Below are 57,671 nucleotides of genomic sequence, written 5' to 3'. Positions count from 1 at the left end.
TACCAAGCAATTATCCAGGATAATAATGATTATATTCATGCCAGAGATGCGCAAACTTCGATGGAAATGATTCATTTAATTCGGGAATCCTCAGATGCAAAACAAACAATGAAGATGAACCTTTTTCATGATCAAACGTAATGGGAGACTAAGATCAGTGCTGGTTTACAGACGTTTAGCATCATGATAAATGTTTTTATTAGGAAAATTATCTGAAAACACTTACAATAGATAATAGATTAATAGATGTAAGGAGTGTTAGTGGAATGAGTAAAGCAGATGGTATGAATTATGCACCAAAAGGAAAGCCGAATCCAGTTGTCAAAGAAGGGGAATTTGTCTTTGCAGCAGTAGGATTAGACCATGGACATATTTTCGGACAATGTAATGGACTATTAGAAGCTGGTGCTACTTTAAAGTGGGTTTATGATCCAGATCAAGAAAAGGTAGATAATTTTCTGAAAAAGTTTCCACAAGCCCAACAAGCAGAGTCTTTAGAACAAGTGTTAGACGATCAAGAGGTGAAGCTTGTTGCAGCAGCGGCCATTCCATCTGAGAGAAGTACCTTAGGCAATCGTGTTATGAGAGCGGGGAAAGATTACTTCACAGACAAAACACCATTCACAACCCTCGAACAATTAGAAGAAACCAAAAAGGTAGTAGAAGAAACAGGACAAAAATATATGGTTTATTATAGTGAACGGTTGCACGTGGAGAGTGCTGTTTTTGCCGGGCAACTTATCGAACAGGGTGCGATCGGTAAAGTGATTCAAGTTACCGGTTTTGGTCCACACCGCTTAAATGCACCAAGTAGACCAGATTGGTTTTTCCAAAAAGAGAAGTACGGCGGCATCTTATGCGATATAGGTAGCCACCAGATTGAGCAATTTTTATTTTATACTGGCTGTGAAGATGCAGAAGTATTACACAGTAAAGTTGGCAATTATGATAATCCTGATTATCCTGAGTTGGAAGATTACGGTGATGCCACATTACGGGGAGATACTGGAGCTACACAATTTTTCCGTGTTGATTGGTTCACCCCCGACGGCTTAAGTACTTGGGGAGATGGAAGAATGTTTATCGTTGGTACAGAAGGAACGATCGAAATTCGTAAGTATGTTGATTTAGCAACAGATAAAGGTGGAAACCAACTTTACCTCGTTAATCAAGAAGGGGAAAAACACTTTGACCTGAATGGAAAGGTAGGTTTCCCATTCTTTGGTGAGTTAATTAAAGATTGTATGCATCGTACTGAGAATGCGATGACACAAAAACACGCATTCAAAGCAGCTGAATTATGTCTAAAAGCTCAAGAACAAGCGATAAACGTAACATAAAGAAAACGTGGAGATTTTCGAAGAGGCTGTTCCATAAGTTATCGTATATAACTTTTGGGCAGTCCTTTTCGTTTCTTACATAAGAAAAAAGTAACGAATCGAACCTAATCGCATTTCCACCTTGTTTTTTCTTGAAAACGAAAAACAACTACTGACCGTTATCAAAAAATCATATTCCTTTTTCCAAAATTATGTGATAAAATCAAAATAACAACGTTGTTATAAAAGGGAGTGAGCATTTGACAGAGTTTCTAGTCATCTTTAAAGATGTAATTCTCCCTATTTTTATTTTATTAGCGATTGGGTTTTATTTACATCTTAAATTCACATTGGATTTAGCAACCTTAGCAAAATTAAATATTTATTTTGTTGTACCAGGTTTTATTTTTGTGAGATTATATGAGGCAACGTTTAGCCTCCAGCTTTTCGCACATGTATTAGCGTTCTTCTTATTACTTGTTTTTTTGCTCTATTTAGCAGCGATAACCATTGCCAAGTTAATGAAGATAAATGGTGGAAAAAGGACAACATTTGCTAATAGCGTGATGTTTTTCAATTCAGGCAATTATGGTGTACCAGTAAACGATTTAGTTTTTCGTGCTGATCCTTATGCCATGTCGATTCAGGTTATTGTGTTAACCTTACAAAATATTTTTCTTTTCTCCTATGGGATTTTCTCCTTGCGAGCAGCTAAAGATGGAAAATGGAAGGCGGCAATGGGTTATTTTAAAATGCCTGTGTTATATGCGATGCTTTCAGGGGTTTTGTTGAATGCGTGGGAGGTTCCGATTCCTGAGCCAATTTGGGTATCAGCCAATTACATAGCTAATGCAATGATAGCACTTGCATTAATAACACTAGGTGCACAAGTAGCTAGAATGAAGTTTAAAAAGGGATTATATACGGTTTACGCAAGTATTACCTTACGTTTGATTGGTGGTCCGGTTGTAGCATTTATTATTATTAGTTTGTTTCAATTGGATGGAGTGATGGCACAAGCCTTATTGATTGCTTCAGCGATGCCTACTTCCGTTAACAGTGCCGTTATCGCAGAAGAATACAAAAGTCATCCAGACTTAGCTGCACAAACTGTATTGTTCTCCACTATCGCAAGCATGCTCACTGTCACAGCAACCGTCTATGTTGCGCAGTTACTGTTTTAAGTACAGACGCAACAAGTTACTTCGATGTTTTATGACGTCACATGGTTGCTAAAGGAACATAATGAATGGTGCGCCAAACAAAATAGTTAAGCGGTATCATATGAATCAAAAAAGGAGTGAATCAGATGGGGATTTTACATGAATTAGTGAAAGATATTCCAATTCCTAAAATGATGAAAGTGAAGCAATATTTTGATGATCAACAAATAGATGATTTAGGTGCAGAATTGAATAAGCAATTGAAACAAAAAGATATTGCGAATCAAATTAAACCTGGAATGGAAGTGGCAGTTGCCGTAGGTAGTCGTGGACTTGATCGTCTGGTGGAGACGACAAAAGTGACGATAGATTTTCTGAAAGAACATGGTGCCAAACCTTTTATAGTGCCTTGCATGGGAAGTCATGGCGGTGCAACAGGTCCAGGCCAAAAAGCGGTCCTCGAGCATCTTGGTGTTAAAGAAGAGGTAGTTGGCGCAGAAATTCGTTCATCAATGGAAGTTATAAAAATTGATGAGTTAGAAAATGGATTACCAATTTACATTGATAAGATAGCATCTGAGGCAGATGGTATTGTTGTCATTAATCGTGTGAAACCACATACCGCATTTCGTGGCCCAGTTGAAAGTGGCATTATGAAAATGATTAGTATTGGATTAGGGAAACAAAAAGGTGCAGAGGCTTGTCATCAATTAGGTTTCAAACATATGGCAGAGCACGTACCAGCCATGGCTAAGATCATTATAAATAAAATGCCGATTATGTTTAGTGTTGCGACAGTGGAAAATGCATTTGATAAAGTTGCCGAAATAGAAGTTCTATTACCAGAAGAAATTGAAGAACGGGAACCAGAATTACAAAAGCTTGCTAAAAAGTCCCTACCAAAGCTTTTCTTTGACCAGATTGATGTATTGATTATTGATGAAATCGGTAAAAACATCAGTGGTGATGGTATGGATCCTAATATCACTGGACGCTATCCAACACCGTATGCGTATGGTGGTCCAGATGTAACGAAAATGGTCGTTCTCGATTTGACCCCAGAAACAGAAGGGAATGCCAATGGTGTCGGTACTGCTGATTTTACAACACAAAAATTAGTAGACAAAATGAATCGTGAGGCAACGTATGCCAATGGACTAACTTCTACCGTTGTTGGCCCAACACATATTTCTACTGCAATGCCCAATGACAAAACAGCGATTCAAGCAGCAATCAAAACATGTAATATTTTAGATTTTACCAAAGCTAGAGTAGTTCGTATTAAAAACACACTAGAAATCGGTGAGATCGAAGTATCAGAAAATATGTTGGAAGATATAGAAAAGCATGAGAGTATCGAGAAATTATCAGACTTATATGACTTGTCATTTAATGAGGAAGGGAATCTAAAATAAACAAGAGAGGGGAAAGGATATTAATGAGTAAGTTATTTGATTTGACGGGGAAAGTAGCAGTTGCACTTGGAGGTAATAGTACGTTAGGTGGTTCCATGGCAAAAGGATTAGCTGAACATGGAGCGAAAGTAGCTATTGTTGGTCGTAACCTTGATACGGCAGAGGAAGTTGTAAAAGAAATAAAAAATGCTGGCGGTGAAGCAAAAGCTTTCAAGGCAGATGTAAGCGATCTTTCTACAGTAGAAAGCGTAGCAACAGAAATTGAAGAATGGTCAGGTGGATGGGATATCCTCCTTAATGCGCCGGGTATGAATAGTACTACTCCCTATTTAGAACTGACGACAGAAGAATGGGATAAAATTATGGATGTGAATTTAAAAGGAATTGTCTTTGCTACGCAAATTTTTGCCAAGAAAATGGTAGAACAGCAGCGAGGTGGAAGTATTATTAATATTTCTTCTGTATCATCTACCACGCCATTATCTAAAGTGTTTACGTATTCTGCATCAAAAGCAGCGATTAATAGTGTAACACAATACTTAGCACGTGAATTTGCTCCGCATAATATTCGAGTAAATGCGATTATTCCAGGGTTCTTCCCCGCCGAACAAAATCGTAAAATTCTAAGTGAAGATCGTGTTCAATCTATTATGAATCATACACCGATTAAACGTTTTGGCGATCCAGAAGAATTACAAGGTGCAACAGTCTATCTTGCGTCTGATAAAGCAAGTGGTTTTGTTACTGGTGAATTACTACGTGTTGATGGTGGATTTGGAAGCATGACGATATAATAAAAAGAGATGGTGAGCAAGTTATTAACAAACCGCGTAAGGGAGGGAGATAGAACATGCATGAACAAAAGCATCAAAAGTTAGTATCTATTCTCCAGGAAATGAAGAAGGTAGTGGTGGCTTTTTCCGGTGGTGTAGACAGTACCTTTTTGTTGAAAGTAGCGGTGGATACATTAGGTGTCCATAACGTTCTAGCAGTTACAGCTGATTCAGAAACATATCCAACTAGTGAATTAGAAGAAGCGAAACGACTAGCTGAGCATATTGGTGCTAGACATCAGGTGATTGAAACGAGTGAGTTAGCGATTCCTGGTTATACAGAAAACGATAAAAACCGTTGCTACTTCTGTAAAAATAGTTTATTCGATCATCTCGTACCCATTATGAAGGAGAAAGGATTTCAGAACATTGTCTATGGTGTTATTGCCGATGATATGAGCGAATATCGTCCAGGGATGAGAGCTGCCAAGGAACAAGGTGTACGTGGACCATTACAAGAAGCCGATTTATATAAAGAAGAAATTCGTGAATTGTCTAAACAAATGAGCTTACCAACATGGGATAAACCATCATTTGCATGTTTATCTTCAAGGATTGCGTATGGCGAAACTATTACTAAGGCTAAGTTGACGAAAGTGGAGAAATCTGAAGCCTTCCTAAAAACAATTGGTCTTCGTCAGGTAAGAGTTCGTACCCATGAAGACATTGCGAGAATTGAAGTAGAACCACAAGATATGCAGAAATTATTAGCAAATCACCAAAGAGTAACGGAAAAATTACAGAGCTATGGCTATAAATTTGTTACAATGGATTTAGTAGGTTATAAAAGCGGTAGTATGAACCGCGCTCTATCATAGCAAACGAGTAAAAGCTTTGGATTTTTCCAAAGCTTTTACTAGCTGGGTGAAGGGGGATATTATGGAGGAAGTAGTAATCGGTCTTGATTTCGGGACTACAAGTGTAAAAGCAGTAGCATTCGATTTACAAGGCAAGGTAAAAGTAGAAGCAGAACAATTAATTGAAACGTATTTTCCAGAGCCATCTTTTGTCGAACAGAAGCCAAATGAGATTGAAGCTAGTACTCGAGAAGTACTAAAAGATGTTTTTGCGAAAACGAAAGATAAAAAAGTATTAGCAGTGGGTATCTCTTGTGCCATGCACTCATTGATATGTGTAGATAAGGAGGGCACACCACTATCAGATATGGCGATCTGGTCTGATGGTAGAAGTAGTGAATTAGTAGCGAATCTGGATCCTGCTGTAAAAAAGAGTGTCTATAGTAAAACGGGGACACCCATTCATCCGATGTCACCATTATTAAAATTAATGTGGATGAAAGAAAATGATTATCAGCCATATCAACAGGCAGCCTATTTTATATCATTGAAAGAATATCTACTATTTAAATGGTTTGGTAAACGTGTGATAGATTATTCAATGGCATCTGCAACCGGTTTAATGAATGTTAAATCATTAGATTGGGAAGAGGAAGCATTAGATCTTGCTGGAGTAAAACGTTCACAACTATCAACAATTGTTGGACCAACTGAGGTTGTTGAAGGTTTAAACCAGGATATCGCAGCCGAGTTAGGTTGGCCTAAAGGCACACCATTAGTAATTGGTGCTGCAGATGGACAACTTGCTAATCTTGGGAATGGAGCCATTAAGCCTGGAGAAGTTGCGGTAACCGTCGGCACTAGTGGTGCCATCCGACAATTAATTTCCGGTCAACACGTAAATGACAATGGTGAAACTTTTAGTTATGCCTTTACTTCTGACACCTCGATCATTGGTGGTCCGACAAACAATGGTGGGATTGCTTTACAATGGTTGAAGGATATGATGGAATTTGAAGGTAGTCATGAACAATTTTTAGCAGGTGCAGAAAATGTAGAAATTGGCGCAGACGGGTTACTTTTTGTTCCATATGTGAACGGTGAACGAGCACCAGTTTGGAATCAAAATGCGAGAGGTAATTTTTATGGTTTAAGTGTCACCCATCGCCGCCCGCAATTAGTTCGAGCTGTACTAGAAGGAATCGTTTTTAATTTGTATCAAATCGGTCAATCATTAGAGGAAATTGCTGGAGCTCCAACGACAATCTCCGTGAATGGCGGATTATCGAAATCTCCTCTATGGGTGCAAATTTTAGCAGACGTGTTTGGCAAGGAAATTCAATTAGCTGACACTCACCATGGAGCGGCATGGGGAGCAAGCTGGACAGCACTCGTAGCAATTGGTAAAGTAGAATCATTCGAACAAATTAAAGAGAATATACCAATTGATCAGGTTGTCAAACCAAATATGAAAAACCATGAAAGATATAAAGCTGTATTTACGAAATATCAGCAAATTGCTAAGGATATAGAGAAGTATTTTTAAAAAGTGGCCATAAAAAGATTAAAAGTGGCCATAAACTGCGCGAAAGTGGCCATAAAGTTGAAAAAAGTGGCCACAAAATCACAAAAAGTGGCCATAAATTCATCGAAAGTGGCCATAAAAAATGTTTGTATCAGTTTATGGATGTGATGAAATGCTAGAAGAGATATTACAAAAAGTAGCCAATGGCGAGCTATCACCTGATAAGGCGAAAGAAAAGCTTGCTACATTTGAAAATCTCGGGTTTGCCAAAGTCGATCACCATCGTAAAAAACGTCAAGGCTTCCCAGAAGTGATTTTTGGCGAGGGAAAAGAACCGTCACATATTATCGATATTTCCCGGGCAATGATGGTGAAAAAAGAAAATATTTTAATAACAAGAGTTACATATGAAAAAGCACAAGTAATTATGGAGCGATTGCCTGATTTTCAATATGATCATACAAGCAGAACTCTATTTATGCAAACTAGTCTAGACTCCGATCATTATAAAGGCTATATCGCCATCGTTTGTGCAGGTACTTCGGATTTGCCTGTTGCAGAAGAAGCAGCAAAAACTGCCGAAGCCTATGGTGTGGAAGTTAGACGTTTTTATGATGTTGGTGTTGCGGGGATTCATCGGTTAATGGCACATATTGATGAAATAAGAGAGGCAACGGTTTCTGTCGTGGTAGCAGGGATGGAAGGAGCATTGCCGAGTGTAGTAGGAGGACTTGTTTCTCACCCGATCATTGCAGTACCGACAAGTATTGGTTACGGAGCTAATTTTCAGGGACTATCTGCATTATTAACGATGCTCAATTCTTGTGCATCGGGTATTAGCGTGGTTAATATTGATAATGGTTTTGGCGGGGCCTATAATGCAGTGATGATCCACCGAATTGCCAATCAATCATAATGAAAGACTTTCACAGTGATGACTCGTTTCTATTAAAATGGAGCGAGTTTTATCATTTAAAAGGCTTGTACATGTTATAATAAACATTATTTCTTTTCGGAAAAGGGGCAATCTATATGAAGAAATTCGGTTTCATTCTGTTAGTAATCGTTGTTTTTGCCTTAGTAGGATGTAACGATAAACCCACACCTGAAACAAATGCGAAAGCAGATCAAGCAAACGAATTAACATTAGCAATTGGTGGCGAACCAGAGGATGGTTTTGACCCGACAACAGGTTGGGGAAGATATGGCTCACCGCTTTTTCAAAGTACATTGTTAAAACAAGATAGCGAAATGGAAGTTACCTATGATCTAGCGACAGATTATCAGGTATCAGAAGATGGATTAACATGGGAAGTGACACTTCGGGATGATGCAACATTTTCTGATGGTGAATCCGTAACAGCTGATGATGTGATCTTTACATATGAAACAGCAAAAAAATCGCAATCGGTTGTCGACTTAGCAGACCTTGAAAACATCGATAAAAAAGGTGATTATCAAGTTGCATTTCACCTATCACAGCCTCAATCATCATTTTTATATACGCTGCAACGATTAGGGATTGTTCCAGAACATGCTTATACTGAGGACTATGCAGAGAACCCAGTTGGTTCAGGACCTTATCAATTAGTAGAATGGCGCAAAGGAGAGCAATTAATCGTTGAAAAAAATCCACACTACTATGGAAATCAACCTGTATTTGAAAAGCTTACCTTTTTATTTTCGGGAGAGGATCAAGCACTAGCAGTAGCAAAAGCAGGGGAGATCGATGTATTATCGGTCCCAATTACAATGGCCAATCAAGAAATTGCTGGTATGAAGCAAATCTCTTTACAGAGTGTTGACAATAGAGGTGTGATGCTACCATATCCGGAGCCAACCACAAATGAAGAGGGTGAGGAAGTCGGTAATTCGGTAACGTCAGATCCTGCTATCAGAAAGGCACTCAACTACGCGATTGACCGTGAAGCCATTGTGGATGGTGTGTTAAATGGTGAAGGAACTGTTGCTTATTCCAGTACAGATGACTTACCTTGGGGAAGCTCTGAGATAGCAATAGAAGATGCTGATCAAGAGCGTGCCGAACAAATTTTAACAGATGCAGGCTGGGAACGTGGAGAAGATAATATTTTTGAAAAAGAGGGACAAAAAGCTAGTATGACGTTGTATTATCCGTCAGGTGATCAAATGAGACAATCTTTATCTCTTGTGTTCGCAGACCTGATCAATGAATTTGGTATAGAAGTCATTACGGAAGGTGCGAGCTGGAATGAAATTGAACAAGAAATGCATGCTAATCCTGTTATGATGGGGTGGGGGAGTCACGACCCTCTTGAATTATATTCTTTATATCATTCCTCGATGCAAGGGATAGATTACTATAATGCTAACTATTATCAAAACGAGCAAGTAGATCAATATTTAGATCAGGCAATTCATGCGAGTACAGAAGAAGAGGCCAATGAATATTGGAAATTGGCCCAATGGGATGGTAATACAGGTATGAGTACATTAGGAGATGCACCATGGGTTTGGCTCGTGAATCTTAATCATATCTATTATGTTAGGGAAAATATTAAGATAGGTGAACAAAAAGTACAACCTCATGGTCATGGCTGGCCAATTACTGATTTTATTACAGAATGGCAAGTGATGGAATAGAAAAGAAAGGAGACGAACGGAAATGGCAGTTGCTATTATAAAGAAATTGGTACGATTAGTGATATTGCTGTTTGCGGTAAGTCTCCTTACTTTTTTACTTGTCAGCATGTCTCCGGTTGATCCGATAAGAGCCTATATTGGTACAGATATGCTGCTGGTAAGTCCGGAACAACGGGAGCAGATTGAAGCGTATTGGGGATTGGATCAACCGCTTTTCTCTCAATATGTACAATGGATTTCTAGTATTCTATCAGGTGATTTTGGTACATCATTAATCCATCGAGTGCCTGTAACAGAGGTAATAGCTGATCGGTTCTTCTCTTCGATTCTATTAATTGCTCTCGCTTGGCTTATGTCAGGAATCTTAGGGATTGTATTAGGCTCTGTTGCTGCCATGAAAAAGGGATCATGGCTCGATCGTGTTATCAAAGGGTATTGTTATTTGTTACTTTCAACACCAGGGTTCTGGCTAGGACTATTACTCTTAATGGTGTTTTCGGTCTGGCTTGGTATCTTTCCAACAGGATTAAGTGCCCCGATAGGCATCACTACAGGGGATGTCACCTTGCTTGATCGCCTTTATCATGCTGTTTTACCAGCTTTAACACTTAGTATTATCGGTGTTTCCAATGTCTGTTTACATACACGAGAAAAATTGATCGATGTGCTGAACACCCCTTATATTCTCCAGGCGAGAGCTAATGGTTACCAAGGTATCCGCTTATTTAGGAGACATGGCTTGCGTAATATGTTATTACCAGCTATTTCGGTACATTTTGCCTCTTTTGGAGAATTATTTGGTGGTGCAATAATCGCTGAGCAAGTATTCAGTTATCCTGGATTAGGGCAAGCTGTGGTGGATGCTGGTCTGCAAGGTGATATGCCACTTTTTCTCGCAATTGTTCTGATTAGTGCCGTGTTTGTTTTCGTTGGAAATTGGATAGCAGATATCTTATATCTCGTTTTAGACCCACGTTTGCGAAAAGGGGGTAAAAGTTCATGAAAAAAAACATGATGATCCCGCTTTTTCTATTTCTAACCTGCTATGTACTATCATTCCTAATTAAAGATACAATAAGTTTGGAATTAACGAATAAAAATCAAGCACCAAGTTTATCGCATTTGTTCGGAACGGACTGGCTAGGACGCGATATGTTACTCCGAACGTTGAAAGGAATTCAACTTAGTATTACACTTGGTGTGGTGACGGCATTGCTTTCGACCAGCTTAGGATTATTGCTGAGTCTCTTGGCAATAGTCCATCCCTATCTGGATAGGATGCTCTCCTGGTTGATCGATTTATTTTTGAGCTTACCCCATCTTGTTACATTAATATTAATTTCATTTGTTTTAGGTGGTGGATTTAAGGGAGTAGTAATTGGTCTCATGCTGACCCACTGGCCGGCGATTACGAGGGTACTCAGGGCGGAACTTTTACAGTTACAGACCATGCCATATATCCAAATATCGAAACAACAAGGGAAAGGTTTTTGGTGGCGGGCAAGACATCATTTTCTTCCACACCTGTTTCCGCAATTAATGGTAGGCTTTACCTTAATATTTCCACATGCAATCCTGCATGAAGCATCGATCACATTCTTAGGATTTGGTTTAGCAGCAGAACAACCGGCGATTGGTATTATTTTATCGGAATCGATGCAGTATTTATCTTCAGGTATGTGGTGGCTTGCCTTTTTTCCAGGTGTGACACTGTTATTGATGATGTTGCTATTTCAACGTTTTGCCAATGCATTCAAACACCATTTAGAAAGGGATCGTTCCTATGAACACTATTTTAACGGTTAATGGCTTATCTGTTTTTCATCAGCAATCAGAACATTATTTGCTAGAAGATATCAACTTTTCGTTATCCAAAGGGCAAGTCTTGGCACTTGTAGGATCCAGTGGCTCAGGTAAAAGCTTATTAGCACAAGCTATTTTGCAGTTGCTACCTGAAAACCTATGTCACAAAGGAGAGGTATTATATAACGGTCGTCAGGTTAATCAATATGACCGTGGCAATAATATCGTATTGATACCGCAATCAGTAGAAGCACTGGATCCTCTGATGAAAGTTGGTAAACAGATAGAAGGCTTGATTCTAACCGAGGACTCTCAACAGGTCATGCTCGACTTATTAGCGCGATTGGGACTGGAAGCTGAAATCGCAGCCCGTTACCCGTTTCAACTATCGGGAGGACAAGCACGTAGAGTGTTAACAGCAATTGCATTAGGTAGTTCTGCCAGCATTGTGATTGCGGACGAGCCAACCCCTGGTCTTGACAAAGAGGCAAAAAATGAGATGATTGCTTTATTAAAAGAGGTGCAGCAAGCAGGAAAAGCGATTCTCTTGATTACACATGATTTCGATGCAGTCCTTCAGCTTGCAGATCGTGTAGCCTTTTTATATCAAGGGAGCATCGTTGAAGTAACGGATGCTAATCATTTCTCGGGTGATGGGCAGAAACTAGCACACCCTTTTACTAAAGCATTATGGCAATCCCTACCACAGAATTCATTTATCAAATGAAATAATTTTTCAAATGCCAAATTTAACAGGGGAACATACAGTTTTACGTAGTTTTGTTTTATCTAAAAATCAAGTAATAAGGAGTTTGTGATGCTTGAGATTACCAACCTATCTTTTACATTACCAAATCAACAAACGCTCTTTCAAAATGTATCAGTGACGCTTCATCAAGGAGAAATAGTAGGAATAAGTGGTGCCAGTGGCTTAGGTAAGACAACCTTTGCCAAGGTGGTGACAGGTTATCTACCCGCTGAATCGGGAGAAATCAATTGTAAAAGATTAAAAAATACCCCACATCCAATTCAGTTAATATGGCAACATCCCGAACAAGCCGTTAATCCCAAATGGCGAATTCGGAAAGTGCTAGAAGAAGCTGGTCCCATTGATCAGGAATTACTAGAAGAATTACAGATTCCCTTTGAATGGTTACAACGTTACCCTCACCAACTTTCAGGAGGCCAGCTCCAAAGAATATGTATTGCGCGTTGTTTATTAACGGATCCTTCCTATATTATTGCAGATGAAATGACGACGATGTTAGACCCGATTGCGCAAGCTGAAATATGGCAACTGATAACGAATCATGTCCAAGAGAAAAAGATCGGATTACTGATTATTAGTCATGATCGGCTTTTGTTAGATAATCTATGTGAAAAAATAATAGATTTTAGACAATATGTGAAACCATTGGATGATAACTCTCGTAATAAGCATGAAGGGGTGAGAACACATGAGAGAACAACCTAACGAAAGAATCGCCACAGATGCGATTAAAGCGTGGAAATTAACGGCTCAACTTATTGCAATTATACCGTTATTAATTACAATTGGAGCATTTGTTGCAGCCTATTTTTTTGATTTTCTATCGTATTGGATAGGAATTGTACTAGCAGTTTTAACTGTTCTGGAATGGATTATCTCCATACTAATTATTCCAAAATTAAGATGGAGAAGATGGCGCTACCAAATCTATGATCAGGAAATATACATACAGCATGGCATTTTAATTGTGACTAGAACGGTAGTGCCAATGATACGGGTACAGCATGTCGATACCCAGCAAGGGCCGATTTTAAAGAAATATGGATTATCGACACTGCAGATTTCCACAGCTGCTACAACACATGAAATACCTGCCTTAATAGAGGATGAGGCTGCCGATTTACGTGACCAAATTTCTGAACTAGCGAGGGTGGAGCAAGATGATGTCTGAACCAAAGCGATTACATCCTGCAGGCATGATATTTAGTATCTTTCAGGCAATTCGACATTCCGTATTTGGTTTTTTACCACTTGTCATTATAGCTGTGGGGAATGATGCCTGGTTTTATGTCATTCTTGGTGCCTCCATTCTCATCGGTTTAATTATTTTATTTAGTGTTTTATCTTGGCTTCGCTACAATTATCAATTAGAAGAAGATCAAATTCGGATTGAACAAGGTATTCTTATAAGGAAAAAGCGAACGATTTCCAAACATCGGATCCAGTCGATTGATCTGTCTCAAAATATTATTCATCGTATTTTTGGTTTAACAAAAGTACAGATTGAAACAGCTGGTAGTGACCACCGGATCGATGCCGCTTTATCTGCAGTAACGATGGCAGATGGAAAAATGCTTCATGATCAGCTGAAATATAAAAAACAAGTAACCGAGACTGATGTGAACGGAGAAGAACAGGATCTAAAAGAGGAAGTACATGAACAAGATCATCCACAGAAAAAAATTACACCGAAAGCGTTATTTGTTGCTGGATCAACATCTGGAAGTTTTGGAATTATCCTTGGTTTAGCTGGTTTAGCCTTTTCAGAATTAGAAACATTTATCCCGGATCGATTCTATAATCAGGCAACAGAATGGGTGTTTTCTCAAGCTGTTCAAGTATTGATTGCGTTAGCGGTTATCGTTTTAATTTTATTGTGGGTACTAGGTATATTATCAACTATCATCCAATATTGGAATTTTACCATTACCAGATACGACAAAGAATTGTTTATAACGAGAGGATTATTAGAAAAGAAGCAATCAACCATTCCGTTAAAAAGGATACAAGCGGTTGGTATTAAGGAAACGATTATTCGGCAGCCATTAGGATTAGCTTCCGTTTATGTCGAGATTGCTAGTGGAGAAATTGGCCAGAATCAAGAGATGCATACGTTAATTTTCCCTATCATGCGTAAAAAACATATTGCTAGCTTTTTAAAAGATATATTACCTGAATATCGATATCAACCGGAAGGATTGGTGAAATTACCTACGAAAGCAATACCTTACTATATTATTCGATCAGTTATCATTCCGTTGATCGCAACGGTTGTAGTAGCTGTACAATTTACTGAATTCACCTGGATACCGGGAATAGTAATGTTACTTTCCTGCATATATGGTTATTTTCAATACAAAACAACTGGTTACCTTATTCAGGATCAGCAATTGTTGGTCCAATCTCGAACCATTAGTAAGGATACAGCTTTAGTTCCACATAAAAGGTTACAGTCCCTGCAAAAGAAACAGCATATCTTACACCGAAAACAGGGATTAGCCACATTAGATACCGCAATTTTAAATAAATTTGTTGGTCGTCATTTTATTGTAAGAGAACTAAATGTGGAGGATGTCGATCAGATAGCAGATTGGTATTCTTATCGAAAAAAGCCGTTATCATAATAAAGTGAAGAAGGATAGTGAGTACTGAAAAGTGTACTGACTATCCTTTTTTATAAGTAAAGAAAGTATATAATCCGCGGTATCAACGCATTTGTAAGCAGAGTAGCCATTTTGAAATAGCTTGTACAGGAAACCATCGCTGCGGCTGTCCACTTCCCTTTCCACGGGATTTTCGCCTAAGCTAACTTTGGTAAGCAAAGAGCGCTGACCAAAGTGGATCTTAGTCGAAAATCATCCAGTAGGATTGGAAGTGGGCAGCCGGAGTGGCGGTTATGCAATTGATATATTTCAAAATGGTCACTAAAACAATCGCATAACCACTTAGCATTTAGCGATAAGGACTGAGCAGATGTTGCTATCTCATTCTATAATGGCGATCGTGTGTTTTTTTGTCTTTTATTAATAAATAAAAAAGTTGACGAATTTTTGCGTTAGGAGTATTATTTTTCCCATGAGAAACTTTTTGAATATTTGGGCATATATATAATTGAGTCCTTTGAACAGTCGCCCGTAAGCTCCTCACTTCCAGAACAGGGAGACAACGGACGCTATGGAAGTCTTGCTCTATTATAGTTTGCATAGGAGAGGTGTACAGCTAATGGAATTAGAAGGGGTAGCGTTGGCGTTTAGTTTGACCTTACTAGCAGGTTTGGCAACAGGGGTTGGAAGCATATTAGCATTTTTTACGTCTAATACAAATACGAAATTTTTGTCCTGGGCATTAGGTTTTTCAGCTGGTGTGATGATCTATGTCTCAATGGTAGAAATTTTTGTGAAAGCACAAGACTCATTAGTTGGCGAATTAGGGGAAACAACAGGTAGCTGGTTGACCGTCATCGGATTTTTTGCAGGTATGATTTTAATAGCATTAATTGATAAATTTATTCCCAAACAGGGTAATCCACACGAATTGAAAAAAGTAGAGGATATGAACAAAAATCCAAATGGTGATGGCAATTTATTAAAAATGGGTACGTTCACAGCACTAGCTATTGCCATTCATAACTTTCCTGAAGGGATTGCTACTTTCACAGCTGCCTTACAAGATCCAGGTTTAGGGGTTGCCATTGCGGTTGCCATAGCAATTCACAATATTCCAGAGGGGATTGCGGTCTCGGTGCCAATTTATTTTTCGACAGGAGATAAGAAGAAAGCATTTAAATTGTCCTTTTTGTCAGGATTAGCTGAACCAATTGGAGCATTAGCCGCCTTTCTATTTTTAATGCCTTTTCTATCAGATGTGTTGTTTGGTATGATATTTGCAGCCGTTGCTGGAATTATGGTATTTATCTCTTTAGATGAATTACTGCCAGCAGCTAAGAAATACGATGAAGCACATACATCTATATACGGTCTTATTACAGGAATGGCAGTAATGGCATTAAGTTTATTATTGTTCATTTAAAAAAACGGGGAGGTTCCCCGTTTTTTAAATAAACTGAAGAAAGTATATAACCATTGATATCACAACTTTTAAGGATAAGTAATAAAATATGAAAAGTGTGATGTTAACATGTCATAAAAGGACCGGGGCTGGTTTTGTCCTGCATTGCTGCTAATTCCTTATCATTCTTGCAATAAAAACTACAAGCGCAATGACTAAAAGAATGTGAATTAGACCACCTGCAATTTCAAACAAGAACCCGATAATCCATGCTAACAATAAAATTCCTATAATGGTCCAAATCATGAAGTCCACTCCTTTTTTCACATGTTACGTATAAAATACCCAATATCGACAATAATAAACTTTTTTCGAAAAAATGTTGCAATCATAGAAGTAGCTTGTTATAATAATCAACGTGGTTTCGTTAAGAGATTGTTAACTGTTTTTAATAAATTGTTAATAAATTATAGATGCGGGTGTAGTTTAGAGGTAAAACCTCAGCCTTCCAAGCTGATGTCGAGGGTTCGATTCCCTTCACCCGCTCCATACATAGGGTTGAACGTAGTGTTTCGTTTTTTAATGAAGCATTACGTTTTTTTATTTTATCAAATGATCTATCCAAAAGAATTACGACAAATTAAGTTAGAGTCTGATTAAAACACTTGCGCATTACTGTTTACAACTTGTATTGTAGAGAATGAATAACAATATTTAAGAGGGGTAAATATTATGAAGAAGTTACAACAACTCTTACAAAATATAGATGGAAAAGGTTATAAAGCTTATAAATCAATTCAAGGAAGTTATTCCTTCCACCGTTATGAAGTAGGTGTGGACTATGTACAGGGTGATCCCTTTGCCTCACCTTCGAAAATCCGTATTGTGATACCAGATGTCTATCGTCCAATTAAAGATGAATGGAAGCAATCCAAACAAAGAAACATATATGTAGCTGATCATATTGCCCGTTCGGTAGCGAAGGCGATTAAGAAAGAATCCAACCAACCAAAAGGATCTGGTAAAAGCGGATTAATCCATATTGACCAGCCCGGTCAGGAAATTCTCGAACGGACAGCAGTTCAAATAAAAAAAGATAAAACAATTATTTGTTTATCAGTTGGTTTGCCAGCAAACGGTCGCCGTATTAATGGTAAAGAAGCAGAAAAATTATTTTTTACAATTTTACCTTCGATTTTAAAAAACTCAATTTTCTCTATTCAAGATGATGAATTAACAAAAAGTGTTCAATTAGCAGATCAACATACTGCTATTAGAGAGAAAATGAAGGAAAATAACTGGATTGCTTTTGTTGCAGATGGTGCCATACTTCCACGTGAAAGTGGTGTAAGCAACCGTCCATTAAGAAAAGCAGTACCTTTTGAAAGTCCTCAAGAAAACCGAGTGGAAATTAAGCTACCACATCGTGAGGAAGCTTTAACAGGTATGGCAATCAAGAAAGGTATAAGTCTGATTGTAGGTGGCGGCTATCATGGTAAAAGTACGTTATTGCAAGCGTTGGAACGTGGTGTTTATCATCATATTCGCGGTGATGGGCGGGAGTATGTGCTAACTGATCCTGACGCAGTGAAAATAAGAGCGGAGGATGGCAGACAGGTTACATCGGTTAATATTTCTGCTTTTATTAATGATCTGCCTCATGGACAGACGACAACAAAATTTACGACAGAGAATGCCAGTGGCAGTACCTCACAAGCTACAAATGTAGTGGAAGCAATTGAAGCCGGGGCGACAACCTTGTTGATTGATGAAGATACAAGTGCGACAAATTTTATGATACGTGATGCACGTATGCAAGCACTTGTTCACCAAGATAAAGAACCGATTACACCTTTTGTCGATAAAATTAAACAATTACGAGATGATTTGGATGTATCCACGATTTTAGTAATGGGTGGTTCTGGTGATTACTTTGATGTGGCAGATCAGGTCATCATGATGGATCAATATAAACCATTTAATGTAACAGAAAAAGCTCGAGAAATTGTGGAACATCAGCCGGTATCCCGACAGTCGGTTACGGACAAACTGGCAAGTGATATGAATCAACGGATCTTTTTACCACCAAGTTTAAACTTACAAAAAGGGAAAAAGAAAAAAGTCCAAGCAAAAGGTTTATATACAGTTCTCATGGGCACGTCAACAATTCAGCTTGATGATGTGGAGCAGTTAGTTGATGCTTCCCAAATTCGAGCAATTGCAGAACTAATACGTTATATGGAAGCAAAAGGGTCGTTAGAGCAAGGAAAATCTTTAACTGCATTGCTTGACGATATCGAGCATGTAATGGATCAAGATGGCTTACAAGCTTTTGCACCTTTCCCGAATCAACACCCAGGTGATTTAGCTAGACCGAGGCGATTTGAAATTGCGGCATGTTTAAACCGTATGAGAACGGCAAAAGTTCAATAAGGAGGTGAGTGTAATGGCATATCAACAGCTAAAAGAAGAGTTAATCACTTATAGTAAAGAAATTGGTATCGACAAAATCGGTTTTGCCAGTGTAGAACCTTTCGCTGAATTTAAATCAAGGCTAGAGGAACAGCAAGCACTAGGCTATGCTTCAGGTTTTGAAAAAGGAACGAATGAAGAAAGAACAGAACCGGAACGATTAATGCCAGGTGCAGAGTCGATTATTGCCATTGCACTTGCCTATCCAACAAGAATTAAAAACGATCCGAAAAGTGTCAAAGGGGATCGCCGCGGTTTTTTCGCCCGTGCATCGTGGGGAACAGATTATCATATCGTTTTAAAAGAAAAATTAGATAAGCTAGCTTCCTTTTTACAGGAAAAAGTGCCAGGCTTTCAATTTAGTTCAATGGTTGATACAGGAGAATTGTCTGATCGAGCGGTGGCAGAGCGGGCCGGTATTGGGTTCAGTGGTAGCAATACGTTAATCATTTCACCGGAGTATGGGTCTTATATTTATTTAGGTGAAATGATTACCAATATTCCTTTTCCAGCTGATCAACCACTTGATGAGGGGTGTGGGACTTGTACGAAATGTATTGATGCTTGTCCAACAGGTGCACTCGTCGAGCCGGGAAGATTAAATGCGCAGCAATGTCTCGCATTTCTCACCCAAACGAAAGGTTTTATGCCAGATGAACATCGAGAAAAGCTGGGAAACTACATCTATGGCTATGAAACCTGCCAGGTTGTCTGCCCGTATAATAAAGGAGTAGATTTCCACCATCATGAAGAGTTTGAGCCTGATCCAGATCTAGTAAAACCACGACTTGTCGATTTGCTAGCTGTTTCTAACCGAGAATTCAAAGAAAAATTCGGGAAAATGGCCGGTTCGTGGCGTGGAAAGAAACCACTGCAACGTAATGCCATTCTTGCCTTAGCTCATTATAAGGAGTCATCAGCTATCGATACGTTAATCAAGTTAATGAATGAGGACCCACGTCCTGTCATCCGTGGAACAGCAGCATGGGCAATCGGTAAAATTGGAGAAGAAAGAGGATTCCGTGCCATCGAACAAGCAATGCAGCGAGAAAAAGAACCAGAAGTTATAGAAGAGATGGAAAAAGGTTTACAATTCGAATCTATATCAACCAATAAATAGGAGGTTCTGTATGAATGCATTAAACTATTATCCGTATAATTCACCACTTGGCACTCTATTACTCGTAAGTTATGATCAGCATCTTATTTTCATTAAATTTGGGACGATGAAGGAGAATGAACAGGAAATTATTGCTTGGGCTGAAAAACATGCTTTACCTACTAAATTAGTAGAATCAAAGGAAGCATTGCAAGAGACAATCAGCCAATTGACCCAATATTTTAACGGGGAGCGAAAGACCTTTTCAATACCGTATAAATTTTATGGTACGCCTTTTCAACAAAAGGTATGGCAAGCATTGGCCAAAGTAGAGTATGGTAAAACATGTTCTTATCTGGATATCGCTAAAAGTGTTGATTCACCGAAAGCAGTACGAGCTGTTGGAGGTGCGAATAACAAAAATCCGATTTCCATCATTATTCCTTGCCATCGCGTGATTGGAAAAAACGGTAAGTTAATCGGTTACGGTGGTGGCTTGAACAAAAAAGAATATTTACTAGAATTAGAGAGGGCGGAAGTTTGATCTTCCGCCCTTATATCATTTTATTCTGCAGCTTCGTCTTCAGATGTCTCAGTAGTTTCTTCCGTTTGATCTTCTGTGTCACTTTCATCATCTTCAGCACAAGCAGTAAGCCCGCCAAATGCTAAGAAAGCAACAGCTAAAAGAGATAGCCATTTTTTCTTCATCCGTAATCCCTCCTTCAAATTCCATTCTAAAAATCCATATGGTAAATTACAACTGAAAATACCATATATTAACTAAAATTTATATTATTTACATAGGCTTAATATTAATAAATTAATAGGATAGAAGAAACCTAATCCATATTGTTTACAGCTATTATCGAGGAATAAGTGTGTGATTTTAATAAAAATGAAAGTGATTAACAAGAACAGAACGCTTGGATATTTTTATCCAAGCGTTCTGTGTTTACTTATTTAGTATTATTATTCTAACTCAACGTCGCCGTCCATTTCACCTTCAGCTCCGGTATCGTCTCCACTATCTTCTTCCATTGGTGCCTCTTCATCCGCTGGCGCTTCCTCATCAGCAGCAGGGTCATCTTCTGGCGCTGGCGCCTCTTCCTCAGTAGCAGGATCATCTTCTGGCATTGGCGCCTCCTCGTCCGCTGGCGCTTGATCTTCCATTGGCGCATCTTCTGCAGGATCAGGACCTTCATCCTCACCACAAGCTGCTAAACCACCAACTGTCAGTACTGACATTCCTATCAATGATAATATTTTTTTCTTCATGTTTAATTCCTCCTTATTGTATGTTCACAAATCGTATTCCCAAGGAGTAAACGTATTAATCATAAAAAAACCACATTTAATATAATGGTAATGACATAAAAATATAGTAATAGATTTGAAAATTTACTGAAATACAGAAACAATCGTGTAAACTCTCCATTTGATTGAAAGGATAAGTTTCGTTGTGGTTGTAGGGGGATAAAAACTTCCACTGATACAAGGGTTAATGATGTTGCGTCATTTCTAGACTAATTGCAACTCTTGTGAATATACATGGAATCAGGGAGGGGATTGTTTTGTCAGAATGGGAGTTAATTAAAAATCATTGGAAAGAAAACTGGAATCGGAGCGAGCATTCTCTTCATAAAAAACAACAGCTGCACAGAAAACATGGCAAAAGGATTAATCATATAGATCTAATAGGCAAAAAGCGAGATACAACTACTAATGGTGAGCGCTCTGAAATAACGTATCACTTGTATATCAAATTGTTTATTGAGGATCAAGATAATTTTTACCATGAGGAAGTGGTAGAGCACCGTATTGCCACGATAGAGAATGGTGAAATCGTAGGGGATAAGGAAATTTCATTTCTCCCAGTTTTAAAACCAGAGAAGGTTGAAGCTGGACAACACTCTGTTCGATTTGCATATGATCGCAGAGCGGCAGTGCAATATGCAGAACGATGGTGGAACGACGCTAATCCTGCCTATCGTTTTTTTGAAGATAATGACTGTACGAACTATATCTCGCAATGTCTAAGAGCTGGCGGTGCTCCGATGCATGGTGCGCCCAATCGTTCAAAAGGCTGGTGGTATCAACAAGATAATTGGAGTTTTAGTTGGTCAGTAGCAAATGCTTTAAGATGGTATTTAAGTGGATCGACAACAGGGTTAAAGGGAAAAGAACTTGATAATCCAGAAGATCTTTTGCTCGGAGATGTGATTTGTTATGACTTTCAAGGAGATGGCAGATGGGATCATAATACGATTGTGGTTGCTAAAGATAGTCAAAATATGCCGTTAGTAAATGCTCATACCAATAACAGCCGTCATCGGTACTGGACTTATGAAGATTCAGCAGCATGGACACCAAATTGCCAATATCGTTTTTTTCGAATAGGAGAGGAAGATCGTGCAAATGATTAATATTATGGTATAATGACTAAGTTAATAAGCAATATATGAGGTGAAATACATTGGCAGTCCATGTCGTTTTATATCAACCAGAGATCCCAGCAAATACGGGAAATATAGCAAGAACTTGTTTGGCAACAAATGTTCATTTACACTTAATTCGACCACTCGGTTTTTCTACCGATGATAAGATGTTACGACGTGCCGGTTTGGATTACTGGCATGATGTTTCGATTAATTATTATGATTCATTGGATGAATTATATGAAACATTTCCGAATGCTGAATTTTATTATATCGAAAACTTTGGAACAAAATATTATTCGGACTTTGATTTTAGTGACAGTGAAAAAGATTTGTTTTTCGTTTTTGGCCGTGAAACTAACGGCATTCCGAAAGAACTGTTAGAAGGAAAAGAAGATCGTTGTCTTCGCATTCATATGACAGATAAGGTTCGTTCGTTGAATTTATCTAATACGGCAGCAATTATCGTCTATGATGTTTTGAAACAACAAGGTTTTCCTGGCTTAGATTAACCACAGCATAAATTGTTGTGGTTTTTTGAGTATTGGAAAAACAATTACCGGGAAACCTCTCAATTTATTTGATAGATTTCCCCGTAATTTCCTTATTACCGGGAAAACGCACCTATTTCATAGACACTTTTCCCGGTTAAATCATCTTTACGGGGAAATCCTACAATTTCATTCAGCAGTTTTCCCGATAAACTTCATGGAGGTGATAAAATGGAACAGGGAACAGTAATCCAAAAGACAGAAGAGATGGTACGTAAGCAGTTATTAGGTGAAGGATCTGGTCATGATTGGTATCATATTGAACGAGTGACGACTACAGCAAAAAAACTTGCTACTGAAGAAAATGCTGATCTTTTTGTAGTGACACTTGCAGCATTATTACACGATTTAGCAGATGATAAAGTAGTAGAAAGTGAAGAGAAGGGGTTAGCAGCAATTCAAGATTGGCTTGTTCAACATCAGGTAGATCAAGATGTTATCGAACATATTCTAACGATTATAAAGGATATGTCATTTAAAGGCGGTAACAGCAAACAGCTCGACTCAATGGAAGGACAAGTTGTGCAAGATGCAGACAGGTTGGATGCAATTGGAGCAGTTGGGATTGCCCGGTGCTTTGTTTATGCTGGTAAAAAGGGGCAACCAATCTATGATCCAGAAATAGAAGTGCGAGAACAAATGACAACAGAAGAGTACCGTCAAGGTAAAACAAGTGCGATTCATCATTTCTATGAAAAACTGTTGAAATTAAAAGATTTGATGAATACAAAAGCAGGATATCGTTTAGCACAAGAAAGACATCTTGTGATGGAACAATTTTTAGATGCTTTTTATCTAGAGGTTGGTGAAGTTAAAAGACCTGAATAATAAAGGAGAGGTTAATTTGACATCGATTTGTTTTGTAAGGCATGGGGAAACAGAATGGAACGCTTTAGGAAAAATTCAAGGACAGACAGATATTCCGTTGAACAACAGTGGCCGTTCGCAAGCCAATGAATGTGGTCGTTACTTACAAGATTTTGAATGGGATGTAATCCTAACAAGTCCCTTACAACGAGCGAAAGAAACAGCAACTATCATCAATAAGTATTTGCACTTACCTTTAATAGAAATGAATGACTTTCGTGAAAGAGGATTTGGCGATGCAGAAGGAATGACATTTCAGGAACGTGCAGAGGTATTCCCGAATGGGAACTATCCTAATCAGGAAAGTATTGAAGCACTTACGGATCGTCTAGTAAATGGATTGCAAAACATACATCAAATACATAAAGAAAAGAAAGTGCTCCTTGTCGCTCATGGCGCAGTAATTAATGCGATTTTATCCAATTTTTCAGACGGGGAAATCGGGTCAGGAAAGACCAGACTTGTTAACGGCTGTATTAATCATATCGGATGGATAGAAGAAACTTGGAAAATTAAGAGCTATAATCAGACAGAACATCTAACAGCGTTTAGTGAAAAAGGCAGTGTATGAAACTGGCTTGGCTCTGGAGTAGAATAGAGAAAAAAAAGAAGTAAGTTCACATCTATTAAACAAGCCAATTGATTTTAAGGTAGTGACATTCACTACTTTTTATCATATACTATATTCAAACAATCAAATGAATGTTTGAATGAGGTGTCGATAAATGAAATGTGAAACATATTGTTATGATGAAGCAGTTGTGGCGCGTGTGCAACCGAAAATAGAACAACTTTCAGGTGTCGAAATGATTTTTAAAGCATTATCTGATGCGACACGGTTAAAGATCACCTATGCATTAACATTAGAAAAAGAACTATGTGTATGTGATGTAGCGAATATTATTGGATCTTCGACAGCAACTGCATCTCATCATTTGCGAATGCTCCGCAATATGGGGTTGGCAAAATATCGTAAGGAAGGAAAGCTTGTTTTTTATTCATTAAAAGATGATCATGTACGTCAACTTGTGACGATCGCAAAAGCACATGCGGAAGAAGGTGTTCGTGTTGGCTGAGAAACAAGTCTTTCGCCTTCAAGGTTTATCATGTACCAACTGTGCTGCTACGTTTGAGAAAAATGTCCGTAATATTAAAAGTGTGGATGATGTAAATGTTAATTTTTCTGCTGCAAAATTAACCGTTTATGGTAATGCTACCATCAAACAGTTAGAAGAAGCAGGGGCTTTTGACCATATTAAAGTGTATCCTGAAAAAACGAAAGCACCGACTATTCCTTTTTACCAAAAAAGAGAAAACCAGTTAACGATGCTTTCTTTATTATTAGTCATGATTGGCTATGTCTTCTATTTCCAAATCGGTGAGCATCATGCTTTAACAATTGGAACCTTTCTAATGGCCATTATCATTGGTGGTTATGATCTGATCAAAACAGGAAGTAGAAACTTGCTGAAACTCCAGTTTGACATGAAAACATTAATGACAATTGCCGTGATTGGCGCAGCGATTATTGGCGAATGGGCAGAGGCAGCGGTTGTTGTTTTCCTTTTTGCTTTGAGTGAAGCACTGGAAGGTTATTCGATGGATAAGGCACGAAATTCGATCCAATCCTTAATGGATGTTGCACCAAATCGAGCAACCATAAAAAGAGATAATCAACTAATTGAAATCGATGTTGAAGATGTGCGAATTGGAGATACGATGATTGTTAAGCCTGGAGAAAAAATTGCAATGGACGGTGTTGTGATAGAGGGGAACTCTTACGTTAACCAAGCGGCGATTACGGGTGAATCTGTTCCAGTTGAAAAAGAAGATGGATCAACTGTTTTTGCGGGTTCTATCAATGAGGAAGGTGCATTAGTAGTCGAAGTAACCAAATCAAGTGAGGATACAACGATCGCTAAAATCATTCATTTAGTAGAGGAAGCACAAGCGGAAAAAGCGCCAACTCAACAATTTGTTGATCGTTTTGCGAAATATTACACTCCTGCGATTATGATATTAGCTTTGCTTGTGATCGTTATCCCAACAATCTTTGGCGCAGACTGGCAGACATGGATTTATAATGGGTTAGCTGTGTTAGTTGTTGGTTGTCCATGTGCACTGGTCATTTCGACACCGGTTGCAATTGTGACAGCGATTGGCAATGCAGCGCGAAATGGCGTACTAATCAAAGGTGGAATTCATTTAGAGCAACTAGCAAACATTGAGACTATCGCTTTTGATAAAACAGGAACGCTTACATTAGGTAAACCTATAGTAACAGAAGTAAAAGCTATAAGTATTACTGAAGAAGAATTATTGCAAATAGCAGGCGCACTAGAAGCATACTCTGAACACCCAATAGCTCGTGCGATTCATAACAAAACACAAGGGATGCGGTTGCCAGAAGCAACACAATTTCAATCCTTTACCGGAAAAGGAATCGCAGCGGTGATAAATGGTGTCCGCTATAAAATAGGAAACGCTAAACTGTTTGAAGAGAGCGAACTACCGTCAGTGTCAGCAAATACAGTATTGTATATTGGCACCGATGACGAAGTAATAGGATATGTAACGGTTGCTGATCAGCCTCGACCGAATGTAAAACAACAAATTACTAATCTTCATCGATTAGGGGTAAGTAATACAGTCATGTTAACAGGCGATGTAACGAATGTCGCAGAAGAAATTGGACAAGAAACTGGCGTATCGGAAGTAAAGGCAGAACTTTTTCCCGAAGATAAACTTGCTTATATAAGACAATTAAAACAGACTCACCGTGTGGCGATGGTTGGCGATGGAATCAATGACGCACCATCATTAGCTGAAGCAAATGTTGGTATTGCTATGGGCGGGGCAGGTACGGATGTAGCGTTGGAAACAGCTGATATTGCGTTAATGGGAGATGACTTATCGAAGATTCCTGACTCGATTCACTTAAGTAAGCGAACATTACGGATTATAAAAGCGAACATTTTCTTAGCGCTGTTATTAAAAGTTGTTGCCCTTTTACTTGTGATACCGGGATGGTTAACATTGTGGTTAGCGATATTTGCGGATATGGGAGCGACATTATTGGTCGTTTTAAATGCATTAAGGTTAATGCGAAAAAGAGGATAGATAGGTGCCTCTGTTCACGAGATCATACCACAAAAACTCGTGAACAGGCACTAAAAATCAATTAGTTGCGACCAGAGCGAATAATATTCTGCATCTTTTCTACATTAGGATAGTTAAACTCTTCATATTGCTGGCACACTTTTTCAAGATCATATGGAACTCGCACATGACTTGTTTGTACTTGTCCCGCGACAATATCAATGATTACATAAGAAGCTTTGGCAATCCCGTCAAAAGGTAAACCAACACTACCTAAATTAATAATGGTTTTACCTTCTACTGTACGTTCGTAAGCTTTGTGAATATGGCCATATAAATATAATTCTGCTTCTTTCTTTGTCGTTAATTTTGCTAACAGATCATTGTCCTTCATATTTGGTAAGACCACATCAAATAAACTGTCGGGAGTTGCATGGAAAGCATGAAGCCGGACTCCCTCTTCTTCTAATGTTAATTCTGTTGGCAGAGACTCAAGGTACGAAATTTGCTCTTCATTTAGTTGGCTTCTTATCCATTCTTGTTCTTGCTGCATGGTTTCCAAGGCTTGCTGTGGCACTTCACCTTCTCGAACACCCCTAACAACCCATTGATCAGCATTCCCTTTGATAACATCCGTGTTTAATCCCCGAATTAAGTTTATTGACTTGGATGGTTCAGGTCCACGATAGGCGATATCACCAAGTACGGCAATACGATCAACTTGTTTCTTTTCGATATCATGTAATACTTCTTCCAAAGCTACAGCATTTCCGTGAATGTCCGAAATAAAAGCGAATCTCATTTTATCACCTCATCCCCATCATAAGGTATTATCTTTTGCTAAAGCAAAGATTTTGACGTTCTACAGGTGTGAAACATATAATAGTACTATAGAGATAATTGTCATGAATCCTATACCAATGAAAAAGGTGTAGGTTTTTCTTTTAACAAATTTGGGTATAACTCTAGTAAGGAGGTTATCGTTATGGTTTCGTTTTTTACCAGTAACATTCCCGCATTTATGAAAGGCGAGTTAGAAAAGTTATTTCATAAAATAAATCCTTTAATCAAAAAGAATGCTAAATATATGATGTTTGCTGTTCCGTTATTGTTTATCTCGGTGTTTAACTTAATCTTTTTCTTGTTTTTTGGTGGATTTTCAAATGGTATGGTTGCCGTTGTCGTTGTCTATGCATTGATGGCCGCAGTTGGAATGGCGTTATATAAAGAATCCAAGCACATTAAGAAAAAAATCCAACAATTAGAGATGGAACATATCGTAACTAGAATTGAAAAAAGTGACATCTTAAATGAACACAAAAAGAAAGATTATATTTCTCTCATAAAAGCACAGCCGAAAATGGGGCTACAAACATTTATTAATTTCTTAACAGAAGAAAATGACAGAAGAAAGATGATGGAAGAATAGCGAACAATCAAATAGATAATAAGTAGAAGGATGAGCCATGTTCATCCTTCTATTTTTATATGGAACGTATAAAATCAGCGCAATAACCGTGTTAAACGAAGTAGTTATTTTGAAAGGTTTGATGGATATTGGCAACATTCCAACTAATTACTACGCTTTCCGCGGGCAAAGTAAAAGTCGCTAACTTTATGTTAGTGTTGTAGAGCAGATCTTAACGAAGGCCGCCCATTTTCACTCCTGTGGGAATTGTTTGACCTGAAGATCCACTTTTTCGAGCGGTTTTTGCTCGAAAAAGTTAGCTGAAGGGCAAACCCCACGGAAAGGGAAATGGGCAGCCGGAGTGGTGATCAAGTTGTTCAAATATTTTATCATTACTACCAAAGTAATAATGGACGTCGTTGTTTACCGGTTTTTCTTACTTCCAAATGTTAGTTGACATCCTATTAAAATCATGAGAATATATATTTATGTTCTTTATAGAGAAATGATGTAGTTTTAAAGGTTTGCATAAAAAATGATAGATTCCCACTTTATCACGGTACAAATCATCCGCAAATCTAAGGAGTTCGGAGAGTTAATACCCTTATAAGTTTTGCTAACATACAGTGGGAGATAAAGCCCTGCAATAAAACGATATACATAACCGTTCGTTATAATGAAATGATTGAGGAGGAACAAAGGTGGAAAGTGCACTTCGAATTTTACATGTGGTGGAAAGTATGAACCAAAGTGAGGTAGGAACGATGCTGATGAATGTCTACCGAAACTTGGATCGAAGCAAAGTACAATTTGACTTTTTAACAAATGAAGAAGGAGATTATGATCAGGAAATACATCAGTTAGGCGGTCTTATATACCGTATTCCGTCGATAAAGGAAGCTGGAATAAGGGGTTATCGAAAATCATTACGCCAATTTTTTAAAGGACATCGGTTTTACATTGTTATGCATTCGCATATAAATCAGATGAGTATCTATCCCTTAAGAGCAGCAAAAAGAACAGGGATACCTGTAAGAGTAGCTCATAGTCATCGTACAAAAGGTAACGCAACAGGAACGGTAAAGATGTTAGATGAGATAGCCAGCTCATTAATTCCACTCTATGCCACTCATTTTTTTGCTTCTTCACCTGAAGCGGCAGAATGGTTGTTTAAAAGAAGGGCCAATCAAGCAGAAATCATGTTTAAAGCAATCGATTTAGAGCGTTTTTGTTATTCGCATTCATTGAGAGAGCAAGGAAGGCAGGAACTTGGCATCATCGATAAGGAATTTGTTATTGGTCATATCGGTCGGTTTACTGCCCAAAAAAATTATCATTATTTAATAGAATTATTTGTAGGATTCCGCAGAAGAATTCCGCAATCAAAATTAATATTAGTAGGAGATGGACCTTTACGAGCAGAAATCGAAGCAAAAGTGAAGCAATATCGCATCCAAGATCATGTGATTTTATTAGGAGCGAAAGAAGATTTGGGAAAATGGTTACAAGTATTTGATTTGTTTATTTTCCCTTCTTTATCCGAAGGGTTACCACTAACTCTAGTAGAAGCACAAGGTGCAGGGTTGCCGATTATTGCTTCCGACAGTATATCGAAGGAAGTTGATTTGGGAGTGGGACTAGTTCAATTCATTCCTATAGATAATAAAAGAAAGTGGTTAGAAGCGATGTATGCTGCTTATGAGAACAAAGCTAGAAATCCTATTGCGCCAGAAATATTAATAAATAAAGGATATGATCTAGAGCAAGTAGTTCATCAAACGGAGCAAACGTATTTGCAGCTAAGAGATGATGGCATATAATGTAACACTCCCTTGAGTAAAGGGAGACTATGAGCATCTTAAAGACCCTTAACAATGTGATAAAAAAAGAATATCGATGGGATTGAGGTATTGTAAAAATGATAGGGAATAATATAAACCGAATCAGAAAGAAGAAGAATTTAACTTTATCGGAGTTAGCGGAAAGGTCCGATGTGTCAAAATCTTATTTAAGTAATATCGAACGGAACTTAAATGATAACCCATCTATTCAAATAGTAGAAAAATTAGCAGAAGTATTAGAGGTTGAAGTGGTGACACTGTTAGGAGAAGAAGATCAGCCGTTTACGAATGATGAGGAATGGATCAAGTTTGTCGATAATTTAAAATCCTTAGGAATAACGAAACCAGACTTTGATGAATATCGAATCGTCTTTGAATTCATTAAATGGAAGAACCAAAAGGATGCAAAGAAGTGAAGTAAAAGTGGATATAGACTTCTGCTTGTTTAATAACCAAGTAAGGTACTAGAAATAGTTATAATAAAAAACCAATTACATATACTTGTATGAGAATGGCCAAGAGGTTCAGGCAAGCATTTACGGTGAAAAGTAGATAGAAAGAAGGAATGTTCATGAAAAAAGTGTTAATGATATTTGATCCGTTAGACCTCGGGCTTTCCATTGAACATCAATTATATCTTACCTACCGTCATCTTGAGCCTATATCTGAGATATATGTAAAATTACTCGAGAATGATTCCATGTTTTTACAACATTTAAATAAACAGATAAAGGTAATGCTACCAATCAGTCATGTCCTTTCTTCTACTAGAAAGAATTTCCAAGATCAGCGGAATTGGAGTTATACGTTGCAATCTCATTCAATCCCATTACATATTAGAAAAGCATATTATAATTTTCCATCGTTAGTTCGGTTGTATTGGAAATCTATTAATGAGAGCATAGCGGAAAGTCATATTCATTTTGATGAGGCAGTTAGTTTGTCTTCTGGTATCCCATCCTTTTACTTAAGAGATAAAGTACAAGCTGACAAGAAAATTTATTACTTTCCAATTAGACAGTTCAAAAAGGCTGTAGCACCTGTGATAGGTCGATTACGTCAACAGGATTTGATATACACAGCTTCACAATCCATGTATCGTGAGTTAGCGAAAAATAATCATCAAATAAAGTACTATGCAGATCCTTATTATAAAGAATCACTCTACCGCGTTTTAAAATTAGATGAAGCAACAAGGTATCATCCTCAATATTTATCTGTTTTATCAGCCAATAATCTAAAGTACAGGAGGCATATTGAAGGATTTATTTTTATGATCAAGTACTTTGTAAAACAGCGGATTGCCTTCAAGTGGTATCTTTATGGTGATCATCACAATGAAACAATGATCCGGAATGAGCTCAAAAACCATCAATTAGAGGATTATGTTGTGTTTATTGGTAGTATAGCCAATGTATTTCGATATTTAGAACAAGCTGATCTCTACGTGGAATGGGAGCCACAATCTGCGTTAAATTTTGAAGCTGAAACAATGAAGAAGCCTATCATTTATATGAAAAATGAACCACCTTATTATAATCAACAGATCTTAAAGTTAATAAAAAAATATAAATAAAGTGGCTTTGATTCGACTAGTTTTCACGTAAAAGTCAAAAATTCTACAACTCAATGGACAATTAAAAATAAAAAATAGTAAATTTAAACCAAAATGTTCTTTAAAACGAATGAAAAATGCGTTATAATAAAAAAGAGTCAGGAGCTTAAGTAATAGCTAGATTAAAATAATCATTAATTTAGTAAATAATAGGGGGAAAATAGTATGATAAAACACACGGTAGTTGTGGCAGAGTCACAAACACTTTTTCGTGATATGATTACGAATTTTGTGGAAGACATGGAAGAGTTTCGGGTGATTGGTACATTAACAAATGGACAAGAAGTCATCAATTTTATCAAAGAGAAGGAAGTTCGTCCCTTTTTGATTTTATTAGATATTCATATGCCGGTTATGAATGGATTAGAATGTGCAAAAAAATTAAAAGAAATGCACCCAAACATTAAAGTAGTTTTATTATCTGCTTTTGATGATGAAGAGTCGATCGAAACAGTACTATCTGTTTCAGCTGATGGATACATATTAAAAAGTTCAGGATTAGATGAATTTAAAGATACACTTCGTTTTATTATGGATGGTAAATTTGTTGCTCCTCAGACATTAGTTCAGCATTTTTCACAGCGTTTAGAATCCCTACTTAAGCTGGAACGGGAAAGTTCATTGCATTTTATTAAAGAACAGTTTAATCAACATAAAGATTTGAACAATCGTGAATTGCAAATTATTCAGTTGATGAAAAAAGGTTGGACAAACCGAATGATAGCCGATCAATTAGGGATCAGTGAGGGGACAGTCAAGAATTATTTGTCACTCATTTATAAAAAGCTTAAAATTAAAAGTCGAGTCGAACTTCTGCAAATATTGTCTGATATGACCGGCTGATCATCCTACATTTTTTCACGATATGCTCTTGGGGAGACATCATAATTTTTTTTGAAAACGCGATGGAAATAAGAGTAAGAGCCAAATCCACAATTTTGGGCAATATTTTCAAGTGTCATCGTAGTATATTTCATTTGGTTAATTGCTGCAGATATGCGAATAGATTGGGCATACTCAATTAACGTTTGATTGACATGTTCTTTGAACAGATGCACACATCTAGAAACACTCAGGTTGCAGTGATTGGCAATGTCCTCTACTTTAAAGCCTTGTTTTGTCGCGTTTTCCTCAATGAAGCGCATCATTTTCGTTACTACATACGGACGGTAGATGTCATTCGATCTTTTATCCATAGCTCTTTGTAAAGAAACACACAGTGCACTAACCAAATAGTAGGTAAGTTCGCTGTTTCTTTCTTTTTTCGGGCGTCTTTCCTCAATGATCAAATGATGCCAGAAATCTAATACTGCTTCATCTAATGTGATTTTTGCAAAGGTTGGAGCGTCCTTGAAGCGTTCGTCTATCCATTTTCCTTCACAATATAAATGAAAATCGCCGCTTTGTTGTCCTTCCTCCACGTATAACTCATAATTCTCCCCGGGTTTTATAATAAGTAAATCTCCTTTTTCCACTACACGAGTATCCGCATTTACCTTCACCTGTGACCTTCCCTCTGTTTGAAGACGGAATAAGTATGACGCATATCGAGATTGATGGGATGTGTGATAACGATAATTATGATAAGAGTAACCGCAAAAATTAATTTTCATCAAAAAATCCTCCATTTCAGATAAGTTTCGCTAACCAACAGTGAAAATCCCACTGCTAGAAGTCTCACTTTTCCACGGTGGTAACCGTCCGTAATATGTAAGAGTATATCAAGAAGTTAACGCTCGGTAACACCCTGATAAGTATCGCTAACCAGCAGTGAAAATCCCACTGCTGCAAGTCTCACTTTATAGCAAAATAGTTCATGTTTTGATTATATCATTTATGTTCAAATGATAGCTGATCATTTATGATAATAAATAACTAATATTGCAAAATGAAAAGGGTAACATTATCAGAGCGGTCTATTTTCGCTCATCATGATTTTGATTGTTAACTCTTATTCTTTACGCAAATACGAAAGGTGGAGTAGAAATTAATGAATGTTTTAATATGGAATGAATTCAGACATGAACAGCAAGACGAAGAAGTAGCAAAAATCTATCCGAATGGGATTCATGAAGCAATTAAAGCGTTTTTAGAAACAGACGATATTCATGTTGAAACCGCTACATTAGATGAGCCGAACCATGGAATTACGGATGAAAAGTTAGCAGAGACAGATGTCATGCTATGGTGGGGACATTTAGCTCATCATGAGGTAGCTGATGAAATAGTGGATAAAGTACATAAACGTGTACTTGAAGGAATGGGATTGATTGTCCTTCATTCCGGACATTTCTCGAAAATCTTTCAGAAATTAATGGGAACTGGCTGTGACTTGAAATGGCGTGAAGCAGATGAAAAGGAAAGAATGTGGGTGGTCAATCCTTCTCATCCGATTGTCGAAGGGATTGGTGAATATATTGAAATAGAAAAAGAAGAAATGTATGGAGAACATTTTGATATCCCTGCACCAGATGAATTAGTGCTTGTCAGCTGGTTTGAAGGCGGGGAAGTATTCCGCTCCGGTTGTACCTATCGAAGAGGACATGGCAAAGTCTTTTATTTCCGCCCAGGTCACGAAGGCTACCCGACGTATTACCATCAAGATGTTCAAAAAGTAATTCAAAATGCCGTAAGATGGGCTAAGCCAACAACAAGGGAATTTTCTAGCTATGGAAATGCCCAACCATTAGAAGAAATAAAACCAAAATCATAAAGGGAGATGGAATCTATGGAAAAGTTAAAAGTTGCTGTAATTGGCTGTGGAAGTATTGCAATTCATCGTCATTTACCAGAATATCAGGGAAATCCTTTTGTAGAAATTGTGGCTGTCTGTGATATTAAAGAGGAGCGTGCTCAGTCAGCAGCATCTGAATATAACGCACAAGCGTATACGGATTATAAACAAGCGATAACAGACTCTAACGCAGATCTTGTCAGCGTTTGTTTACCGAACTATTTGCATGCGCCTGTCTCTATATTTGCTGCTGAACAAGGGAAACATGTTTTATGTGAAAAACCGATGGCAACTTCTGAAGAAGAGGCAAAGCAAATGATCGATACTAGCAATAAAGCAGGTAAAAAATTAATGATCGCACATAATCAACGCTTTGTACCTAGCCATGAAAAAGCGAGACAATTAATCGCAAATGGTGAGATCGGCAAAGTGTACAGCTTCCGTACCACATTCGGTCATGGTGGGCCAGAAGGTTGGAGTATTGATGGAAAGGAAAGCTGGTTCTTCCGTAAAGAAGAGGCATTTATTGGTGCGTTAGGTGACCTTGGCGTACATAAAGCTGATTTAATTCGCTATATTTTGGGAACAGAATTTACTGAAGTAGCGGCTATGGTAGAATCGTCTGCCAAGGAGAACAGTGATGTTGATGATCAAGCGGTTACGATTTTACGTAGTGAGAAGGGCATTATTGGTACATTGACAGCTAGCTGGGCTTATGGAGCTGGAGAAGATAACTCAACCGTCATTTACGGAGAAAAAGGAATGCTTCGTCTTGAAGATGATCCTGCTTACAGCTTAATAGCAACCTATACAGACGGATCAAAAATCAATTATGAGCTTGGTCAAATCCAAACCAATGACAGTGGTGGCCAAACGTCTTCAGGTGTTATTGATCATTTTGTTGACAGTGTACGAAATGATTCCAAACCATTAATAGACGGAGAAGAAGGCTATAAATCATTACAAATTATTTTAGCAGCATTAGAAGCGAATGAAACGAAGAAGAATATAACCTTATAGAAGGAGGAGACAGTCATGAAACTTGGTGTATTTACGGTACTATTTGCAGAAAAAAATTTCGAAGAGATGTTGGACCATGTGAAAGCTAGCGGGTTAGATGCCGTGGAAATTGGAACTGGCGGCTACCCGGGAGATGCACATTGTAAAATTGATGTACTTTTAGAAGATGCGGTGAAACGCGATCATTATTTACAAGAGGTTAAAGATAGAGGGCTAACGATTAGTGCCTTTAGCTGTCATGGCAATCCATTAACACCTGATAAGCCATTTGCGGAAGAAAGTGATCAAATTCTTCGTAAAACAATTGAACTTGCAGGTCTAACTGGTGTACCGGTTGTCAACTGTTTTTCGGGGACTCCCGGAGACCAAGAAAACGCTAAAGCACCAAACTGGCCTGTCGCACCATGGCCAACAGAATACGCAGATGTTCTGGAATGGCAATGGGAAGAAAAGTTGGTCCCATACTGGAAAGAGATTGGTGAACTGGCTGAACAACATAACGTTAAAATCGGTATTGAATTACATGCTGGGTTTTTAGTGCACACACCATATACAATGCTAAAGCTTCGTGAAGAAACAAGCCCAGCAATTGGAGCTAACTTGGATCCAAGCCATTTATGGTGGCAAGGAATCGATCCAGTTGCAGCGATTAAGATTCTAGGAAAAGAAAATGCGATACATCATTTCCATGCAAAAGATACTTACATTGATCAGGATAATGTCAATATGTATGGTCTTACAGATATGCAACCATATGGCAACATTCAAACAAGAGCATGGAATTTCCGGTCTGTTGGATGTGGTCATGGTTTAGAAGAATGGTCTAACATGATTAGTGCTCTTCGAACGTTTGGCTATGATTATGTTGTAAGTATTGAGCATGAAGATCCTATTATGTCCATTGATGAAGGGTTTGCTCGTGCTGTAGATAATTTAAAAGCAGTAAATATTAAAGAAAGCCCGGCTGAGATGTGGTGGGCGTAAGGAAAGGAAGTCACAGATGACAAAGTTAAAAGTTGCACTGATTGGTGCAGGAGGTATTGCGACAGATGTCCATATTCCTGCTTATCGAAAAGTGCCAGAACAAGTGGAAATTGTAGCTATAGCAGATGTCGCTTATGAAAAAGCAAAAGCAGTGGCAAGTGAACATGGTATTCAAGCAGCATTTGACGATTATCACACTATGTTAAGAGAAACAGACATTGATGCTGTCAGCGTTTGTGTGCCAAATAAATTTCATAAGGAGGCAGCGATTACTGCGTTAGAAGCAGGCTGTCATGTCTTATGTGAAAAGCCACCAGCAATGAATCAAGAAGAAGCAAAAGAAATGGAAGAGGCGCAGGTAAAATCAGGGAAATTGTTGATGTATGGTTTCCATTATCGTTTCCAATCGGAGACGCAGGCTGCCAAACGTTTTATTGATGCAGGTGAACTCGGTGACATTTATTCCGGACGTGTGCAAGCAATTAGACGACGTGGCATTCCTGGTTGGGGAGTATTTACTAACAAGGAATTGCAAGGTGGCGGTCCATTAATCGATATCGGTGTCCATATGTTAGATACAGCATTATATTTAATGGGCTACCCAGAGCCTGTAGTAGTCCTTGGTCAGACACATCAACAACTCGGAACGAAGAAAGGTGTCGGTTTATTAGGCGAATGGGATTATCAAAACTATACTGTCGAGGATATGGCGGTGGGGATGATAACTTTCCAAAATGGTGCATCACTCGTATTAGAATCAGCATTTGCTGCTAATGTGGAAAAGCGTGATACCATGCAAGTGTCGTTAATGGGTAACAAAGGTGGAGCAGACATTTTTCCATTAAAAATGTATCAGGAAAAGCATGATACTTTAATTGATATTACACCAGCCTATTTACCAGAAATAAATGCACATCAAACAGAAATTCATGCTTTTGTTGCGGACTGCATTGAAGGTAATATTACTGATCGTTATGCGAAGCAAGGTACCAATATTCAAAAAATTATCGACGGACTATACCAATCAGCTGAAACGGGTAAGGCCGTATATCTATAGGGAGGCATTACACATGGGGAAAATTGCAATTCAATTGTATTCAGTACGTGACCATACTTCAAAAGATTTTTTAGGTACTTTACGAAAATTGGGTGAAATGGGATATGAGGCCGTACAGTTTGCCGGATTCTTTGATACACCCGCCAATGAATTAAAACAAGTAATGGATGAATCAGGTTTAGTTGCTGCTGGCAGTCATATGCCTTTTGACAGTTTAACAGGTGATCAACTAGAAGCTTCGTTAACCTATAATAAAACAATTGGTAATGATTTAATTATTTGTCCAATTTTACCGGAAGAGCTGAGAGCAGATGAAGGTGCCTATTACCGTGCTGCAGAAGAATTAAATGAGATTGGACGTAAATGCTCCGAAGCTGGATTCACTTTTGCTTATCACAATCATAATATGGAATTCTTTGATCTTGGTAATGGAAAAAGAGGCTTCGACATTCTTTTTGAGGAAACAGATCGTGAGTATGTAAAGATGGAACTCGATTGTTATTGGGCAACACATGTTGGCGTAGACCCATTACAAACGATCAAAGCTTATGATGATCTAGTTGTGTCCTTACACATTAAAGATTTGACAGTAGAAAATGGTGAAAAACGCAGCATTGAAATCGGAAAAGGTTCATTAGACATTGCGACATTATGGGAAACAGGAGAATCTGTCGGTGTGAACTGGTATGTCATTGAACAAGAACAATTCGACGGTGATCCGCTCGAAAGTGCTGAAGAGAATGTTGTTAATTTGAAAAAAGTTATTAATAAATAAGAGTGAAGTTCCCCACTTTATGGAATCATAAAATGGGGAACTTTTTATCTGTTCATAAGATAAAAGCTGATTTATCGCCAACATTTATATGATTATTTTGGCTCATTTTGGGGTAGAAGTAACTATATATTAACCTAATGGAGGGGGTAAGCTATGTTAAAGAAGCTATTCAAGCAGAAAGAAGTGAATACAGACTTAATGGCACCATTGACGGGAAAAGCAATACCATTAGACCAAGTACCTGATCAAGTCTTTTCCCAAAAAATGATGGGGGATGGTGTAGCGATTGAGCCAACAGATAAACAAGTGGTATCTCCTATTGATGGTGAAGTAGCGGACGTATTTAAGACAAAACATGCGATTAGTCTGAAAACGGATGGCGGGGCTGAAATTTTAGTGCACATGGGATTAGAAACCGTTGAATTAGATGGAAAAGGTTTCGATATTCAAGTAGAAAATGGCCAGAAGGTTAAAAAAGGAGATCCACTAGCTACATTTGATCTTAATACCGTTGCGGCGGAAGGATACAAAACAGTGACGCCTATCATTTTATTGAATGGTGAAGATTTTGCGATGAGTAATGTCGCGAGTGAACAAGATGTCGAATTCGGAAAAGATATTTTATTTCATATTGAAAAAAAGTAACTTAATATGTCTGGTTTAGAGTAAACAACAAACAAAAATGAGGTGCAATTCGCACCTCATTTTCAATGTGATAAATATGCGATTGCGTTTGCTATTTTAAGTGATCTGATGTTAAGAACAGAAGAAGTTGCAAATAAATTCAGGAATTTGCAAATAAACAAGTCGACTTGCAAATAAATGAGTAAAGTTGCAAATAAATATCTACAAATGCAAATAAATTAGTAAAATTGCAAATAAATCTTGGAGCTTGCAAAAAAAGCGAGAACAATTAGAATGTCATATCTGCCTTAGATCTCACCTGCATCATAATCTTTGTCACATATTGCTCCTCACTGTTTTTAACGACAGTGTCATAAATATATTCTTCTAAAACATAGTCTCCTAATTCTAGATTTAATCGTTCCAGCTCTGACAAAAGTCGTTTATAGGTATGGTGAATTTTCTTATCTTCCCCTTTATGGTATCCGATTAAAAAGTCACCTTTTATAGTCTTTAGGTAGGGGTTATCCTTCTGAGAATGAAGTTGTTTTATATATAAATAACTATAATTAGTAAACTCACCCTTCAGCACTTGTTCTCGTTTAGTTAAGCCACCGATAGGGTATCCGGTATCAATATGTAATTTGTACAATTCCTCAACAAAGTCGGAGAACACTTCAAAAAATTCCTCATCTGAAATATCCTCGATATTTTTACTTAAATAATATGTTTGTTCCGGTAATCGTTCAACACTAACTTGATCAAAATCTATCCTTGCTGCTTTATTCATTAATTCAATTTGTGCATCGATCATATTCTCTTTCATTTCTATTTCCATCCGTTGTTTCGCTACTTTTTCTTTCTGTTGATGCATAATTGATAAGAATTTTTCTGGTGATTTATGTTCAACATATTGACGAATATCATGTAATGACATGCCTAGATCTTTTAACAACGTTATGAGGGTAAATAACTCTAATTGGTGAATGGAATAATAACGGTAGCCTTTTTCGTTTTTAAGCATAGGTGATAAAAGACCAATTTGATCATAATAAAAAAGTGTTTGCTTGTTTACTCTGCAGAGTTTGGCAAATTCACCTGTTGTCAAATATTTAATATTTTTATCAGTCATTTTTCAACACTCCAGTCTTGACTATATAGTTACTATATACCATAAGATGATTTAGTACACAACAATTAGAAATGGAGAAATGGCAATGAAACAATCAATCTTTCGAAATCGCACATATATGTTATTGTTAGTTGCAGGTATTTTTGCGATCGTTGGCTTTAGTATGTTTCTGACAACGACCTCTTGGTATATTATCAATGTATTAAGTTCACCTGGCATCTTGGGAATTGCTTTAATTACGGCAACAGTGCCACGTTTACTATTAATTACTTTTGGTGGAGTATTGGCAGATAAGTACAAAAAAACAACAATTATGTTTGGTACTAACTTGCTGCAAGCACTAGTACTTTTCTGTATATCTTGGCTTGTGGCAAGTGACTCGATGACACTAGTCTTATTATTCGTTACGGTAGGTTTATTTGGTATGCTGGATGCATTTTTTGGACCAGCTAGTTCATCACTGATACCGAAAGTGGTAGAAAAATCGCAATTACAGCAAGCAAATGCTTATTTCCAAGGTATAGATCAAATATCTTTTATTATCGGTCCAATCCTTGCAGGTGTAATCATGGAAACCAGCTCTATAGCGACTAGTTACTTTGTGGCGACTATATTGGTTTTGTTATCTGCTCTCGTAGTTTTTCCACCTTTTATTAAGGAAGGACCAGTAGAGCATAAGGGGGACCAAAGTACATTAGAAGATTTTCGTGAAGGTATATCCTATATGAAATCTTCTACATTTCTATTAACAGGGATTATTGTGTTGATCACGGTAAATTTCTTTGTATTTGGTGGACTGCAAATTGCTATGCCATTATTAGTTGATCTTCTTGGCGGAACACCTATTAATTTAAGTTTTATGGAGGTTAGCTTAGGGGTTGGTATGGTAATTGGTACGCTGATTTTGAGTTTTGTAAAAGTGAAGCGTAAAGGCTTTACATCGCTAATGGGACTTATGGCTTCATTACTTTTCTTCATTATTTTTAGTATTGCAACTAATTTAATGTTCCTGACAACAATATTGTTTTTTATTGGATTTTCGATTGCATTTGTGTTCATCCCTTTTTTCACAGCAGCTCAAGAAAATACCGAAAATCGAATCATGGGGCGAGTAATGAGCATTATCTTCTTAGCGATGAATGGTTTTGATCCAATTGCATATGGTGTTGTAAGTGCGTTAGCTTCAGCAGGAATAAATATCCGGTTAATTTTGTTTGTCGCTGGAGTGATAGGCATGGCTATTGCTGTTTGTGTATGGTGGAAAGGAAAAGCATTTGTTAGAGCTTATTAACTATAGTAACAATCTGAACAAGGCGATCATCAAAGATCGTCTTGTTTTGTATAAAGCTATTTTGGAATATTATGTTAGTATTAAGTTAGAACATCATTACGAAGTACAAACGTATATACTAATTAACCGGAGGAGATGAGGAAGAATGATTCACGCTAAAGAGGTTTTATTAGATCAGTTGCTGGCAAACGTAAATGATCGAAGCTGGTATGCTTCCTTTGAAGAAGCAGTTGACGGCATTTCAAATGAGGAAGCTTTTTGGAAACCTGATAAAGGAAGTCATAGTATCGCAGAAATTGTACAACATCTTATTTACTGGAATGAAGTTTGGCAAATCCGGTATGAAAATTCCAATTTTAATGCTCAACAATCTCTAGCGGATAATGCGGATAGTTTTCATATACCCGAAAACAGGAGCTTCCCAGAGCTTAAAGAGAGATTAATAAAGGTACTATTACGCTGGCAAGAATTAATTACCGAAGAGAAGTTGGAATCAAATGTAAATGGCTTTCCAGTAAAAACTGAGTGGTGGGCATTAATTGCAAATGCAACGACGCATAATGCTTATCATATTGGCCAACTAACTTATATACGCAAAATGAATAAGGAGTAGTTAAATTTAGTGAAGGGTTACCAGTCTAATGAAAAGAGGTTGAATTAAATGTGTGGGATTTGTATCTAGACACTTCGAGAGAGATTTAAAAATTCCAAAGCATCGCCAAGATTTAATTAATTCCATTGAAAAAGATTTGTTAAATGATGATGATGTCTTAGGAGTTTTCTATGGTGGTTCTATAGGAAATGATAATACGGATTTATATTCCGATATCGACCTACGTATAGTTGTATCACCTGAAAAATTTCAGGAATTTATTTTAAATAAAAAAGAGCGCCTAAAAAGATGGGGAAATGTTGTATATTTTGAGGATTTAGGACCTGATGTAACTTACTCCATCGCGCACTATGATTGTTTTATAAAAATTGATACATTTTATTATAAATTTGAAGATATTAAGCCCTCTGTCTGGTTACAAAACATAAAAATTGTACGAGATCTAGATGGACAGTTAGAAGATACATTGAATAAATCAACGAGTCTATCTTATAAACCGTCAAGAGAAGAGATTGAATTCTGGCGTACAAAGTTTTTTGCGCATTTTCACGAAGCTTATCGTCGAGCAATGAGAAAAGAATTGTATTATGCTTTAAAATGTATTGATAGCTTACGTTTATCTATGATAACAGGTTGGTATATGGAAGTTGGAATTCAACCAAATGCATTTGGTGATTGGGCAAAATATGAGGGTGAGAGAAGTAAACTAATAGATTGGCAACTCTCGCTTCTTGATAGTTGGGAATGTGGTAGGGATGTCTCTGAAATTATTAATGTTATGAAAAGTATAGTCCCAGAATTTAAAAGAGTCCATCTAAATATTTGTAATAAGTTCGGAATTGAAGAACGTACTGAATGGGTTGATGAAATTGTTCATATGGCCATATAATGAGAAAACCTTACATTATCATGGGTAGTGTGATCTTTAATGTGGAAATATAAAGAGCATTATTGATTAACTTTAGTGACAATCAATAATGCTCAAATTAAGAATAATCAACTTACTTTATTTTTTGTTAGCCTTAATCAAGCCGTCAATCAATTCCCAAATTAATCCTACAACTAAAAGAACTAAAATCCATAATGTAGATTGATTCCAAATCATACTTACAGTTCTATATCCATCACTATTTTCAGTAATTACACCTGCTTGTGTAAGCTCAAGAAGAAAATCAGGGTTCCAAAATGCATTTCCATTTATCATAAATAATACAGCTATAGTTGAAATCACATTAACTATTGCTATATAAGTGACTAGCTTGGAGGTCCACTTACCATATATGAGCTTAAGGCATTCTTTTGTTATTCCAATACCCATAATAAGAATAATGAATAACAAGGAAGTAGTATATGTTTCGTTATTTAAAAACGGAACCACATCAGAAAACCCATCTTGAAAAATCCAGACCCCTAGGTATTCATTGGAAAAAACAAACATGATGATTAATAACGTATAAAATGTAATACTCACGATTGGCTCATAGTACTTGATTTGTCTTTTTTCATCGGGAATGGGAGCTAAATCCGATGGCTTCCATTCTGTTCCAATCTCTAAATCTTTTGCGTTAATTTCCCCGAAATGGTCCGAGATCGCAAAGCCAAATGTTGTCCAGCCAAAAGCTGCTGGAAGAGCGGTAACAAAAGCGACAATCAATTCGACGAAATGATCCAGAATGGTAACTGGATTTATGATAGTTTTGATAATGAAAGTGATAGATATTGCAATGGCAGTTGAAATTAAAACAATTTTTAATACCAACATGTAGCTATCAAATAATTCTGGTCCAATTAGATAGTTTTTCGTTCCTTTATATTTTTGAGCTAATTGCCTCGGATCTCCTAGTTCCATTAATACTTCTACCACATCATTATCTGTAACATCTTCACCTTGGACTCGTTCCTCCAACATATCCTCAATTAAACTGCGGAGTTCTTCCGCAATATCCTCCCTTTGTGATAGGGGGAGCTTCTGAGTGACAGCATAAATATAACGGTCAATCATCTCCATCCATTTTGCCTCCTTTAATGTCAATAACATTACTCATGCTTTCTACAATTTGTTGCCATTCAACGATCAACAGTTTATAAACTTCTTTACCTGTTTCACTTAATAAGTAATATTTACGTGGTCTTGCTTCCTCTGTGTCCCATTTACTTTCCAGTAGTCCTTGTTTTTCTAGTCTTCTTAAAAGTGGATAAAGTGTCCCAGGTTCTACATGAATTCCTTTCTCCTCCAACATGGTGACAAGCCAGTAGCCATATTGCGGTTCCGATAGTTGACTCAATACACTAATAGTAATCGTGCCCCGCCGCAATTCTTGCAATAGTTTATCCAAATATTCATTCGCATCTTTCATCTTTATCAACTCCTACATGTAGTATACTGTATGACGCATACTATTGTAAAGTACAAAATATGATTCGTCTCAAAACATTTATAAATAACCATGCTTTCAAGAATAGTAGGAGAGTCCCTACATAAGTTTCTACAGGTAAAATTAATGTTCAAGACCGTGATGAGACAATTAGGGGTTATGTTGAAATAAATCAAGGTGAATTTTTTGATGGAATATTATGTTAAAATAATGTAAGGGAAGAAAGGAGATACAACATTGAAGTGAGAAAAGGTAAAGTAAATGTAACGTTATTCTAGAAGGGTAATGGATTTATAGAGATGGATAAGGAGATATAAAAAATGTCATATAAATTTACTGTTATGACACAAGAAGAAGCTGAAGATATTGCATTTAACTGGCATTACGATGATGAATATTCATTTTATGATATGGAGGCTGACCAAGAAGACCATTGGGAGTTAGAGAGGCTTACGGCATATGTAGACATGGATAATTATGCTTCTGCTCGGTTGTTAGAAAAAAATAATTTTGTCAACGAAGGAATTCTACGTTCTTGGGTACGTGATGGTGATGCATTTTATGATGTTTATTCGTATCGTATTCTCCTATCAGAAAGTGTTTGCTAATAGTAGTTTTGAATAAAAACGGATCGCCCCTGGTATTTTATGTTAAAATAAACCGAAGAAATATTACTTAAGGGTGTAAGGTGGATATATGAGAAAGGTATTAAAATTTATTATAGGAATTTGTTTTATAGCATATATATTTGTATTGGTCATTCTCTTATTTTTTGAAAGTAGAGGTACTGAAACAAACCTATCCTTTTTAGAATACATAAAGAGATCCTCTAATTTCATTCCGTTTAACACCATATATTTTTATGTGCAGGCAATGTTTAACGAAACTTTAAATATAAATATAATTTTACGAAATATTATTGGTAACATTATAGCTTTTATGCCGATGGGTGTGTTCCTGCCGATCTTTATAAGGAAATTAAATAGCGTGACTAGGTTCACCATTTCCATGATTGTACTCATCTTATGTATCGAAACAATCCAAGCGTTTACAAGAAGAGGAAGTTTTGATATAGATGATTTAATTCTTAATGTGTTTGGTGCTTTGCTAGTTTTTACTATTTGGAGATCCAATATTGTTAAGAAACTTGTATTTCGGTGATATGACATATTTGGAAAAGGAAGCAGCATTTACTTAGATGAAAGATTTTTACCTGCAACTAATATAATAATTATCCATGTTAAGCACAATATTACTTTGTAGAGGGTGAGAAAGTGAAAAACGAAAAACTCATCGAAAAATATGATAAACAGGCTAAAATGTATGAAAATAATCGTGCGAATCAAAAGCTTGCTCGATGGAGAAATAAAATAATAAAAAGCACATACGGAAAAGTCTTGGAGGTTGGAATTGGAGCGGGAGCAAACTTTCCCTATTATGATAGGGATAATGTTGAGGTAACAGGGGTTGATTTTAGTTCAGAGATGATCAAGAGCGCCAAGAGGACAGCAGCACAACTTCAGGTGAAGGCGGAATTTATCCAAGCAGATATTGATGAGCTGGTGTTAGAAGACAACTCCTTTGATTGTATCGTATCAACGCTTTCCCTTTGTAGCTATCCCGATCCAATTGTTACATTAAATAAATTTAATCATTGGTGCCGCAAAGATGGGATTATATTGTTAATGGAACATGGCTTGAGTTCTAATAGCTTTCTTTCCTTCGGTCAAAAAATGATTGATCCACTACATAAAAAGATTTCTGGATGCCATTGTAACAGAAATATCAATGAGATAGTGAGAAATTCAAATCTTCAGGTCGATCATATCGAACGTTATTGGTCAGATATCATCTATTTAATATGGGCGAAGCCAGTCCGATTATAATTAAGTCACTAGTTTTACAGGAAGGTGAAGAGTCACAGAAGGGAGGATTTAAATGTCAAACGATAAAAATGAAGAAATACTATCAGGAGGAAATGTCTCAAACGTTTATCGTTCGGGAAATACTGTACGAAGAGAGATAAAGAAACAAAGTCCAAACATTCATAAATTACTAAAGCATTTGGAAACAAAAGGTTTCAGTTATGCACCAAGGTTTTTAGGGATTGATGAAAAAGGGAGAGAGATTTTATCTTTCATTGAAGGGGAAGTTGGTAATTACCCTGTAAAAGAGTATATGTGGTCTGATAAAGTCTTGGTAGAAATAGCGAAAATACTCCGTCTTTATCATGATTCTGTGAGTGATTTTTCATTTGATAGCTGGCAACCGATCGATAACACCCCTCAACCATTTGAAGTACTATGCCATAATGATTTTGCAATATACAACATTATATTTCATCATGAAAGACCAATAGGTATTATTGATTTTGATGTTGCTGGACCAGGGCCTAGGCTTTGGGACATAGCTTACACTCTTTATACTTGCGTTCCGCTAAGTAGATTTTATCTTTCAGAAAAAGGCGAGAAAGTGTATTATCATTCATCACAGCATGCTAAGCGTATAAAGGAAAGAGTTAGAATTTTCTTTGAAGCTTATGGGGAAAGGATGGAAGAAGAGTATTTAGAAATGGTGCTACTCCGTTTAGAAGGGTTATGTAAAACTATTATAAGAAAAGCCAGTGAAGGAGATACAGCGTTTCAAAATATGATTGATGAAGGACATCTTTCCCACTATCAATACGATATTCAATTTATTCGTAATCATCGGAAAGAGTGGGTTTAAGATAAGTTTTTGTCAGGCGTGAGTATAATTAAAAACCAATCTTTTTCGGAAAAAGGCATAAAGAATATGCTAATTCCATATGCCTTTTGTATTTTTGTATATCTACTGTTGATCTCGTGCTTCATCTTTAATTTCTTCTCTCATACCTGAAATTGCTTCTTCTCTACGACGATTTTTCTCGATAATTTTTTCTTTTTCTTCTGAAGAAGCAAACTGCATCGTCTCGTGTGCTTCTTCTATATTTTCTATTGTATCTTGCACCTTGTGTTGTAATTTTTCCACATTATCTGAGCGATCATCTGGATTCGGCTGGTTTTGTTGCTTTGTCACTCTCATTCCTCCTTTACATATCATTAGTTATATTATGAGTAAGCTGGAAAATAATATGTATAGACTATATTTCGATTTATAGGAAATCATAACTGAATAATTAGCAGAGCTTGGACATATTTTCTTGTATGGAGGAGGTATGTTTTTGTGCCCCCTCGGAATTTTGTTTCCAATATTATCGACAAAGCGCAAAGAATCGCTTTTAATAATTGGTATCCCTTTTTTTCTCAGTTTAACGATTGAAGTCATACAACTTGTTACTCAATTAGGTGTATTTGACGTAGATGATCTTATATTAAATACATTAGGTGGATTCTTAGGTTTTAGACTTTTAACTGTATTTAAGAAAAAAGCTTAGAGATCAATCATCCCTAAGCTTTTTAACGATTGCTAATTATGACAACGCCTTTAAATGAAACAAACGCGATTGATAATCCCCAGGATGCTCCTGCCCCCAATATTCATCAGCACGGTCAATGTAATTACCTGCTAGGATAATCCCGATATTCAGCAGTTCACTACCATAATACGTTGTTTCGCCATTTACTTCATACAATCTATCCGGATCTAGACCGGTTAATTTGACGCGGTTATATGCCTCATTCGGTTTTGCCAGTACTTTATAATAACCAACTAATGCTTCGGATTTTTCTTCATTTACCACCATCCATGTTGTTTCATTATTTTCAAATGGACTGGATAGTCGGTAAAATTCCCCATCTCTAATCAAGGCTCTTTTTTCTTTAAAGAAAGCAACTTGTTCTTTTACTTTTTGTTGCTCTGTTTCTGTCAGTTTCGTAATATCCAACTCATAGCCAAAAGTACCAAAATAAGCGACAGCTGCACGAGTATCAAGCGAAGCAAGCCGTCCAACTTGGTGGTTGGGAATGGCGGAAACATGACTTCCGATAGCACTTAACGGATAGACCATTGATGTACCATATTGTATCTTCAAACGCTCGACTGCATCGGTATCATCACTTGTCCAAGTTTGTGGTGCGTAATATAACATACCCGGATCAAATCTGGCACCACCACCGGCACATGATTCAAAAAGGATTTCAGGATATTTCTTGATTAGACGTTCATATAAGTCATACACACCTAAAATATATCGATGGAACACTTCCCCTTGTTGATCAGCAGGTAGACTTTGGGAAAATGCTTCTGTAATATGCCGGTTCATATCCCATTTGATATAGGAAATTTTGGATTTCGAAATAATCTTATCCATTAAATCAAAAATATAATCAACTACCTCACCACGAGTGAAGTCTAATACAAATTGGTTTCGACCATGTGAGGCTCTTCGTTCAGGTGTAGAGAGAATCCAGTCAGGGTGTTCTTCGAATAGTTTGGTATCTTTACATACCATTTCTGGTTCAAACCAAAGACCAAATTGCATGTCTAATGCTTCTACTTTTTCACTTAAGCCATCAATTCCATTTGGTAATTTTTCTTGATATTCAAACCAATCTCCAAGTGAACTTGTGTCATCATCGCGTTTTCCGAACCAGCCATCATCGAGAACAAATAATTCAATGCCCAAGTTGCTTGCTGTTTTGGCAATATCCAGTACTTTATCTTCATTAAAATCAAAATACGTTGCTTCCCAATTATTAATCAAGATAGGACGAACTTTATCACGCCAATGCCCTCTTACTAGTCGTTCGCGATACAGTTTGTGGAAGGTTTGACTCATGCCATTTAATCCTTGATCAGAGTAAACCATGACACACTCAGGGGTTTGGAAGCTTTCACTACTCGCTAATTTCCATTTAAAACGATAAGGATTAATTCCCATGTTAACGCGGCTCACATTATAAGTGTCTACTTCTACTTGAGCTAAGAAGTTTCCACTGTAAACGAGACTGAAACCGTAGACTTCCCCTTGATGCTCATTGGCGTTTAGTCGCTTTAATGCAAAAAATGGATTGAAAACATGGCTGCTTGCACCACGGTTTGAATAGATCGATTGTATCCCTTTCGATAACCGTTTTGTTTCCACATGTCCTTCTCTTGCCCAAGCTCCATGTAAATGCACCATATCAAATTGGTCATCAGCTAAATCAACATTCATACTCATTGCCTGATCAAGATAATAAGTTTCTGTACCTTCATTGATGAATTTCGCGTTTCTGGTAATTATACTCCGATTTTGATAAATAGTATAAGAAAGAATTAATCGACATCGCAATACATCATCTACTAATTCGATTTCGAGAGTATCAGCTTCCTCCTCATTTTCTACATATGTAGCAGGTAAGTTCGCTAACGTCTTCTTTCCTTTTATGATGCGATAGCTATCATAAGTGAAGTTCGTAATATGACTGCCATCCTCTCTTAAAATTGCATGAGCAGGGTAGCGAAAGTCTGTTGATCCATAACTTGGATACTCCTGTTTAATATGTTCCATCGAGGAAGTATGATCACCTTCAAACATATTGGTTGATGGGCGAATTTCTCGTTCAATTAAGTGGGTGAATGATTCCCTATGATGAATTCGCTTACCAAAATATAAATGTTCAAGTTGGTGGCTTTTTTCTAATACACGGAAAATATAACTTACACTGTCGTTATATAGATGAAATTCTAATTGCTCCTGGTTCACTTGGATTGGCATGATATTTTTCCTCCCTTTTTCATAAGTAAGTTAACGTTTACTTATTATAATATATTAAATTCGCAGGTTATTGTCAAAGTAGAATAGTAGAATAAGATAAATATCTAGACAATTAAAAGCAAAAAGTTTTAATATATTACTTAATGGATTAAGTTATGATCCGATATAAATATATAGGAGGGATTATGTGTCTAGCAAAAATGGTATTTCCTTAGACTTTGAAAAGCGATTTGAAGAACAACAAGATATAAAAGGACGACTGTTTCGAACGTTACATGTCATGTACCGAGGCCATTATCTGAAATTATTTGTCTCATTTATTTTCTTTTTGTTAAAGCATTCACCGGTTTGGATTCTGCCGATTGTAACGGCAAACCTAATCAATTTTGCATCTGATCCAAGTAGTTATGACGTTCGTTATTTATGGATGAATATTATTGTATTAACCATTGTTATTATTCAAAATTTGCCGAGTCAAATTTTGCATATCAGTTTTATGAGTAAGGCGATTCGTCACGTAGAAGCTGGCTTGAGAAGTACGTTAATTCGAAAATTACAACATCTCTCCATTTCTTTTCACAGTGAATTAAGGTCTGGTAAGTTACAGGCAAAAGTGCTGCGTGACGTTGAAATGATCGAGATTATGTCCAAGCAAACTATGATGGGTGTCTTGCCGGCATTTATGAATGTGATTGTGGCAATTGCAGTAACGGCGAATAGAAGTTGGACCGTAACATCCTTCTTTTTGGTGGCGATACCGATTTCGATTTTAATTGTTTATTTTTTCCGTGGGAAGCTAACGAAACGAAACAGGGAATTCCGGGAACAAGTAGAAGAAATGTCTGGTCAGGTAGCGGAAACAGTAGAGATGATCCCAGTAACACGAGCGCATGGATTAGAAAAAGTAGAGATTAATAAAGTAGATTCTTTATTACATCATGTCCGTGGCAAAGGTTATCGTTTGGATATTACGGAGGCTTTCTTTGGAGCGAGTAACTGGGTAGCATTTCAACTGTTTCAAGTTTTATGTTTACTTTTTACTGTTTACCTTGCTTATCAAGGACAAATACCGATTGGAGATGTCGTGTTATACCAGACATATTTCACGCAAATTTTAATGTCTATATCTGGCGTGATTAACATTTATCCTCAATTAGCAAAAGGCTTTGAGTCCGTTCATTCGATCTCAGAAATCCTTTTTGCGAAGGAAACACAGGAATACCAGGGGAAGACGAAGCTAAAGCAATTAGACGGTAAGGTAGACTTTGACCACGTTTATTTCAAATATCGCGATTCAGATAAACATGTATTAACAGACTTTCAGCTTGAAGTAAAACCTGGAGAAACGATTGCTTTCGTTGGGGAGTCGGGAGCAGGTAAATCTACTATTTTGAATCTAGTAACCGGGTTTTATCGGCCTAGTAATGGAAGGATCTTAATAGATGACGTCGTGATGGATGATTTAAGTATGAGAAGCTTCCGAAAGAAGATCGCGGTAGTGCCACAAAACACGATTCTTTTCTCGGGATCGATCCGTGAAAATATCACGTATGGTTTAGCTGAAGTTACAGAAGAAGAGGTACAACAAGCTGTTCAAATGGCTAATTTGCAAGATATCATCGATGAATTACCAGATGGTTTGGAAACAAAAATCGGGGAACACGGTGATCGGATGTCAGGTGGCCAAAGGCAACGGATTGCCATTGCTAGAGCATTTATTCGTAAACCACAAATGGTCATTTTGGATGAAGCAACTTCTGCATTAGATAACGTCTCGGAAAAATTAATTCAGGATGCCATGCAGGAATTAATTAAAGGGAAAACAACCTTTATCGTAGCACATCGTTTATCAACAATCCGAGATGCAGACCGTATCGTCGTGATGAAAAATGGCCAATGCGTAGAAATGGGAACGTATGACGAGTTAGTAGAGAAACAAGGGGAATTCTATCAAATAAAAATGGCTTCAGAAGCAGTTCAGATTTCCTGACGCATCTGTGTTGCCTGTGAAGACCTGATAAGTGTTGCTAACCATCAGTGAGTAGAATAATGAAATCTCGCTGATGGTAGGTTTTCTTTATAAGATGAAAGGGGATTCATATGAAAAGAAGATGGAAAAAGATATCTTTGCCGAAATGGAATCTAAAAAAAATACGTTGGAATCGTCATTTTCTGACAGATCGTAAAGTGGGACAAAAATATGGCTTATTGTTTACTGGTGTTTTAGTGTTATTTGTCCTCTCCTTATTGATTACGATTTTATCGATGAATGGAGTGCTAAAAGAATCTCGAGCAGTAGATGAAAAAAGTGATGCATCGATAGAAATAGTGGAGGCAGCTTCGATCTTTAAGCAAAAATCGATTATTATTGCTGATATTTTAACGGAGCAGCATCCAACCACCACGGTTGAAGATTATCAGGCCGAAGGAGATGCATTTTTAACTTCTGTGGAAATGATTGAAGCAGAATTAGAAACAAATGAACAACAAAAAATATATGAGAAAGTGTTAGATTATAATGACCAAATGGATCAATTATTTTTTGATGAAATCATACCCAAAACTGCCGAATATCGAGACAACGGAGAAAGAGTAGACATTTTTGTTCAGACTGATTTACATAAAAAAACAACAACACTCCGCAATTATACGATCGATGAACTAATGGAGTTAAAGGAATTGATGTTATCTGAACGAAGTGCCTTACAAGACAATATACAAAAACAGTCCACCATCACCATGATTGTAGTGGTTGCACTTGTTGTATTTGTTTTAGTTAGTTCTATTGTTATTCTAGTAGTTGTAAATAAAAGAATGTCCACCAAGTTTGCAAGCTTGGCGTTGTTTGCGAAACGATTAGGAGATGGTGATTTAACGGTTGAACGAATCGAAGTGGAAGGTAAAGATGAAATTGCAGTTATCCAAAATGCAATGAATCAAATGGCTGATCATTTGCAACGTTCGATTGTCCGATTATTAGAAACAACCGAAACAGTAACGAATATGTCGAAAGCCTTAAGAGAAAATGCGGAAGAAACAACGGATGTAAATACTCAGATCACTACTACGATGGTAGATATAGCGAATGGTAGTGAAGAGCAAGTTCAAACCGTTCAAAAATCAACAGCGATAATGGAAGAGATGAAAAAATCTTGGGCGGAAGTTACCACAACGATGCAAGAAGCGATTCGCTTAAGTAAGGAAACGAAACAGGAGATTGAGAATGGAACCCATGATGTAACAGATACGGTAGAGCAGATGGATATGGTTAAAAGGCAAGTGGACGAAATAGCAACCATTATTAACTCATTAAGTGAGCATTCTTCTAAGATTAGCAGTATTGTAGATATGATTCATTCTATTTCGTCGCAAACCAATTTATTAGCACTTAATGCGACGATAGAGGCTGCCAGAGCCGGTGAACATGGCAAAGGATTTGCTGTTGTTGCAGATGAAGTTCGTAAACTTGCCGAGCAAACGGCAGATGCCACGGAGAATATTCAGTCATTAATTGCTACTTCGATTGAAGATACTCATCAAGCAGTAGAAGTGATGGAAATGAGTACAGAATCGGTTAATCAAGGAGTAGAAAAAGTCAAAAAGGTAGGTACGGTATTTGACCACTTATCAGGCTCGATTCAAATGTTAAATAACCATAATCAGCAAGCTAGTCAAACGATTGACATAACAAATGACAAAATAGATCAAGTAAGTGCGGCAACTACCAATATTCAAGAAATCTCGGAAAAGTCAGCAGAAAGTATCGAGCAAATTGCGGCAGGTTCAGAACAACAAAATGCAGCTATGCAACAATTACTTGCTTCCTCGCAAGAATTAGCATCTATGGCGCATGAATTAGAAGAAACCTTTGCAAAATTTAAAGTATAAATCAAAGCCGGTGAAAGATTTTGTTCTTTTGCTGGCTTTTTGAATGAGTTGAATCGAAGTTCAATTTAAGTAGTAAGTAATTGACAAACGCCATTAAGTTAATTATTATTAATTTATTAAGTTAACGATAAACATAAAGAGGGGGTTTCATTTATGAAAAAGCTGACAGACGAAATTCAACAACATTTAGAACAGAAAATCCTCCCGTTTTGGATGCAGTTGAAGGATGAGCAACATGGAGGTTTTTATGGGGAAGTAGACTATCATTTAGAAATTAATAAGCAAGCAGATAAGGGAGGGATTGCGACAGCAAGATTCCTCTGGACTTTTTCAGCTGCATATCGAGTTACTGGGAAAGAAGAATACTTAGAGCATGCTCATCACCTTTATCACTTTCTTCGTGACAAACTATATGATCAGGAACATCTAGGCATCTATTGGTTAGTGGATTATCAAGGGCAACCGAAAGATAAAAGAAAGCATGTATACGCCCAATCATTTGCGATTTATGCATTAAGTGAATATTATCGAGTCACGAAATTAGAGGAAGCATTAGCTTTGGCAAATGAAATCTATCATTTAATTGAAGAGAAGGGTTATGACCAGCAAAATCGTGCTTATGGTGAAGAGTTCGATCAATGTTGGAATCCGGTATCAAACGAAATGTTAAGTGAAAATGGTGTCGTTGCAGAAATTACAATGAATACACATATTCACGTATTGGAAGCGTATACCAATTTGTATAAAGCAAACCCTACGGATGCATTAAAACAAAGATTACTAGATTTGTTAGAAGTGCATTATCAGAAGATTTATAACCAAGATACCAATTTTTTAGGCGTTTTTTTCGATAAGCAATGGAATTCATTAGTCAATATGAAATCATTCGGCCATGATATTGAAGCGAGCTGGTTGATGGATGAAACCATTAAAACAATAGGGATAAATGATAAAAGGTTTGATCAAATGGTGCTCGATATTGCGTATAATATTGCTGCATATGCGATGCAGGCAGATGGTTCATTAATCAACGAACAGGTTGATGACCATTATGATGAAACGAGAATTTGGTGGGTACAAGCAGAAGCGATGGTCGGCTATTTAAATGCATTTGAACATACACAAGATCCGAAATTTCAACAATTAATGGAGAATCTTTGGGACTATATTAAAAAACATATAGTCGATAATCGTGAAAATGGAGAATGGTATTGGTCGATAGAGCCTGATGGCAAGCCAACAGAAAGAGCAATCGGAGAACCGTGGAAGACATCTTACCATAATAGTAGATTTTGTTTAGAATTTATCGAAAGGGTGAAGCAGTCATGATTCATGAAAAATACTATCAGCTTTTGGAGGAACAAGAACGATTAATTCAACGTGAAAATCCAGAAAACAAGCAATTTTATAATGGTATTTATACGAAATATCAATATCCGGCCATAACGAGACATCATGTTCCACTCCATTGGCGATTTGATTTGAATAAGGAAACGAATCCGTTCTTTATGGAACGTTTAGGTGTTAATGCGACGTTTAATCCTGGTGCGATCTATCACGAAGGGAAATATTATATGGTAGTGAGGTTAGAAGGGTTGGATCGTAAATCAATTTTTGCTTTAGCAGTAAGTGACAATGGTGTCGATCAATTCCGATTTATTGATACTCCACTAGTTTGGGATGATATTGATCAAGAAGAAACTAATATGTACGACATGCGATTAGTGAAGCATGAAGATGGCTGGATTTATGGTATTTATTGTTCGGAGAGCAAGGATGCGGATGCAGGTGAATTTGACACATCCAGTGCAGTAGCACAAGCAGGTCTTGTTCGTACGAATGATCTCAAGAACTGGGAACGTTTGCCGAATATCAAGACGCCATCACCTCAACAACGAAATGTCGTATTACATCCTGAATTTGTTGATGGACAATACGCCTTCTATACTCGACCGCAAGACGGTTTTATTTCAACTGGCTCGGGCGGAGGAATTGCATTCGGATTAACAGAAGATATTACAAACCCAATTATTCAAGATGAACAAGTAATTCACGGCAAGAAGTATCATACGATTTATGAAGTCAAAAACGGACAAGGGCCTGCGCCGATTAAAACAGATAAAGGTTGGATTCATATTGCTCACGGTGTTCGTAACACTGCGGCCGGCTTGCGTTATGTTCTCTATACTTTTGCTACGAGTTTAGAAGATCCTACGAAACTCATTGCATTACCGGGTGGACATTTCATTGCACCATACGATGACGAGCGTACAGGTGATGTGTCTAATGTTATTTTCTGTAATGGTGCAGTTGTTAATGAAGAAAATGAAGTATTTGTTTACTATGCATCTAGTGATACGAGAATTCATGTGGCTAAAACAACTGTAGACCAATTAGTAGATTACACGTTCCATACACCTGAAGATCCGTATCGGTCTCTAGAAAATGCAGAACAACGTAAATCGTTAATCGAACAGAATGAAGCATTACTAAAAGGGTGACATCCTGGTTCACCCTTTTCTCTTCTTGTCGATTAGGGTAAAATAAACACGAATTAAGTTAAATTATTAAGTAATTTTTCTTTAAAAATGTTATGATAGACGAAATGGGAAGTTAGAGTATGGGGTGAACAAAATGAAGTCGAATGTCACGATGAAAGATATTGCTGAAAAATTAAATGTGAGCAGTGTCACGGTTTCTAAAGCACTGAACGACAAAGAAGGCGTCAGTGAAGAATTAAAAGAAAAGATTAAAACGTTAGCGGATAAAATGGGATATCGTTACAATACGATGGCGAAATCGATGAAAGATGGTAAGTCATATAATGTGTGTGTTATTATCCCTGAACGATACACCGGAATGACACAATCTTTTTATTTAAAAGTATATCAAGCGATTGCACAGATTTTAGAAGACCGTGGTTATTACGGAATTATTCATATTTTACCTAATGAAGACGAAGATCAATTAAAGTTGCCGCGCATTTATCACGAGCGCAGAGTAGATGGCTTCATTATGCTTGGACAACCTAGCAAAGAGTATATAGAATTAATGCAAAGTGTGGAAATGCCTTTAGTTTTCCTCGATTTCTATGACGAGAATGATAATGTAGATGCAGTCATTACCGATAACTTTTATGGAGCTTATGAAATTACGAATTCATTGATTCAACAGGGGCACAAAGAAGTTGCCTATGTCGGCAATCTTTTTTCTACAAGTAGTATTCAGGACCGTTTTCTTGGATATTATAAGTCATTATTAGAGCATAAAATTCATTTGAAACAGGAATATGTCATTAGTGATCGGGATGAGCGGGGAGCTTTTATCGAAATGGATTTACCCGACCAAATGCCAACCGCTTTCGTTTGTAACTGTGATCAAGTAGCACATTTACTTATCGAAAGGTTAAATAAAGAAGGGTATCGGGTACCAGAAGATTGCTCGGTGGTCGGATTCGATAATGATATCTATGCCACACTGACAACGCCTCACCTAACAACCGTAGAAGTAGATATCGAAGAAATGGCTAAAAACACGGTTAAATTTATATGCGATAAAATGGATAATCCGGAAGTGAAATTCGGAAGAGTCGCAGTAAAAGGTAAAATTATTTACCGCGATTCAGTAAAAGCGATAAAATAAACAAACAAAACCAAGGTGACTGCCTTGGTTTTGTTTGCAAAGGCAGAGAGTTTGAGGGTGTTACCCCTAAAGCTAGGGGACTAAGTGCGGACATTCGTTCCGTTATTTGTGACAAAAGTGGCCTTTTTAGGCTATCAGTGGACATCTATTCCGCTATTCATCGAAAATAGTGCTAATGGTGGCCGGAATGAATCAAATAAGGGATTCAATGTCCG

The 57,671-nt window shown here is 37.3% G+C and carries 58 protein-coding genes, 1 tRNA gene and 1 pseudogene (1 of these 60 running past the window's edge); 50 read left to right on the top strand and 10 right to left on the bottom strand.

Going from position 1 to position 57,671, the window contains the following annotated elements; translation table 11 throughout:
• The 16 genes from D569_RS0104695 to zupT form a co-directional block, all read left to right on the top strand.
• Nucleotides 1-141, top strand: the final stretch of a protein-coding gene (locus D569_RS0104695; protein ID WP_018931248.1) for a Gfo/Idh/MocA family protein. Its footprint begins 879 nt before the window's first position; only the last 141 of its 1,020 coding nucleotides appear in the window; its start codon lies beyond the left edge, outside the window; it ends in the stop codon at nucleotides 139-141.
• Between the two features lie 125 nt (nucleotides 142-266).
• Nucleotides 267-1,340 carry a Gfo/Idh/MocA family protein gene (locus D569_RS0104690; RefSeq protein WP_018931247.1) on the top strand — a complete coding sequence of 358 codons (1,074 nt, stop codon included), beginning with the start codon at nucleotides 267-269 and terminating at the stop codon, nucleotides 1,338-1,340.
• 239 nt (nucleotides 1,341-1,579) lie between these two features.
• Nucleotides 1,580-2,503: an AEC family transporter gene (locus D569_RS0104685; RefSeq protein WP_018931246.1), complete on the top strand. Its 924-nt coding sequence runs from the start codon at nucleotides 1,580-1,582 to the stop codon at nucleotides 2,501-2,503.
• A gap of 125 nt (nucleotides 2,504-2,628) precedes the next feature.
• On the top strand, nucleotides 2,629-3,897 hold the full coding sequence (locus tag D569_RS0104680) for a nickel pincer cofactor-dependent isomerase, group 22 (RefSeq protein ID WP_018931245.1): 1,269 nt from the start codon (nucleotides 2,629-2,631) through the stop codon (nucleotides 3,895-3,897).
• A gap of 23 nt (nucleotides 3,898-3,920) precedes the next feature.
• The gene (locus D569_RS0104675) at nucleotides 3,921-4,691 is read left to right on the top strand and encodes a glucose 1-dehydrogenase (protein WP_018931244.1); all 771 of its coding nucleotides are present in this window, start codon (nucleotides 3,921-3,923) and stop codon (nucleotides 4,689-4,691) included.
• Nucleotides 4,692-4,747: 56 nt separating this feature from the next.
• Nucleotides 4,748-5,548 (top strand): ATP-dependent sacrificial sulfur transferase LarE, encoded by an 801-nt coding sequence (larE, locus tag D569_RS0104670; protein ID WP_018931243.1) that lies wholly within the window; start codon nucleotides 4,748-4,750, stop codon nucleotides 5,546-5,548.
• A gap of 61 nt (nucleotides 5,549-5,609) precedes the next feature.
• The gene (locus D569_RS0104665) at nucleotides 5,610-7,073 is read left to right on the top strand and encodes a gluconokinase (protein ID WP_018931242.1); all 1,464 of its coding nucleotides are present in this window, start codon (nucleotides 5,610-5,612) and stop codon (nucleotides 7,071-7,073) included.
• Between the two features lie 151 nt (nucleotides 7,074-7,224).
• Entirely contained in the window at nucleotides 7,225-7,968 is a 744-nt protein-coding gene (larB, locus tag D569_RS0104660; protein WP_026287215.1) for a nickel pincer cofactor biosynthesis protein LarB, read from the top strand.
• A gap of 116 nt (nucleotides 7,969-8,084) precedes the next feature.
• Complete coding sequence (locus tag D569_RS0104655) at nucleotides 8,085-9,674, top strand: ABC transporter substrate-binding protein (protein ID WP_018931240.1); 1,590 nt, start codon at nucleotides 8,085-8,087, stop codon at nucleotides 9,672-9,674.
• Between the two features lie 22 nt (nucleotides 9,675-9,696).
• Nucleotides 9,697-10,677, top strand: a complete 981-nt coding sequence (locus D569_RS0104650) for an ABC transporter permease (RefSeq protein ID WP_018931239.1) — start codon at nucleotides 9,697-9,699, stop codon at nucleotides 10,675-10,677.
• On the top strand, nucleotides 10,674-11,480 hold the full coding sequence (locus D569_RS0104645) for an ABC transporter permease (protein ID WP_018931238.1): 807 nt from the start codon (nucleotides 10,674-10,676) through the stop codon (nucleotides 11,478-11,480). Before D569_RS0104650 ends, D569_RS0104645 begins: the two co-directional genes overlap by 4 nt.
• Entirely contained in the window at nucleotides 11,458-12,204 is a 747-nt protein-coding gene (locus D569_RS0104640; RefSeq protein WP_018931237.1) for an ATP-binding cassette domain-containing protein, read from the top strand. Before D569_RS0104645 ends, D569_RS0104640 begins: the two co-directional genes overlap by 23 nt.
• Before the next feature lie 90 nt (nucleotides 12,205-12,294).
• Nucleotides 12,295-12,951, top strand: coding sequence for an ABC transporter ATP-binding protein (locus D569_RS0104635; protein WP_018931236.1), 657 nt, complete (start codon nucleotides 12,295-12,297; stop codon nucleotides 12,949-12,951).
• Complete coding sequence (locus D569_RS0104630; RefSeq protein ID WP_018931235.1) at nucleotides 12,935-13,417, top strand: PH domain-containing protein; 483 nt, start codon at nucleotides 12,935-12,937, stop codon at nucleotides 13,415-13,417. The genes D569_RS0104635 and D569_RS0104630 overlap by 17 nt, the downstream gene beginning before the upstream one ends.
• Nucleotides 13,407-14,870: a PH domain-containing protein gene (locus D569_RS0104625; RefSeq protein ID WP_018931234.1), complete on the top strand. Its 1,464-nt coding sequence runs from the start codon at nucleotides 13,407-13,409 to the stop codon at nucleotides 14,868-14,870. The genes D569_RS0104630 and D569_RS0104625 overlap by 11 nt, the downstream gene beginning before the upstream one ends.
• A gap of 598 nt (nucleotides 14,871-15,468) precedes the next feature.
• Nucleotides 15,469-16,275, top strand: coding sequence for a zinc transporter ZupT (gene zupT / locus D569_RS0104620; protein WP_018931233.1), 807 nt, complete (start codon nucleotides 15,469-15,471; stop codon nucleotides 16,273-16,275).
• A gap of 150 nt (nucleotides 16,276-16,425) precedes the next feature.
• Here zupT and D569_RS24285 read toward each other — a convergent pair whose 3' ends face one another.
• Nucleotides 16,426-16,560 (bottom strand): lmo0937 family membrane protein, encoded by a 135-nt coding sequence (locus D569_RS24285; RefSeq protein ID WP_018931232.1) that lies wholly within the window; start codon nucleotides 16,558-16,560, stop codon nucleotides 16,426-16,428.
• 169 nt (nucleotides 16,561-16,729) lie between these two features.
• On the opposite strand from D569_RS24285, the gene D569_RS0104610 reads away from it, so the two are divergent.
• The 4 genes from D569_RS0104610 (at nucleotide 16,730) to D569_RS0104595 (ending at nucleotide 20,369) form a co-directional block, all read left to right on the top strand.
• Nucleotides 16,730-16,803, top strand: a tRNA-Gly gene (locus tag D569_RS0104610).
• 183 nt (nucleotides 16,804-16,986) lie between these two features.
• A complete protein-coding gene (locus D569_RS0104605; RefSeq protein ID WP_018931231.1) occupies nucleotides 16,987-18,687 on the top strand; it encodes an ABC-ATPase domain-containing protein in 1,701 nt (566 codons plus the stop codon).
• 13 nt (nucleotides 18,688-18,700) lie between these two features.
• Nucleotides 18,701-19,846, top strand: coding sequence for a tRNA epoxyqueuosine(34) reductase QueG (queG, locus tag D569_RS0104600; protein ID WP_018931230.1), 1,146 nt, complete (start codon nucleotides 18,701-18,703; stop codon nucleotides 19,844-19,846).
• Between the two features lie 10 nt (nucleotides 19,847-19,856).
• Nucleotides 19,857-20,369: a methylated-DNA--[protein]-cysteine S-methyltransferase gene (locus D569_RS0104595; RefSeq protein WP_018931229.1), complete on the top strand. Its 513-nt coding sequence runs from the start codon at nucleotides 19,857-19,859 to the stop codon at nucleotides 20,367-20,369.
• 20 nt (nucleotides 20,370-20,389) lie between these two features.
• Here D569_RS0104595 and D569_RS24280 read toward each other — a convergent pair whose 3' ends face one another.
• Together D569_RS24280 and D569_RS0104585 are read right to left on the bottom strand one after the other, a co-directional pair.
• On the bottom strand, nucleotides 20,390-20,533 hold the full coding sequence (locus D569_RS24280) for a hypothetical protein (RefSeq protein WP_018931228.1): 144 nt from the start codon (nucleotides 20,531-20,533) through the stop codon (nucleotides 20,390-20,392).
• 261 nt (nucleotides 20,534-20,794) lie between these two features.
• Nucleotides 20,795-21,100 (bottom strand): hypothetical protein, encoded by a 306-nt coding sequence (locus tag D569_RS0104585; RefSeq protein WP_018931227.1) that lies wholly within the window; start codon nucleotides 21,098-21,100, stop codon nucleotides 20,795-20,797.
• Nucleotides 21,101-21,396: 296 nt separating this feature from the next.
• Between D569_RS0104585 and D569_RS0104580 the strand changes: the two genes are divergently transcribed.
• From D569_RS0104580 to D569_RS0104555, 6 genes are all read left to right on the top strand, one after another.
• Complete coding sequence (locus D569_RS0104580) at nucleotides 21,397-22,248, top strand: amidase domain-containing protein (protein WP_018931226.1); 852 nt, start codon at nucleotides 21,397-21,399, stop codon at nucleotides 22,246-22,248.
• 50 nt (nucleotides 22,249-22,298) lie between these two features.
• A complete protein-coding gene (gene trmL, locus D569_RS0104575; protein ID WP_018931225.1) occupies nucleotides 22,299-22,772 on the top strand; it encodes a tRNA (uridine(34)/cytosine(34)/5-carboxymethylaminomethyluridine(34)-2'-O)-methyltransferase TrmL in 474 nt (157 codons plus the stop codon).
• 210 nt (nucleotides 22,773-22,982) lie between these two features.
• Nucleotides 22,983-23,639: an HD domain-containing protein gene (locus tag D569_RS0104570; protein ID WP_018931224.1), complete on the top strand. Its 657-nt coding sequence runs from the start codon at nucleotides 22,983-22,985 to the stop codon at nucleotides 23,637-23,639.
• A 16-nt stretch (nucleotides 23,640-23,655) separates the two neighbouring features.
• Entirely contained in the window at nucleotides 23,656-24,249 is a 594-nt protein-coding gene (locus D569_RS0104565; protein WP_018931223.1) for a histidine phosphatase family protein, read from the top strand.
• Nucleotides 24,250-24,403: 154 nt separating this feature from the next.
• Nucleotides 24,404-24,754 (top strand): ArsR/SmtB family transcription factor, encoded by a 351-nt coding sequence (locus tag D569_RS0104560; protein WP_018931222.1) that lies wholly within the window; start codon nucleotides 24,404-24,406, stop codon nucleotides 24,752-24,754.
• Nucleotides 24,726-26,798, top strand: coding sequence for a heavy metal translocating P-type ATPase (locus D569_RS0104555; protein ID WP_033404587.1), 2,073 nt, complete (start codon nucleotides 24,726-24,728; stop codon nucleotides 26,796-26,798). Before D569_RS0104560 ends, D569_RS0104555 begins: the two co-directional genes overlap by 29 nt.
• Before the next feature lie 61 nt (nucleotides 26,799-26,859).
• Here the strand turns inward: D569_RS0104555 and D569_RS0104550 are convergent, their stop codons facing one another.
• A complete protein-coding gene (locus D569_RS0104550) occupies nucleotides 26,860-27,579 on the bottom strand; it encodes a metallophosphoesterase family protein (protein ID WP_018931220.1) in 720 nt (239 codons plus the stop codon).
• Nucleotides 27,580-27,762: 183 nt separating this feature from the next.
• Here D569_RS0104550 and D569_RS0104545 point away from each other — a divergent pair, with 183 nt between their 5' ends.
• From D569_RS0104545 to D569_RS0104520, 5 genes are all read left to right on the top strand, one after another.
• Nucleotides 27,763-28,206: a DUF5392 family protein gene (locus D569_RS0104545; protein ID WP_018931219.1), complete on the top strand. Its 444-nt coding sequence runs from the start codon at nucleotides 27,763-27,765 to the stop codon at nucleotides 28,204-28,206.
• A 680-nt stretch (nucleotides 28,207-28,886) separates the two neighbouring features.
• Nucleotides 28,887-30,005: a glycosyltransferase family 1 protein gene (locus D569_RS0104535; RefSeq protein ID WP_018931217.1), complete on the top strand. Its 1,119-nt coding sequence runs from the start codon at nucleotides 28,887-28,889 to the stop codon at nucleotides 30,003-30,005.
• A 98-nt stretch (nucleotides 30,006-30,103) separates the two neighbouring features.
• Nucleotides 30,104-30,442 carry a helix-turn-helix domain-containing protein gene (locus D569_RS0104530; protein ID WP_018931216.1) on the top strand — a complete coding sequence of 113 codons (339 nt, stop codon included), beginning with the start codon at nucleotides 30,104-30,106 and terminating at the stop codon, nucleotides 30,440-30,442.
• 155 nt (nucleotides 30,443-30,597) lie between these two features.
• A complete protein-coding gene (locus D569_RS0104525; protein ID WP_018931215.1) occupies nucleotides 30,598-31,602 on the top strand; it encodes a glycosyltransferase family protein in 1,005 nt (334 codons plus the stop codon).
• A 204-nt stretch (nucleotides 31,603-31,806) separates the two neighbouring features.
• Nucleotides 31,807-32,484 (top strand): response regulator, encoded by a 678-nt coding sequence (locus D569_RS0104520; protein ID WP_018931214.1) that lies wholly within the window; start codon nucleotides 31,807-31,809, stop codon nucleotides 32,482-32,484.
• A 5-nt stretch (nucleotides 32,485-32,489) separates the two neighbouring features.
• On the opposite strand, the gene D569_RS0104515 is transcribed toward D569_RS0104520, so the two are convergent.
• Entirely contained in the window at nucleotides 32,490-33,254 is a 765-nt protein-coding gene (locus tag D569_RS0104515; protein ID WP_018931213.1) for a helix-turn-helix transcriptional regulator, read from the bottom strand.
• 377 nt (nucleotides 33,255-33,631) lie between these two features.
• On the opposite strand from D569_RS0104515, the gene D569_RS0104510 reads away from it, so the two are divergent.
• From D569_RS0104510 to D569_RS0104485, 6 genes are all read left to right on the top strand, one after another.
• Nucleotides 33,632-34,354: a ThuA domain-containing protein gene (locus D569_RS0104510; protein WP_018931212.1), complete on the top strand. Its 723-nt coding sequence runs from the start codon at nucleotides 33,632-33,634 to the stop codon at nucleotides 34,352-34,354.
• 15 nt (nucleotides 34,355-34,369) lie between these two features.
• A complete protein-coding gene (locus tag D569_RS0104505) occupies nucleotides 34,370-35,395 on the top strand; it encodes a Gfo/Idh/MocA family protein (RefSeq protein WP_018931211.1) in 1,026 nt (341 codons plus the stop codon).
• 15 nt (nucleotides 35,396-35,410) lie between these two features.
• Nucleotides 35,411-36,379, top strand: coding sequence for a sugar phosphate isomerase/epimerase family protein (locus D569_RS0104500; RefSeq protein ID WP_018931210.1), 969 nt, complete (start codon nucleotides 35,411-35,413; stop codon nucleotides 36,377-36,379).
• Nucleotides 36,380-36,395: 16 nt separating this feature from the next.
• Nucleotides 36,396-37,436 carry a Gfo/Idh/MocA family protein gene (locus tag D569_RS0104495; protein ID WP_018931209.1) on the top strand — a complete coding sequence of 347 codons (1,041 nt, stop codon included), beginning with the start codon at nucleotides 36,396-36,398 and terminating at the stop codon, nucleotides 37,434-37,436.
• Between the two features lie 13 nt (nucleotides 37,437-37,449).
• A complete protein-coding gene (locus D569_RS0104490) occupies nucleotides 37,450-38,211 on the top strand; it encodes a sugar phosphate isomerase/epimerase family protein (RefSeq protein WP_018931208.1) in 762 nt (253 codons plus the stop codon).
• Between the two features lie 153 nt (nucleotides 38,212-38,364).
• A complete protein-coding gene (locus D569_RS0104485; protein ID WP_018931207.1) occupies nucleotides 38,365-38,856 on the top strand; it encodes a PTS sugar transporter subunit IIA in 492 nt (163 codons plus the stop codon).
• A gap of 268 nt (nucleotides 38,857-39,124) precedes the next feature.
• Here the strand turns inward: D569_RS0104485 and D569_RS0104480 are convergent, their stop codons facing one another.
• Nucleotides 39,125-39,967 carry a MerR family transcriptional regulator gene (locus D569_RS0104480; protein ID WP_018931206.1) on the bottom strand — a complete coding sequence of 281 codons (843 nt, stop codon included), beginning with the start codon at nucleotides 39,965-39,967 and terminating at the stop codon, nucleotides 39,125-39,127.
• An 85-nt stretch (nucleotides 39,968-40,052) separates the two neighbouring features.
• On the opposite strand from D569_RS0104480, the gene D569_RS0104475 reads away from it, so the two are divergent.
• The 3 genes from D569_RS0104475 (at nucleotide 40,053) to D569_RS0104465 (ending at nucleotide 42,760) form a co-directional block, all read left to right on the top strand.
• On the top strand, nucleotides 40,053-41,258 hold the full coding sequence (locus D569_RS0104475; RefSeq protein ID WP_018931205.1) for an MFS transporter: 1,206 nt from the start codon (nucleotides 40,053-40,055) through the stop codon (nucleotides 41,256-41,258).
• 145 nt (nucleotides 41,259-41,403) lie between these two features.
• Nucleotides 41,404-41,871: a DinB family protein gene (locus tag D569_RS0104470; RefSeq protein ID WP_018931204.1), complete on the top strand. Its 468-nt coding sequence runs from the start codon at nucleotides 41,404-41,406 to the stop codon at nucleotides 41,869-41,871.
• 52 nt (nucleotides 41,872-41,923) lie between these two features.
• Nucleotides 41,924-42,760, top strand: a complete 837-nt coding sequence (locus D569_RS0104465; protein WP_018931203.1) for an aminoglycoside 6-adenylyltransferase — start codon at nucleotides 41,924-41,926, stop codon at nucleotides 42,758-42,760.
• A gap of 117 nt (nucleotides 42,761-42,877) precedes the next feature.
• On the opposite strand, the gene D569_RS0104460 is transcribed toward D569_RS0104465, so the two are convergent.
• Nucleotides 42,878-43,879 (bottom strand): HAAS signaling domain-containing protein, encoded by a 1,002-nt coding sequence (locus tag D569_RS0104460; RefSeq protein ID WP_018931202.1) that lies wholly within the window; start codon nucleotides 43,877-43,879, stop codon nucleotides 42,878-42,880.
• A complete protein-coding gene (locus D569_RS0104455; protein ID WP_018931201.1) occupies nucleotides 43,866-44,228 on the bottom strand; it encodes a PadR family transcriptional regulator in 363 nt (120 codons plus the stop codon). The genes D569_RS0104460 and D569_RS0104455 overlap by 14 nt, the downstream gene beginning before the upstream one ends.
• A gap of 338 nt (nucleotides 44,229-44,566) precedes the next feature.
• On the opposite strand from D569_RS0104455, the pseudogene D569_RS23910 reads away from it, so the two are divergent.
• From D569_RS23910 to D569_RS0104435, 4 genes and pseudogenes are all read left to right on the top strand, one after another.
• Nucleotides 44,567-44,677, top strand: a pseudogene (locus D569_RS23910) (GNAT family N-acetyltransferase); the annotation flags it as partial.
• Nucleotides 44,678-44,942: 265 nt separating this feature from the next.
• The gene (locus tag D569_RS0104445; RefSeq protein WP_018931199.1) at nucleotides 44,943-45,407 is read left to right on the top strand and encodes a VanZ family protein; all 465 of its coding nucleotides are present in this window, start codon (nucleotides 44,943-44,945) and stop codon (nucleotides 45,405-45,407) included.
• A 113-nt stretch (nucleotides 45,408-45,520) separates the two neighbouring features.
• Nucleotides 45,521-46,132, top strand: coding sequence for a class I SAM-dependent methyltransferase (locus tag D569_RS0104440; RefSeq protein ID WP_018931198.1), 612 nt, complete (start codon nucleotides 45,521-45,523; stop codon nucleotides 46,130-46,132).
• 52 nt (nucleotides 46,133-46,184) lie between these two features.
• Entirely contained in the window at nucleotides 46,185-46,973 is a 789-nt protein-coding gene (locus D569_RS0104435) for a phosphotransferase (protein WP_018931197.1), read from the top strand.
• Nucleotides 46,974-47,075: 102 nt separating this feature from the next.
• Here D569_RS0104435 and tlp read toward each other — a convergent pair whose 3' ends face one another.
• Entirely contained in the window at nucleotides 47,076-47,309 is a 234-nt protein-coding gene (gene tlp / locus D569_RS0104430) for a small acid-soluble spore protein Tlp (protein ID WP_033404584.1), read from the bottom strand.
• 139 nt (nucleotides 47,310-47,448) lie between these two features.
• On the opposite strand from tlp, the gene D569_RS22500 reads away from it, so the two are divergent.
• Nucleotides 47,449-47,661, top strand: coding sequence for a VanZ family protein (locus tag D569_RS22500; RefSeq protein ID WP_018931195.1), 213 nt, complete (start codon nucleotides 47,449-47,451; stop codon nucleotides 47,659-47,661).
• 36 nt (nucleotides 47,662-47,697) lie between these two features.
• On the opposite strand, the gene D569_RS0104420 is transcribed toward D569_RS22500, so the two are convergent.
• Complete coding sequence (locus D569_RS0104420) at nucleotides 47,698-49,926, bottom strand: alpha-galactosidase (protein WP_018931194.1); 2,229 nt, start codon at nucleotides 49,924-49,926, stop codon at nucleotides 47,698-47,700.
• A 187-nt stretch (nucleotides 49,927-50,113) separates the two neighbouring features.
• Here D569_RS0104420 and D569_RS0104415 point away from each other — a divergent pair, with 187 nt between their 5' ends.
• The 5 genes from D569_RS0104415 (at nucleotide 50,114) to D569_RS0104395 (ending at nucleotide 57,456) form a co-directional block, all read left to right on the top strand.
• The gene (locus D569_RS0104415) at nucleotides 50,114-51,916 is read left to right on the top strand and encodes an ABC transporter ATP-binding protein (RefSeq protein WP_018931193.1); all 1,803 of its coding nucleotides are present in this window, start codon (nucleotides 50,114-50,116) and stop codon (nucleotides 51,914-51,916) included.
• Between the two features lie 110 nt (nucleotides 51,917-52,026).
• Nucleotides 52,027-53,814, top strand: a complete 1,788-nt coding sequence (locus D569_RS0104410) for a methyl-accepting chemotaxis protein (RefSeq protein ID WP_018931192.1) — start codon at nucleotides 52,027-52,029, stop codon at nucleotides 53,812-53,814.
• A gap of 153 nt (nucleotides 53,815-53,967) precedes the next feature.
• Nucleotides 53,968-55,143, top strand: a complete 1,176-nt coding sequence (locus D569_RS0104405) for an AGE family epimerase/isomerase (protein WP_018931191.1) — start codon at nucleotides 53,968-53,970, stop codon at nucleotides 55,141-55,143.
• Nucleotides 55,140-56,315 carry a glycoside hydrolase family 130 protein gene (locus D569_RS0104400; protein WP_018931190.1) on the top strand — a complete coding sequence of 392 codons (1,176 nt, stop codon included), beginning with the start codon at nucleotides 55,140-55,142 and terminating at the stop codon, nucleotides 56,313-56,315. Before D569_RS0104405 ends, D569_RS0104400 begins: the two co-directional genes overlap by 4 nt.
• Nucleotides 56,316-56,448: 133 nt before the next feature.
• Nucleotides 56,449-57,456 (top strand): LacI family DNA-binding transcriptional regulator, encoded by a 1,008-nt coding sequence (locus D569_RS0104395; RefSeq protein WP_018931189.1) that lies wholly within the window; start codon nucleotides 56,449-56,451, stop codon nucleotides 57,454-57,456.
• The last annotated feature ends 215 nt before the right edge of the window (nucleotides 57,457-57,671 follow it).

The sequence above is a fragment of the Gracilibacillus lacisalsi DSM 19029 genome (assembly GCF_000377765.1).
GTDB lineage: Bacteria > Bacillota > Bacilli > Bacillales > Amphibacillaceae > Gracilibacillus > Gracilibacillus lacisalsi.
This window is presented reverse-complemented; position numbering and strand designations above follow the sequence as displayed.

Coding starts and splice junctions, on each gene's coding strand:
- D569_RS0104690 (WP_018931247.1), top strand. CDS start 267: ATGAGTAAAGCAGATGGTATGAATTATGCACCAAAAGGAAAGCCGAAT.
- D569_RS0104680 (WP_018931245.1), top strand. CDS start 2,629: ATGGGGATTTTACATGAATTAGTGAAAGATATTCCAATTCCTAAAATG.
- D569_RS0104675 (WP_018931244.1), top strand. CDS start 3,921: ATGAGTAAGTTATTTGATTTGACGGGGAAAGTAGCAGTTGCACTTGGA.
- larE (WP_018931243.1), top strand. CDS start 4,748: ATGCATGAACAAAAGCATCAAAAGTTAGTATCTATTCTCCAGGAAATG.
- D569_RS0104665 (WP_018931242.1), top strand. CDS start 5,610: ATGGAGGAAGTAGTAATCGGTCTTGATTTCGGGACTACAAGTGTAAAA.
- larB (WP_026287215.1), top strand. CDS start 7,225: ATGCTAGAAGAGATATTACAAAAAGTAGCCAATGGCGAGCTATCACCT.
- D569_RS0104655 (WP_018931240.1), top strand. CDS start 8,085: ATGAAGAAATTCGGTTTCATTCTGTTAGTAATCGTTGTTTTTGCCTTA.
- D569_RS0104650 (WP_018931239.1), top strand. CDS start 9,697: ATGGCAGTTGCTATTATAAAGAAATTGGTACGATTAGTGATATTGCTG.
- D569_RS0104645 (WP_018931238.1), top strand. CDS start 10,674: ATGAAAAAAAACATGATGATCCCGCTTTTTCTATTTCTAACCTGCTAT.
- D569_RS0104640 (WP_018931237.1), top strand. CDS start 11,458: ATGAACACTATTTTAACGGTTAATGGCTTATCTGTTTTTCATCAGCAA.
- D569_RS0104635 (WP_018931236.1), top strand. CDS start 12,295: ATGCTTGAGATTACCAACCTATCTTTTACATTACCAAATCAACAAACG.
- D569_RS0104630 (WP_018931235.1), top strand. CDS start 12,935: ATGAGAGAACAACCTAACGAAAGAATCGCCACAGATGCGATTAAAGCG.
- D569_RS0104625 (WP_018931234.1), top strand. CDS start 13,407: ATGATGTCTGAACCAAAGCGATTACATCCTGCAGGCATGATATTTAGT.
- zupT (WP_018931233.1), top strand. CDS start 15,469: ATGGAATTAGAAGGGGTAGCGTTGGCGTTTAGTTTGACCTTACTAGCA.
- D569_RS24285 (WP_018931232.1), bottom strand. CDS start 16,560: ATGATTTGGACCATTATAGGAATTTTATTGTTAGCATGGATTATCGGG.
- D569_RS0104605 (WP_018931231.1), top strand. CDS start 16,987: ATGAAGAAGTTACAACAACTCTTACAAAATATAGATGGAAAAGGTTAT.
- queG (WP_018931230.1), top strand. CDS start 18,701: ATGGCATATCAACAGCTAAAAGAAGAGTTAATCACTTATAGTAAAGAA.
- D569_RS0104595 (WP_018931229.1), top strand. CDS start 19,857: ATGAATGCATTAAACTATTATCCGTATAATTCACCACTTGGCACTCTA.
- D569_RS24280 (WP_018931228.1), bottom strand. CDS start 20,533: ATGAAGAAAAAATGGCTATCTCTTTTAGCTGTTGCTTTCTTAGCATTT.
- D569_RS0104585 (WP_018931227.1), bottom strand. CDS start 21,100: ATGAAGAAAAAAATATTATCATTGATAGGAATGTCAGTACTGACAGTT.
- D569_RS0104570 (WP_018931224.1), top strand. CDS start 22,983: ATGGAACAGGGAACAGTAATCCAAAAGACAGAAGAGATGGTACGTAAG.
- D569_RS0104560 (WP_018931222.1), top strand. CDS start 24,404: ATGAAATGTGAAACATATTGTTATGATGAAGCAGTTGTGGCGCGTGTG.
- D569_RS0104555 (WP_033404587.1), top strand. CDS start 24,726: ATGCGGAAGAAGGTGTTCGTGTTGGCTGAGAAACAAGTCTTTCGCCTT.
- D569_RS0104550 (WP_018931220.1), bottom strand. CDS start 27,579: ATGAGATTCGCTTTTATTTCGGACATTCACGGAAATGCTGTAGCTTTG.
- D569_RS0104545 (WP_018931219.1), top strand. CDS start 27,763: ATGGTTTCGTTTTTTACCAGTAACATTCCCGCATTTATGAAAGGCGAG.
- D569_RS0104530 (WP_018931216.1), top strand. CDS start 30,104: ATGATAGGGAATAATATAAACCGAATCAGAAAGAAGAAGAATTTAACT.
- D569_RS0104525 (WP_018931215.1), top strand. CDS start 30,598: ATGAAAAAAGTGTTAATGATATTTGATCCGTTAGACCTCGGGCTTTCC.
- D569_RS0104520 (WP_018931214.1), top strand. CDS start 31,807: ATGATAAAACACACGGTAGTTGTGGCAGAGTCACAAACACTTTTTCGT.
- D569_RS0104515 (WP_018931213.1), bottom strand. CDS start 33,254: ATGAAAATTAATTTTTGCGGTTACTCTTATCATAATTATCGTTATCAC.
- D569_RS0104510 (WP_018931212.1), top strand. CDS start 33,632: ATGAATGTTTTAATATGGAATGAATTCAGACATGAACAGCAAGACGAA.
- D569_RS0104505 (WP_018931211.1), top strand. CDS start 34,370: ATGGAAAAGTTAAAAGTTGCTGTAATTGGCTGTGGAAGTATTGCAATT.
- D569_RS0104500 (WP_018931210.1), top strand. CDS start 35,411: ATGAAACTTGGTGTATTTACGGTACTATTTGCAGAAAAAAATTTCGAA.
- D569_RS0104495 (WP_018931209.1), top strand. CDS start 36,396: ATGACAAAGTTAAAAGTTGCACTGATTGGTGCAGGAGGTATTGCGACA.
- D569_RS0104490 (WP_018931208.1), top strand. CDS start 37,450: ATGGGGAAAATTGCAATTCAATTGTATTCAGTACGTGACCATACTTCA.
- D569_RS0104485 (WP_018931207.1), top strand. CDS start 38,365: ATGTTAAAGAAGCTATTCAAGCAGAAAGAAGTGAATACAGACTTAATG.
- D569_RS0104480 (WP_018931206.1), bottom strand. CDS start 39,967: ATGACTGATAAAAATATTAAATATTTGACAACAGGTGAATTTGCCAAA.
- D569_RS0104475 (WP_018931205.1), top strand. CDS start 40,053: ATGAAACAATCAATCTTTCGAAATCGCACATATATGTTATTGTTAGTT.
- D569_RS0104470 (WP_018931204.1), top strand. CDS start 41,404: ATGATTCACGCTAAAGAGGTTTTATTAGATCAGTTGCTGGCAAACGTA.
- D569_RS0104460 (WP_018931202.1), bottom strand. CDS start 43,879: ATGGAGATGATTGACCGTTATATTTATGCTGTCACTCAGAAGCTCCCC.
- D569_RS0104455 (WP_018931201.1), bottom strand. CDS start 44,228: ATGAAAGATGCGAATGAATATTTGGATAAACTATTGCAAGAATTGCGG.
- D569_RS0104445 (WP_018931199.1), top strand. CDS start 44,943: ATGAGAAAGGTATTAAAATTTATTATAGGAATTTGTTTTATAGCATAT.
- D569_RS0104435 (WP_018931197.1), top strand. CDS start 46,185: ATGTCAAACGATAAAAATGAAGAAATACTATCAGGAGGAAATGTCTCA.
- tlp (WP_033404584.1), bottom strand. CDS start 47,309: ATGAGAGTGACAAAGCAACAAAACCAGCCGAATCCAGATGATCGCTCA.
- D569_RS0104420 (WP_018931194.1), bottom strand. CDS start 49,926: ATGCCAATCCAAGTGAACCAGGAGCAATTAGAATTTCATCTATATAAC.
- D569_RS0104410 (WP_018931192.1), top strand. CDS start 52,027: ATGAAAAGAAGATGGAAAAAGATATCTTTGCCGAAATGGAATCTAAAA.
- D569_RS0104405 (WP_018931191.1), top strand. CDS start 53,968: ATGAAAAAGCTGACAGACGAAATTCAACAACATTTAGAACAGAAAATC.
- D569_RS0104400 (WP_018931190.1), top strand. CDS start 55,140: ATGATTCATGAAAAATACTATCAGCTTTTGGAGGAACAAGAACGATTA.
- D569_RS0104395 (WP_018931189.1), top strand. CDS start 56,449: ATGAAGTCGAATGTCACGATGAAAGATATTGCTGAAAAATTAAATGTG.